The organism is Rhizobium sp. N731 (assembly GCF_001664145.1).
GTDB classification, from domain to species: domain Bacteria; phylum Pseudomonadota; class Alphaproteobacteria; order Rhizobiales; family Rhizobiaceae; genus Rhizobium; species Rhizobium esperanzae.
Genome location: NZ_CP013606.1, coordinates 112,737 through 170,407, shown reverse-complemented (window position 1 = coordinate 170,407; position 57,671 = coordinate 112,737). Strand labels below are relative to the sequence as shown.

Below are 57,671 nucleotides of genomic sequence, written 5' to 3'. Positions count from 1 at the left end.
TGGGCGATCACCCGGTAGCCGTGGCGAAGGAAGAAGGTCATCTGGGCGTCCCAGTCGTCCGCCGACAGCGGCCAGCCGTGGCTGAAAACGATCGGCTGGCCTGAGCCCCAGTCCTTGTAGAAGATGTTTACGCCGTCCGTGGTAGTGATTGTAGGCATCGTATCGCTCCATCTGCCCTGTTAAACATTCCTTTTGGACACAATTGATTGCGAAATACCTCCGGTGAGGCGCGTTCGATCATATCCTAAAGTTGCGACGTTGACTAAATCCCCTCTTTATCAAAGACAAATACCTTGTACGTTCGAGCTATGCCTTGAATGTATAGCGAGGACCCGATGGAACTGAGGCATTTGCGCTATTTTGTTGCTGTTGCGGAGGAGGGAAGCTTACTGACCGCAGCCGAGCGGCGGCTACACACTTCCCAGCCCTCACTCAGCAGGCAAATTCGTGATCTGGAAACCGAAATCGGTGTAAAACTGCTGGAACGGCAGCCGCGGGGCGTGACGCTCACCGCCGCTGGTAAAGTGTTTCTTGATCACGCGCGGTTGGCGTTATTGCAAGTCGAGGCGGCTGCGGAAGGGGCCCGGCGGGCAGAACGGCCGGAAAAGCAGTCGTTCGTTATCGGCTTTCTCGCAGGACAAGAGGTCGTGTGGTTACCCCATGCATTGCGCATAATTCGTGAGGAAGCGCCGGAGGTTGAAATCATATTGTCCAGTCAGTCTTCCCCGGACCTTGCTCTGGCACTGATGCGAGGCAAGCTGGACGTCGCTTTCCTTCGCCCCGAGACGCAGAGTGTTGGTGTGTCCTTCAAGTTTTTAGCCAAGGAGCCACTGATCGCCGTACTGCCGGCGGACCATCGCTTGACGTCGCGCAAAAAGATCCAGCCGCAGGACCTTGCCCGCGAAACTTACGTCAGTTCGGCTAGAATTTCTCCTGTATTGCAATCCGTGATCCAAGATTACGCGTCGAAAGTTGGGATCACACTCAAGGCAGAGTACGAAGGTGACGGCCTACCATCCGCAATGTCGCTCGTCGTGTCTACAGGTGGAATAACGCTTATTCCGCTATATGCGCAAAATATGCTGACGCCAAATGTCGTTGCTAGAGCACTTGAGGGTGTGCCTCCGACAATTGATCTCACCTTAGGATACAACGATTCAAATTCCTCACCTTTGCTCCGCCGATTTTTGTCTCGTTCTGATGAATTAGTCGCCAACGTACAAAATCAGAGCATCATCCGCTATGCTGAAGTTCCATAGTAGAGATAACGCTCATGCGATTCCTGCTTGTTGGCGTGCTCCCGAATTTTGTTCAGCATTCTCGAATTTCGGGTATCGACCCATCTCGACTTTTCCGATCAAGGAGCGCGAGGCAAAAGTGGGCGGCAGGCTTCACCACCATCAGAGGTCGACACAATTCAAGGGCTGTGACAGCAGTCTTGTGGGCAGGAGGTAATTGTTTGCAAAGAGTGCGCGCGGGACTTCGACAAATAGTATATCCGCAGCTTTTGCGCGTAGCGGAAGGCATTATCGACTGACTTGCCGGGTGCTCGGACGGAGCGGAAAGCAGCGGCACCGGCATTTGTCATGCGCGTCTGCTTTGGGCCGATTCCGGACGCCGGCACATGACGCTCGTGTCCATTTTGGTTTTCTGCGATCCGCAGCAGACGGTCTGCTCCCGGCCCCAAATTGGTCATTCCTTCATCCAAGCCCAAAGACTGCCGCTAACGCAAACGCGACGCCGAGGGCGGAAAACCTTGCAATAAAAAACTATGTTCGCATTGCTGGAGGAAGGTCCGGCCGCCGCCCTCCCATTCCCTGTGGAACCAGCGATAGAGTACGGATACCCGCCTCATCGGCCGCACGCAGAAGTACTTCGCGGAATTGTTCCGGGGCAATTTTTCCGGTGATGGCGTCGACGCAGGCTTTGACGGCAGCCATATATTCCTCGCCGTCATCGCAAGGCCAGTCGTTCATCAGAAGGCGCGCCGCGTCGCCCAATGTCCACACGATCTTGCGAGATTTCGGACCTCGCAAAGCAAACCCGACAGGCGTGAATGCTGATGATGTATTCCAGCACATTATCCCCGACCCCTCAACGCACGGATACTTCAGTCCCCATGTTCAATGTACGCGCGTATTTGGAAATTTGGAATTGAAATTTGTCGTGAGACACGGCTTGAACGCGAATTTGAATGAAAGTTCGCCGTAATTCGGCGCTTACGCTGACGAGGCCGCCGCCGGAGCAGAGGGAGCGCCAATCCATATCATATTGAAACGCAAAACCCCTCGGACATATTCTGATCTTTCGGCTGAACCTGCGAGCGCTTTTGGGGATCTGAGATCCAATCTCGCGTTATCTGCCGATGCGCTAGGTTGCCGGCTTCACGCTGCTTTTTGTTGGCGCAGCTTTCAGGCGGATGCGAAACGGACGGCCTTCGGCATGATCTACCTCGAAGGCGTTCGTCTTCTTGACCAGATCGCCCAACTTCTTGAATCCGAACGTCCGTGGATCGAAGTCAGAGGCCAAATTGGCAAGTTGCTTTCCAACCACGCCAAGCGAGATCCATCCATCCTCAGACTCCATCTGCGCGATTGCTCTTTTGATGATCGGTGTTGCGGCGCTAGGCGGCCGTAATGATGACACAGCCTGTGCGGCGTCCGCTCCGTTCGACACGACTGAAGGCGTCAGATTTTCCGTGTAGATAAACCGACGGCATGCCTGGCGGAAACTCTCCGGGGTCTTCTGTTCCCCGAAGCCGAAGACATCGATCCCTTGTTCCCGGATGCGTGAGGCGAGCCGCGTGAAATCGCTATCGGATGACACCAGGCAGAAGCCGTCGAAACGGCCGCTGTGGAGCAAGTCCATCGCATCGATAACAAGCGTGATGTCGGACGCGTTCTTGCCCGTGGTGTAGGCAAACTGTTGTTGAGGGATGATCGCGTGTCTTGCGAGGACGTCGATCCATGCCTTCGAGCGCGCATTGGCGAAGTCGCCATAGATGCGCCGCACGCTCGCTTCGCCGATCTTGGCTATCTCCTCGAACAGGCCGTCAACGATCTTCGCGGAGGCATTGTCGGCATCGATTAGAACAGCAAGACGTGGCGAGCGTGGTTCAGGCATGTCGAAGCTCCGTGATGGTTGATAGACCCAGATTCAAGCAGGCTAACTCTGTAGTTCCTTCAACCAAGCGGTTGGATCGCGTATCGTCTATAGCGAATGGAAGCAGCTTAAGGGGCTCATGAATGGTGTGCCGCGTGGCCCCCTCATCCGCCCTACGGGCCACCGACCGGGGTTGAGCCACGGGTCTCAACCCGTCCTTCGGACCCCCGCTGGGGAGAAGAGGGAGCAAGCCCGCTGACACTTCCCGAACGAGACGCGCCATCCTGGAAACATCCCACTCAGTCGTCAGCGGCACACCAATCTCCCTTTTCATTTTCCAGGTCGCCGCCCTCACCTCAACTCGGCGCTCACCCGAAAAATCCCGCCGGCCGAAGCATCCGAGCAGACGACGAAGGTGGAGCCTTCCTGGGCCATGAAGGCGACATTGCCGCCGGCTTCGCAGGGGGTGGCGCTCCATTGCAGGATGATGTCGCCGTTGTCGGGCAGTTTTTCCGTCGTCAGCTTGACGGCGCTGGCCATCCATTCGGTCGCCGACGGCAGGTGAATGGGGGCGTTCAGCTGTTTCGACAGCCAGGCGGTATAGTTTTGCGCCTCCGCGAGCGGCACGTCGTCGGCCGGCTGCTCGGGATTGCCGGCATAGGCCTGGGCGGAGGCCGGGTCTGCGTTGGCGGTGTAATACTCTGCCATTTCAGCGCGGGTCACCGCCTTTGCCTGCATGCAGAAGGACTTTTCGACCTTCACGGCGCCATTGGCGACGCCGAGCATGCCGCCGAGCTCCTTGAGCGACGAGGTCATCAGCCGGACATTGTCAAGCGAATAGCTGCCGGCCGGGATGGTCTCGAAAGCGACATTCGGTGCAACCGGGCAGAAGCCGCGCGCTGACAGCGCTTCGAGATCGGCGAGGATCGGCTGGTAGGCCGCGACGGCGAGCTTGTAGGCCTCGGCGGTATAGCGGCCGTCGGCCTCGGTGAGCTTCGGCGCGAGCGCGGCCAGCGTCGGATCGGCGGGGCCGGCGCGTGTCGTCAGCGAGGCGTGGAGATCGGTGACTTTCTCTTTCAGCGCCGTCGCCTCGTCCTTGGCCGCCATCACATCCGATATCAGCGCGGCGAAGAGCTTGGCGGCGTCGCCATAGCCCGAGGTCGCGGCCGGCAGCTGCCACTGCTCGGCCTTGGCCTTGGCCTCGGTCATGAAGCCGGTCGCCTTGGCGACGTCGGGGCTGTCGCCGGCGCCGATGCGGGTGACGGTTTCGCGTTTTGCCGTGGCGTCCTTTTCGGCTGCCGTCAGCGCGGTCAGCGCCTTGGCGAGATCGTCGTAAGCCGTTTTGGCGGCCTCGTAATTATCGACCGCGCCATGCATCTGCTGGGCGGCGGCGCTGTCGGCGGCGGCCTTCATCTTGCTGTCGGCCTCGGTAAAACTCGGGGCCTTGTCGCCGCCGGCGGCGGCAGCGGCCGATTTGGCCTTTTCGGCATTTTCTTTCGAGATGGCGATGAGTGACTTGCCGAGGCTGATGGCGGCCTTCTGGTAACCGGGAAGCGCCTTTTTATAGTCCTCGTCCTTGAGGGCGGCATTGGCCTCGGTCAGTGCGCCGGCGCCGGCATCATAGGAGAGCTTCGCCTCGTCGCCCGAGGGGCGTTCCGGCGCCTTGGCGGCGATGGCTTTGTCCCTGCGGCTCTCGGCCTCCTTCTTCCAGGTGCCGACATCGGCGACGAGCTTGGGATCGGGGCGCAGCAGCTTCGGGATGGTGACGACGCCGACGCCGATGCAGATCAGGAGCAGCGCACCGATCATCGAGAAATGCGCAAGCGTCCATTTCTTCCGCTTCGGGGTTTCCGGCTGTTGCGGCATGCCGCCGCGCGGATCCCAGGCCATCGGCTGGATGCCCGTGGTCACACGGCTGAATTCGCCGAGCGCATCGGCGCCCATGCGCGGCCGCTGGGCCGGGTCGCGGCTCAGCATTCTCTCGACCAGGCTGGCCAGCCCCTCGGGAAAACCGGGGATCAGCACGTCGAGGCGCGGGAAGATGTTGGAGGGATCGAGATGGATGTTCTTCCAGCTCTGCTCGCGCTGGTGTTCGTCCTCCCAGACCATGACGCTGTCGAAGACGCTGGCATAGGTCTGCCGCGGCAGGAAGAGCTTGTAGGCGATCATGCCCATTGCATAGATATCGAGCGCGGCCGAAGCCGAGAAGGTGCCGCTGGCGTAGATCTCCGGCGCGCCGAATTCCGGCGCATAGGGCGGGATGATGTGCTCGCCGATCCTGGAGATCAGGTGCAGGTTGCCGATCCGGACCGAGAGGCCGGAATAATCCTCCGACACATAGATGCACTGGTCGGTCAGGGCATTGTGGGCGTAACCCGCCCCGTGCAGCGTCGCCAGCCCTTCGAGGATGTGGCGGCCGATCTCGATGGCGCGGTCATAGGCCACCATCTCGGTTTCCTCGAGATATTGGTGTAGCGTCTTCGACGGCCGCTTCTCGACGATGTAGAAATTGTCGTCTTCCGGCGACGGCGGGATGAGGTCCTCGATTTCGACGAAACGCCGCGCCGTCAGCGATTTGGCCTCGTTGACCGAGGTCCAGACCCGCTCGAAGCGGGCCTTGTCCAGTTTCAGCGCCACGTCAGGCGCGACGATGAAGACCGAACGATCCATCCGCTTGTCCTGAGCCGGATAGACGATGAACTCGTTCTCGTAGACCGGCTCGCCGATCGTGTAGCGGGCGATCAGATCACTTCTCATGCACGTGTCCCCCTGGCATTTTGTCTTCATCAAAGCGCATGTCATTCACCCGCCAGAAGCGGATCGCCGATCAGGCCGGCGGCGAGAAACAGGCCGGTCTTCGTGTCCCGCAGCGCAAAGGCGAAACGGGCATCCGCGCTCACCCGCACCAGTTTCGGATCGATGCTGCGCTCGGTGACCACAGCGGTTGCCGCCGCCGCTTCCGTGCCGTTCTCATCGACCTTGATCATCGTCTTCTGCAGAACGCGCGACAAGCTGATGTTTTCCGTGGTGAACCCGGGAAAAGCCGCATCGCTCGCCTTTTCGGGCGAAAGCCCCATCGCGTGGAGTGTCGGCATCAAATCACGCCCGTCATTGAGGGAAAAGCGGGGCAGGAAGATTTCGCCCTTGGCGGGTTCGAATTTCTCGCCCTGAAGCCAGGAGGCAAGGGTTTTGAGATCGGCGCCGCCGACGCCTTTTTCCGAGCGCGCCGCGATCACCACCATGCGATAGGTTTCGCCTGCATAGGCGAGGTCGACGGCGGCGAAACGATCGTCGACGCGGAATTTCTGGCCATCGCCGGCAAGATGCATCATCGGCACCGAGACCGTCGAGCCGTCCGGCCGCCGGAACGGCGCCGCCGGGCTCTGAGCCTCGAAGGCGGTTTTCCAGCGGGCCTTGAAGGAGAGCGCCCCGAGGCTGATGAAGCCGCCGCCGGGCGGGGTTTCCAGGATCGCCGGGATGGCGTCGCGAGTCGCCTGCCTGACCCAGCCGTTGATGTGCTCGACGGATTGGGGTTGGTCGAGATCCTCGATCGACGGCTTGATGCGGTGCTCGGCCAGCATAGAGAGAGCATCGGGAACGAGCGCCAGCTTGTCGTCGAAGACGATCGCAACGCCTGAGGCCAGCGGCGCATCCGCCGCCGGCGGCATCTTCGGGTTCATCTCGTCGAGCACCTTCTCCGGCCCCTTGACCGCATCGCCGAAGCCCAGCCCCTTGGCGATCGCCGCCTTGCCCGCATCCGAGGCGCCGAGGCCTGCGAGGCCGAGAGCGGCGGCAAGGCTTGCCGGCGACACCATGATGTTGGCCGCCCCTTCCTTCGCCAGCGTGCGGTCGATCAGGTCGACGGCAAGCCCGGCCTGGGCGGCAAGGACCGCGCTGGTGTCAGTGGCGTCGCCCGCATGGGCGGGCGCCAGCGCCATCAAGGAAGCGGCGAGGCCCGCCAGCAGAATGGATTTCGACATCATTCGCTCCTCTTTCAGCGGATGCGATAGAATTTGGAATCGAACGACCATTTGCCCTGGACGCCGGTCTCGTCGTCGCCGACGATCCTGAGGCTTCGGGCGAGGTCGTAGACATAGTTGAAGGCGGCGCGCTGGCCGACGAGCGGCGTCGGCACGTCTGGCAGGTCGAGCACTTCGATCGGCTTGTCGCTGAGGATGGCGACGACCATGCCGACGCCGGCCGGCCCCTCCACCACATATTCGAAGCCGATATAGGGATTGCGGGCATCGGGCACGACCACCGGCCGTGCCGGGTCGAGCCGGTTGTCGCCGCCCTTGGCCGTCGGTTTCAGGCCCATCGAGCGTTTGTTCGGATAGAGCTGCGTCAGCTTGCCCGCCGCGTCGATATCGACGAGGATGAGGTAGCCTGATTTCTTGGTGGAGACGCGCATCGCCACCTTGTCGCCGATGCTGACCGAGGTGCCGGGCAGCACGTCGACGGCAACACCCGCCTCGTTGTCGGTCTTCAGCGTGTTTTCGACGGCGGCGACCGGCGTCTTCGCCTCCTCGCCGGTGACGACGTCGCGGCCGAGCGCGTCCGGCAGGCCGTAGAATTGCGGCACCGGCGTGAAGCGGCAATCCCCAGGATGGGCCCGGCAATATTCGTCGGACTTGCGCCTGACATAATCGAGCAGGGCGGCGTTGCTAACGTTCGGCTTGTCGGAAGCGCGCGCCACCCCTTCCTGCACGCCTTCGATGAAGCGGCGGGTGAAGACGCCGAGCGGCGGTTTGGCCTCGGTATCGACCAGCGCCCATTGGCCTGCATTGACCGCCGACCAGACCATCGCCGTTTCGCCGCCGAAGGAGAATTTCGCCTCCTTGCCGGAGCGGTTCGGCGGCTGCAGCGACGCCAAAGCCGGGCCGAGGCAGCGCACCGTGCCGCCGGCGGGTGCGGCGACCGCGCTGCGGCTGCCGGGGCCGACATGGCAGGCATCGATCAGCAGCGTGACGCGGCGGTCCTTGAGGCTGTTCAGCCGGGCGGCGATTTCGGTCTCGCGGATCTGGTTGGTGACGGTCACCTTACCGCCGTCCCGCACCAGCTTGGCATCGGCGGCAACCAGCGTCGGGCTCGTCGTCGCCTCGGCGCCCATTTCCTCGGAGCCCTGGCCGCTGAAATAGAGAAAGACACGGCTGCCGGTCTGCGACTGGCGCACGAGCCAGTCGTCGATCTCGGCAAGGATCGCGGCGCGGCTAGCCTTGCGGTTGGTGAGGGTGTGGATCTGTTCGGGACGGTAGCCGACCGTCTTGACGAGGAAGAGCTGCATCGCCTTCACATCGTCGACCGAGCCCGTCAGCTTCGCCTCGCGCATCTCGTAATCGTCGATGCCGATCAGCAGCGCACGGTCGCCGGGAGAACGCACGGCCATCGGCAGCTCGGCGGCCGGCGCCTGAACCTCGGGCTGACTGCCGTCGGGCGAAGCGGCCGGTGGAGTCTCGGTCGTTCCCGCAGGCGCCTTCGAGCCGTCGGGCGGCGTGGTGATCGCAAGGTTGGCTTCGAGCTCTCCGGCCGGCGTCTGTTTTTGCGTCGTTCCGCCCGCCGGGTCGGTCGCTGCAGGCCGGCGCTTGGTGTCGATCGCCGCCACCTGGTCTCCGGCGGAAACCCCTGAGGTGTCGGGCGCGTTCGGCACGTCGCCGTCCGTCTTGGCGGCGATCCAGTCGCGGAAGGCGGCGACGCGGGTATAGACGCCGTAATGTTCGGCTTCGGCGCAGCCGGCGCCCCAGCTGACGATGCCGAGCTGAATCCAGCGCTTGTCGGGGCGCTGCGCGACCAGCGGCCCGCCGCTGTCACCCTGGCAGGCATCCTTGCCGCCCTCGGCATAACCGGCGCAGACATTGCGCTCGTCGATCGGGTTCATGCGCATCGAGCTTTCCCGATAGGCGGCGCGGCAATCCTCGCGAGAGACGAGCGGCAGCTCGACCTCCTGCAGTTCGGTCGGCAGGTATTTGTCATCCCAGCCGTGATCGGCCTTGGTGTAACCCCAGCCGGTGACGACGGCGGTGTGGCCGGGGCTTTCGACGGCCTCGTCCGAAGCGGAGGCGAGGATTGCCGGCTTCGAGACGGCGGGTTCGGCAAGCTTGATGAGGGCGATGTCGTTGGCGAAGACCTTGCGGTCGAAATCCTCGTGGATGATCACGTCTTCGACGGACAGCCCCGGCTTGTCAGGCCCGTCGACCGAGATCACCTTGTCGACCTTCTGCTTTCCCTCGACGATCAGCAGGTCGCGGGCGAAGAGATCCTGCTTGCCGGAACGGCCGCTGGTGACGCAATGGGCGGCGGTCAGGATCCAGCGCGAGGAGATCAGCGAGCCACCGCAATGGCCTCCGAAGCGGCCGCGCTGCTCGGGATCGGGCGCCAGGATCTTCACCTGCCAGGGCCATTCGCCTTTCTTCGCCGCCTGGCCGCCGATCACCCGCCCGCCATCCTCGCCGGCAAAATCCGTGTCCTGCTGCGCCAGGGCAGGAGCGGCCAGAAGCAGGAGGACGGCCGCAATGTTGAGGACCCTGCTGATCGACGTGCTCATAGCCTGGCTCCGGCGGAGGTATAGAGGACCGTAAATCCGACGCGTGCGCCCTCGGGAAGAAGTTCGCCGAGGTGTCTGGCGATGTTGCCGGCGGTGCGGCGCCTGTCGTTCTGTTTCAGGAATTCGACCAGACCAGGCATCGGCTGATCGGAGCTGACGGCGACGAGCAGGTCGGTGCCGAAGGGGGCGACGACGGAAAGATCGAGATCGAAGGTTGCAGACATCTCGGCATCGGCTTCCCTGTCGCCGGGATAGAGGAACTGCACGGTGCCGTCGCCGGTGACGTCGAACAGCACGAGCTTGCGGCCGGCAAGATCGGACACCGTGACGCCGACGCGCTCGCCGTCGCGATGGACCTTGTCGGACGGTGTCACCCGCACGGCTTGCGGGTTGGTCTCCGACAGCCGCTTCAGCGTGTCGAGCGCCGCCATCCGGTCGACGACGAAGGGCATGTCGCCGGCGCCGACTTCGGAGGCGACGACATCGCCGCCGGCGATCGCCTCGCGCTTTTGCGGATCGAAGACGAGTTCGGCATGGGCGCCGTCCGTCAAGTTGAACGGCGTGACGGCCGGATCGATACCCTGCAGTACCGGCTCGGAACCGAGGGCGGCGACGGTGATCGGGGCAGGCTCGGGCGGCGGTGGCGGCACATTCGATTTCTGCGCTTCCGCCGGGGCTGTCGTGTCATAGGCATAGACGACGGCGTGGTCGAGATCCGCCCCGGGCGGGCTTTGCGTGAAGATGTTCTGGCGCTGGTCGGTGAACTGATAGACCGACTGGCGGACATATTCGAACAGCTCGCGGCGGGTCACAGTGCCATCGCCGTTGCGGTCGGCCGCGCCTTCGAAGGCGCGGGCGGTAGCATAACTCAGCGCCCCGCGCTTCTGGGCGATGCCGGGAATCGATATCTCCGGCGATTTGGTGTTGTCGTCGACGGCGGCGAGGAAGGTCAGCCGCTTGTAGTCGAAGCCGGTGGAGAGGGCATCTGTTGTCGTCGAGATCGGCGCGAGGTCATCCTCCTCGATCGTATAGGACGGCGCCTGGCGCCAGGTGATCTCGGCGCCGCGCGGATCGACGTTACGGGTCATGCCGCCGGCATGGCAGGTATCGGCGATGAACAGGACCTCGGCGCCTTTTTGCTCCAGCCTGTGGATCAGCACCTTGAATTCGTCGCCGAAGATGCGCTCGCGCGATCCCGGCAGCCTCGTATCGAAGCCGGCCAGCACATAGACTTCGTCGCGGCCGCTCGGTTTGGAGCCTTTGACGCGTTCCGGCTCGCTCGATCCGTGGCCGGCGATGCCGAGCACGACGAGATCGCCCTCGCCTGCCCTTTGCGTGACGGCGCCGATCGCATCGAAGATGCCCTGGCGGTCGGCTGCGCCGTTCTTCAAGAGCGTCATGTCCTCGACACCGAGCGAGCGCAGCGACAGGGAAAGATCCTCGGCATCGGCGACGGCGCCGTGCAGCGGCGGGACATTGCGATAGAGATCGATGCCGATCAGAACGGCTCTGACCGTGCCACGCTCGGGAGCCTCGATCGTCCTGGCGAGGCTATCCGTGCCCGCCAGGGCAAGAAGGGCGAGTGCGGCGGCCATGGGAGCGAATATGGACATGGCCGGTTCCCCCTCGCCCCCTCTATTCGCGGCGCCATTCGACGCGGCGGTTGAGCGCGTCGATATCGTCTTCGGTGAGGTTGGCGGTGGCGGTGACGTCCACCGGCTCGGAGGAGCCGCGGCCTTCGGCATCGATCGTGGCGTCGATGCCGTGGTTTTTCAGGAAATCGGCAACGGCCTGGGCGCGGCGCTCGGAAAGCTTCTGATTATAGTCGTCGCCGCCCTTGCGATCGGTATGGCCGATGAGGATGACGCGGCCGGGCTTCTGCTCCTTCAGCGCTTCCAGCAATTCCTGAGCGGCCTCGGTGCCGATCGAGGTGAAGGTCGATTTGTCGAAATCGAAGGTGATCGGCACCGGGATGGAGACCGGCACGATGCCGCGCACATTCTCCGAATAGATGCCGCCGAGCACGCCACTGCGGTGGTCTTTTTCGGCCGGCACGAAGCTGCCCTGCGGATTGTCGCTGGTGGGATTAGCGGCGAGGATGCGGGCCTGGGCGGCGCGCTGGATGAGATCGGAGATGGTCTCGGCCGGCGGCGCTTTCGGCGTGCGGGTCTCGTTCTTGATGATCTCGATCGCCTGCTGGTAATCGGCGGCGGCATCGGCGAAGCGGCGGGCGGAGAAATAGATCTCGCCAAGCGTGGCGGAGGCCTGCCAGAGCACCTGCGGGCTGTCGGCGGCGACGAGCAGCGGTTCATACTCGGTGACCGGCTTGTCGGCCGCCATCATCTCCTGGGCGGCGGCGAGCCTGAGGGCTGCGACGCGGCGCTGGGCGTTCACCTGGAACTGGCCGCAATCGGCGCTGACGGCAATGGCATCGGCCTCGGAAGCGGCAGCGGTGATGTCCTTGGCGGCAACGGCGGTGTTCAGCTTGTCGAGCAGGGCGTTGCAGGCCGGCGTATCGGCATTGGCCACCTCGATCTCCTCGCCGGTCTGGCCGGGTTCGGCCGAACGGCCGAAGCTCAGCGGCGGCATCTTGATGCTGAAGCCGCCGGGAAGCTTGAATTGCGGCATCTTGATCTGCGGCATCGGCAGTTTCGGCATCTTGGTCTGGGCAGACTGGGACGGCTGCTTATAGGGCTGCTGATATTGGCTCGGTTGTTTATATTGGCTGGGGCGTGTGGATGATGTGGTGTCGGCGGGGCCGATCAGCTGCAGCTCGTCGGCAGCCAGCTCCTGGCCGGGCGCCAGATTGGTGACGATCTTGTATTTCTTCGGCGGCTGCGTCGTCGCCTGTTCGACCGGTTTCGGCGCCGGCTTCGGCTTTTCGATCACCTCGGGCTTCTTGGCGACCTCGGGTTTGACGACCGGCTTCGGCTTCGGGGCGGCCGGCGGTTTCGGCGCAACGGGCGGCTTTGCCGCCTGTTCGACCGGGGCGGGTTTTGCGGCGGGAACGGCGGCGACGGGCGGAACGACGGAAGGCGGCAGGGCCGCCGTGCTGTCGACGGTGGTCAGAGTCAGCGTTTTGCTGCTGATCTTGGTGCCGAGGCTGCGGGCTTCCTCGAGGCTGCGGGAAACGGCGTCCATGCCGCCGTCGATCGAGCGGAACATGCCGCTGCCGCTGCCGCCGAGATCGGCGAAGATCGTCAGCGGCTTGGAGGAATAGAAGACCTTGATCTGCTCCTGCCCGACCGGGCCCGAAACCTGCAGCCTGGCGCCGCTGGCCGGATCCGGCACCTGCACGCGCTTGCCGGCGGCGACGAGGGCATCGGTCTGGTATTTGTTCGGAAAGAGCTTGGTGACGGAGCCGTTCGGCGAGACGTTCAGCACCGTGACATAAGCGTTCTCGCTCGACTGGATGAAAAGGCCGACGACTTCGCCGACGGCGTATCTCGCCTCGGCGCGATCGAAGGTGATGCTGACCGGTCCGCTCTGAGCCGGCGCTTCCGTCAGCGTGCGTTCGTTCTGCGCCCCGACCTCGGGGATCGGCGAAAAAAGCGAAAGACATGTGGCTGCGGCTAGGATGGCTTTGCGGCTGAGCATCGGAACCTCCCCCTTCGAACAATCTCACACTGTGCTGAAGATGAGAATAGCACTGACCGGGGAAATTGGGATGGTCTTGCCTGTCTTGCTTGAGGGAGGGTTACAAATTATTTGGAGCCGGAAAGATTGAGCCAACGCGAGACGCGACAAGACTCGCGGCCGAAAATATCCGGCGTCCGTTTATAGTCGGACCGGACCAGGGAATGACGGTTAGTTCTTCGGCTTTTGGCCGGCGGATTTCAGAATCGAGATCAGGTCGCTCATTCCCTCCGGCGAGGAATTGTAGAGCCAGAGAATATCCGGATTGTTCGATGTGAATTCCTTGCCGGAGCCCGAGCCCATGTCGCGGCCGGGCGATGTCGTCTGCGGCAGCTTGCCTTGGCCCGGCGTCAGCCCCTCGGCGCGTTCATGGTCGGCGATGACAGCAACGGCGGCGGCAAAGGCCTTTTCATCGTGCTGGCGCAGCGCCGCAAGCGCGGGGTTTCGCGCCGCAAGCGCATCCTCAACCGGCCCGGCAAACCCGAGCCCAGGCATCCCAAGCGCCAGAGCCAAGCCGATCGACAAGCTTATGAGCCGTGATTTTTTCATCGTCGTCACATCCGTCCGAGGGGCGCCATCGCGCGACTAGAGCAGTTCCGTCTTTTGTACGGAATTGCTCTATCTCTATGTTTTCACGCAATTCCGAACGCAAAACCGCTGCACACTTTTGCTGGAATTGCTCTGGAACGACAATAGGGAGAGGCCGGATGGAAGGCAACGGCGCTCGGCGCCAATCGATTGGGAGGGTGGAAATCGGCTGGAGAGAGCTCAGAGTATCTTCAGCTGCTGCAGGCCGAGGCGGAGATTGCGCAGCATTTCGCCGAAGATTTCCTCGATCCTGCCGGTCGACCAGACCACCATCGTGCCATAGGGCGAGCGCTTGCGCTGCATGAAGCCGGCCGTCTCGAAATCGATCAGCGTCTTGCGGCAGGTCTCACTCGACATGACGGCGACCAGGAAACGGGCGAGATTGGACTGATCGATGGCGCCTGCCTTCTCAGTCCAGTTCTGGATCAGCCGCGGCTTGGTGTCGGCGGTGAACATCGAGGCCAGCGCCCGGTCCTGCGAAAGCCCGAGGCGCTGCAGCTTGGCCGGATCGCGGGTGAGCGACACGACGTAATCATTGTGCAGGTCGGCGAAGCGCTCGATATCCTCAGCCGTGTTGATGCCGAAGACCTTCATCGAATACAGAAACTCGGCCATCAGATAGGTCGGTTCGGAGCGCAGCTGCGCCAGATGTTTCTCATCCTTGCTGGCCGAGGCGGCGCAGACGCGATCGGAAAACCCGATCCTTGCCGCGCGCACCTGCTCCAACAGGCTGACATCGAGCGCCAGTTCGTCACCGTTCCAGTCCAGCATAGGCTTCCCTGCCAATAAAACTTCAAGACGATGAAGTTGTACTATCGCCGACGCCGATCTCCAAATCGTTTGGAAAGCAACGCCTTGCTGACGAGCCGCTTCTATCCTAACATTTTAAGGACTTGACGGTCATAAGGGGATGATGCCGAAAGTTGTGAACGGTTTTCGGACGACATCATTCTCTCACTCTTTAATTGTGAACAGGCTTCAGATTGAGGCCCACATGGCCAAAATGATCCTGTTCCGGGGTTCACGGCAATGCGCAGTTTCAGCTCGCATATTCTGATGGCCGCAGCGATCGCAATCGCCTGGCCTGTCCTCGCAAAAGACACTCTCATGATCGAGCTGCCGAGCGGCGACGGCGCCCGTTCGGTCGGCATCATCTCCGCCAATGAGGAGGTCGAAGCGTCCGGGCCGGCGGCGATCACCGTCGGCGACGACGGCACGGTCTACATCCTCGACCAGAACAACGGCCGCGTGCTCGCCGTCGACGGCGAACGCTCGCAGGCCGATCCCGAGATCCTGCCACTGCCCGAAAATACGGCGCCGGAGGATCTCGCCGTCGTCCACAATGAACTCTACCTCTGGTCCGACGGCATCGTGCCGCTCGAGCGCTCCACGGGCGCCGATGGCCGCTCACAGACTCTGCGCGCCATCGACGGCGGCGATGCCGACGACTACACCCGCTCGGTCTTCGCCTCGATGGGCTCGGTGCCGCCCGGCCCGCTGAACAGCATCGTCGACGAGATCGGCCGCAGCACCAGCCGGCCGCAAGCCCGCCCGCCGGTCGTTCAATACGTGCCGAGCCGCGGGCTCGGCGATATCGTTGCCGAAGTCTCGGCGGCAAACGACAAGGCGGAGATCCTGCTGCGGCGCGCGAGCTCGGAGGAGAATTTCCTCTCGCTTCAGCTCACCGGGGAAAACCGCATCGGCACCGTCGAACTTCTCGACATCGACACGACAGGCAGACCCTACGCGCTGGTCGAGCTCGTGCCCGCCGACCGGCCGGAACGGACGGGCATGCTGGTGGTGCGCTTCACGCCGAACGGCGTTCTGGAGCGCGTCTATGATCTGCCGATCGAAGCCGGCACCGTCTTCTCAAGGCGGTTCGTGGCGATCGGCCCACGCGGCGACGTGCTTTTCCTTCGCTCGCAGGAGAGCCGGGCGCAGGTGCTGAAACTCGAGGGGCGCGAGCCCGGCCGCAAGCTCGCCGTCGCCAGGCCGGCCAAGCCATCGATTGCGGCCAAACCCGGAAAGCTGCCGAAGGTGGCGATCCTGCCGAAATCGCGCGGCGACGTCATCGAGCGGGCGATCGGCTTCGAGACGTTGAACTGGCTGGTGACGCCGGCGGCCTATGGCAAGGATCCGGGGCCGGCTTGCGTTAACATGAACCGCCTGCGCCGGCCGTTCTATCTGATCGGCAAACGCGGCCAGACGGTGAAGGGCGTGCCCTATTGCTGGGGCTGCAAGACACCGCTCGAGGATTTTACCAATGGCGTCATCGACGGCCAGACGGCCGGCAACGTCTGCACCAAGAGCGCGCCGCAAACCAATATTCTCGGCGTCGACTGCTCCGGCTTCGTCAGCGAAGCCTGGGGGCTGAAGATGCATGTCTCGACGCGGGCGATCCCTGGTATCACCAGGCGGCTTGCCGATCCGTGGTCGCTGCAGCCTGGCGACGCGCTGAACCGGCCGGGGTCGCATGTCATGCTGTTCATGCGCTTCACCGACGACCGCAAAGTGGAAGTGATGGAGGCAACGCCCAACGCCTGCAAGGGCCGCGTCTGCCGCAACACCTATTCGCTCGGTAGCCTGCTGCTGCGCGGCTACCAGCCGGTGCGCTTCAAGGGGTTGGATGGCTGAACGGCCGGGTGGCTGCAGGGTGCAGTATTACGGCTGGACGCAAACAAACGTTGCGTCCAGCACGGGCGTTTGGATAAGATTGCCAACGGTTACAGCACGAATTCCGGAAGTCCGATCAAAGGCTGCGTCTTTGCAGCGTCGACCGAAAGCGCCGCGACGGCAGCGGCTGCCGCTGGCGAAGCCAGCGAAAGCTCATCCGGTATCGAGATCATTCTGATATCGAGCTCGGCATAGTCCACGGTGTAGTATCCGGTTGCGTCCTGAGACAGGACATCCCGCCTGATCAGCAGCAGGTCTTGCGCCATCGTACCGACAAAGAGCGGCCCGCCCCAGATGTAACGGAATGCATAGATCGGGATACCGGCAGGGGACGTGCCGAGGCGACGAATATCCGTCTTCAGACGGCGATCCGAATTCCACCCGCCGGTGGTACCGGCCCCAGGATCGCTGCCGCCGGAGTCACTCCCGGAACTACCACTGTCGGAGCCGCCGCCCATTCCGGATGAGCTGCTTGAGCCGCCGGAACCCTTGTCCGATCGAGCAAAAGTCGACTCCTGGTCATTGCTTTTTGCGACGACCCTTTTGACGGTCGGCGTCTTTTTGCGGGTCGGCTGCGCCGGCTCCTGATTCGCGAAGAGCGTCTTGCCACCGGGGTCGAAGATGCAGCCCTGCAGTATGGCTCCCGAGCCGGCGATGAAGGTCGAGCAGAGGAGTACACGAATGAAGACTTTGCTGGTCATGTCAGGCGCCCCCGGGATCACCGTTTAAAAAAGATCATATCGCGGATTTCGCTTTGCCCACGTCGCCTTCGCAAGAAGCGTCAGCCTCTCGTTCAGCGACTTCGTCTTCGGCAGAGCCTTCAGTTCCTGCGCAGTCAATTCCGCCGAAAACGACTCTGCGGCCTTCTTTTTGGCAGGCTCGGCCAAGGATGCGAGTTCCTTGTCCGACTGCTTTTTGGGATCGCCGGTTCCGGGTCTGTTGAGTGCGCTTGCAAGAGCGAAATAGTGAGCAGCGGTCACGAGGTTTTCAGCATCCGAACCGTCGCCCTTGGCCATCTTGGCCCGTTCGAACGCGCTCCAATAGTCGCCGCGCTCGGCGCCCATTTCCAGCCAGGAGAGGGCTGCAGCCTCGTCCTTAGGCACCCCTTGACCGTCTCTGTACATAAGGCCGATGTTGCGCGGGGCATAAGGCTGGCCGCCATCCGCTGCCTTTTTGAAAAGCTCCAGCGCCTTCTCAAGGTCCTGCGGCACGCCTTTGCCGGCGCGATAAATCATCCCGAGGCTGTTCATCGAATAGATGTCGTCTCTCTTGAGGCCCGACTCGTAAAAGCGAATGCCGCGTTCCATGTCGGCCGGGATGTTGACGCCGTTCGAGAAGATGTAGCCAAGTTCGTTCATTGCATAAGTGTGGCCGAGGTCGGCTGCCTGGAGCATAAGCTTCAGGCCTTCCTCGGTGTCGGCTTTCACACCGCGGCCATAAAACAGGCTTTTGCCATAGGCATAGAGCGCGTAGGGATCGCCCTTCTTCGCGCCGATCGCGGCTATCTCGCTCGATTTGGCGAGATTTGCCGGGACGGACGCTCCGACGAGATAGAGCGAGGCGAGTTCGGAAATCGCCCTGACATGGCCGGCATCCATCGCCTTCTTGATCGTCGCAAAGGCCGTCTTGGCGTCGCGGTTGGCAAGCTGGGCGCGACCGAGCTGATAAACGAAGCGGGCAACGCCGGGATAGGTCTTCACCGCATCCTCGCAGGCGGGCAGCGCGACGGCAGGATCGATTTCATTCGGCAGCTTGCCGGCGGTCACGCCCTGCAGGTCGAGGGGAGCGGCAGCTACGCTATCACAGTCATCAAGCGTCGGTTTAAAGGTGACGGTAGCGGGCGGCAGGTCGTCGTTGGCGGCCTGCAGCGTCAGGGCGAAAGGCTGGTTTTCGGTGCCGATCTGCGGCTCGTAGGACAGCGCCGGAATATCGGCTGCCTCAAGCACGTGGCCGGGCCCGATCACCCGGTCGCCGGCGCGCAGCGTGCCCTTGTCGGGCAGGGCTGCGACCTTGAAGGTCATCTCCGCGGCCGATGCAGGGACTTCAGGCAGATGGGCTTTGACGGGACCGACGCCGATCGTCGTGTCGATGTCGCGCGGCAGCGATTTCAGATAGGCGCCGGCATCGGCAAGCCGCGCCTGCTTTTGCTGTTCGAGCTGGGCGAGCTTGGCGCCGGCATCGGCCGAGACGGTGATGGCGACGACGCCCTGCGTCGCCTGGCCATAGGGATCGCTCACGGAATAACCGATCAGGCCGACCGTTCCGGCGGCAACGCCCGATGAATCATAGCTCAGCGCCGTCAGTGCTGCGGCCGGCAGCTTGGCGCCCTGCTCGACCGGCTTGCCGTCGAAACTGAGCTTGCCGGTCTGGGGAAGCTGGTTCAGCGTGACGAGCAGCGCCGCGCCGGATTCGTCATGCGGCGGGGCGATCGGCAGCCTGGTCGCGGCAGCCCCCTCCGGTACACTCACCTGCTGCATCGGTTCGACGCTCGGCGGCGGCGGGGCCGGGATGAAATAGAAGCTGTCCATCAGCGAGGAATTTTCCCAGGGGACCTGCTTGCCATTGGTCATGGCGATCACGTCGCGCCGCACATCGGTCAGGACCTGGCGGATTTCCTTGTTCGGCTCGCTGGCGCGCTTGATGAAGGATTCGGAATAGGGGCTCAGCGCCCCCTCGCCATCGAGCGCCACCTGGCCCGGCTCGGTCGAGAAGGCAATCAGGCTGCCGAGATCGCTGTCGATGCGCGCCAGGCCGCGCGTGGCGCCGACCGGTTCCAGCTTTTCCGCCATCCAGAATTTCTGCGCATTGAACGGGTTGTTGCGGCAGGCATCGAGAAAGATCAGCTGCACGCGCGAATTCTGCTTGAGGTGGTTCAGGATGAGATCGAGCGGCATGGTCTGCGTCTCGACGTCATAGGGCGTTTCCAGCGTCGCATCGACCGGCACGATGAAATTCTGTCCGCCGACCTGGATGCCGTGGCCGGAATAATAGATGAGACCGGCCTCTGCATTATTGGCCGAGCGCAGGAAGCTGCGCACCGTGTTCTCAAGTCCGATGCGATCGACATTGATGCCGATCGTCACGTCGAAACCGGCTCTGCGCAGCGTGTTCGCGACTTCCTGGACATCATTGGCAGGATTGGGCAATGAGGGCAGCGTCTTATAAACGGAGTTGCCGACGATCAAGGCAACCCGCCGGCCGTCCTGGTCACCGGATGCGGCGACAGCGGGCTGTTCAAGCCCGAGAAAGACCAATGCTGTCAGGAAGATCAGCAGTATAGCCGCAAGGCGGTTCTTTCCGTGAAACTCGGGCATAGCTCCACCGCAGATAGTACTGGTTGGACGATTTATTGCCGGCCAAATAAAAATATTCCCCTGACTGTAAAAAAGCAAGTTTGGTCACTTCCAAGGCAATTGGAGGGCTCCCAAAAAATGTATCGGCGAGCGTCAATCCATAGTAAATCTGAACCATTACCGAGGCTTATACGAATGCAGGACTACCCGCTAACTGTTGCGGGGTGATCGAGGGCTGCCTCGCCGGGGCCGCTTGGCCGCGTGATAACTAATCGGGATTTCATGCTCGCCGATCACCGAGGCCTGCTGCTTCGTTTGTGCGTTCATCGCCATCACCAGCGCCCGCACCCCGCGACGCTATGGCAGAGACAGCGGCACACTCACTGAAAAAAGTTTTTGTAAAAAAAATTTCTCACAGAAACTTTTCTCGTTATCTGGAGAACGGCTCTTCAATCCAATTAATCCAACTCATTTATGGGCTTGCGCGTCCTGATCGCTGGAAGCCCTGAAATAAAAGCCTGGCCCGCTCGCATTTTTCTTACAACGCGATTTGGAAGAGGTTTCTCCTTCTTGAAATATTTATTGCAAAGCTCGGTCATTGCGCTCTTAATTGAAAAAAAGGAACCATATGAATGCTCACAAGGTCCGAACGCGCATCCGCGCCATTTTCGCCTGAAGCCCTGCTCGACGGGTTTCAGCCCAGCTTCGAATTCGAGCCGGTCAATCCCTTGCCGGAAGAGGAATTCGCGGAACGTCTGCGCCATGTCAGGCGCGAGGCCACCATGGCCGGCCATGACCTCATCCTCGCCCATGCCGATTCCATCGGTTCCTACCGCGTGTCGAATTCCTATTTGCGCTACATCTGCGACTGGATGCGCGAAGGCGTGCTCGTCATTCCGACGGACGAGGATCAGCCGATGGCGCTGTTCTCCTTCTTCAGCAGCTCCGTCCTGCTGCCGCCGGCCGGCGAACCGGTGCTCGTCGACGATATCTGGCAGATCGGCACCTGGGGGCGCGAAACCTATAATCGTCCCGGCCGCACCGTCGATCGGGTCGTCGAGGCGGTTGCCGCGCATCTGGAGGGACGGGGATTTGCCTGCAGCCAGATCGGCCTTTTCGGAGACGCCACGTCCTCACCTTATTGGGACGGCCTGAAGGCCAGCCTGCCGCGCAGCCACTTCGTTGCCGATGCGGGCATCATCGAGCGGATGCAGCGGCGGCGCAGCAAGCGCGAGCAGGCGATCGTGCGCGCAGCGGCGCAACTGGCCGATATCGGCATCCAGGCCGCCTATCACGTCACCCGCCCGGGCGTGACCGATCACCAGATCTATGCCGCCTTCACCTATGCCCAGATGGCGCGCGGCGGCGAGTGGGGCGACGGCTATCAGATAGGGGTCAATCGTTTCGGCACCCATTGCGGCAAGCCCTATGGCCATGTCGTCAGCCCCGGCGACCTCGTCAATCTCTATATCTCGAGCGTCAGCTATCACGGTTACTCCGCACAGATCGCCCGGATGATCGCCGTCGGCGAGATCACCGACGAGCAGGAGGAAGTCCTGCAAATGTGCGTCGAAGGCGTCGAGGCGGCGGCGGCGCGCGTGCGCCCGGGCGTCTTGGTCTCCGAAGTCGCGAACGCATCCTTCGAGCCCTATATCCGCCGTGGATACCTGAAATCGGCCGACAGTCGAACGATGCCTTATAACTGGCAATCGAATGAGGACGGATCGCCCCGCCAGATCCCGCGCAGCTACGTGGCTGACGCCGATTGGGAGCGGCAGGGGCGGCGGCTGATGCATGTCTATCCCGCCACCAGAGGGCCGCACAATCCCAATGTCGGCCATTCCGTCTCGATGGCCAAATTCAAGCCCTACAACATCGCCTCCAACAATCATGACCGGCTGGAGGAGGGCATGACCTTCGTCCTGCATTCGCAGTGGCTCGATCCGCTGGTGGCGGGCTGCAATGTCGGCGACTGCTATCTCGTCACCGACGACGGCTGCGAGAATTTGAGCTGCAACACGCCGCTCGCGCCACACCGCGTCAAGGCCTGATCCAAGAACAACGAAACGTCGACAAAACAAACAAAAGAGGTGAACGAAAATGAATAGAATTTCCCTGCTCTCCGGCGCCTGCGCCGTCATCATGGCATTGGCTGCGGCAGCACCTGCCATGGCGCAAGACAAGGTGAACCTCGTCGTCTCGAACTCCCAATGGCTCGACGCCCTGCGCGGCGAAGCACTGTGGAAGGCGGTCAAGAATTACGAAAAACATGCACCCAACGTGCAGCTCGAATCCCTCGGCATTCCGTCGAAAGATTATGGCGATCGGCTGATGACCGAGTTCGGTGCCGGCCAGGGGCCAGACGTCGCAATCATCCAGGAAGGCGTCTTCTTCGCGCTGGCCGATGCCGGCCTTCTCGTCGACGTCGGCTCCGCCACGGAAGGCGTCACGCTCAACGCCACGGCGAAGAACGGCATTGTCGACGGGGTGACACTCGGCGTTCCCTGGCAGCGGGCGGCCTACGCACTGATCTATAACGGCAAGCTGACCGAAGCGGCCGGCGCCGCCGTGCCGAAAACCGTCGAAGAGCTCATCGAAAACGCCAAGACCGTTCAGGACAAGACCGGCACGATCGGCTTCACGGCACGTCACCAGATCAACGACTTTTCCGGCTTCTACATGGATTTCCAGAGCTGGGCCTATGGCTATGGCGTCAACTGGGTGAATGACAAGGGCAAACTGACGATCAACACGCCCGAAGCGGTCAAGGCCGTGGCCGAGTTCAAGAAGATGTATGACGCAAAGATCATCCCTGTCGGTGACGACATGCCGACCCAGCGCACGCGCTTCAAGGAAGGCCGCGTCGGCTTCAGCATCGACAACTCAGGCGGAACGCTGAACATCGGCTCCGGCGGCACGATCAAGAGCACCGACATGCACGCTGCCCCCCTGCCCTTCCCCAATCCGGGCGCCCATCAGCAGATCTATGTCGTCGTCAACGCCAACAGCAAACATCCCGACGAAGCCAAGGACTTTCTGAAATGGCTGATGAGCCCGGAAGGCCAGGCCGATCTGCGCAAGGCGTCCGGCCCGGACATGCTGGCAACCGACGTGCCGCTGACCGAAGAGTTCGTCGCCGCCAATCCCTGGGCTCCGGTCTTCGCCGAAATCGCACAGAAGTCGCGCTCGGTGCTCATTCCCGGCTACGAGGTCGAGACGACGCAGATCATGCGCCCCGTCATGGAAGCCGTCGAGGAAGTTTTGATCAAGGGCACCGATCCTGCCGCGGCGCTGGCAAAGGCTCAGGAGAAAGTCGACGGCATGTTCTGACGAACGAGCCGCTGCTCAACAAGGAAATGAGCCATGACTGACCAAACCCTGCTGGAGCGGCCCCTGGCCGTTCCAGCATACTCCACCGGAAAAACCACGGCCCGCAGGCGGCTGAACGGACTTCTGCCCTACGCCTTCGTCATCCCGCCGGCCCTCTATCTGCTGGTGTTCATGTTCTGGCCGCTCGGCAAGCAGATCTATCTGAGCCTGACCCGCACGCGGCTCGCCAACCCGAACCGCAGCAGCTTCATCGGATTGGGGAATTACGAAAGACTGCTCGACAATCCCGATTTCTACACGACGCTGCAGATCACCCTGATCTATTCCGTCATGGCCGTGGTGATCGGCGTCGCCGTCGGTCTCGTCGCAGCGCTTGCGCTGAACCGCCCATTTCCCGGGCGCACTCTGGTGCGCGGCATCCTGCTATTCGGCTGGGCGGTTCCCAATGTCGCCGCAGCGCTCGTGTGGCTGTGGATCTTCAACGAGCGCTCGGGCATCCTCAACACGATCGTCACCGGTCTCGGCCTCGAGCGGATTTCCTGGCTGACCAGCACCGAGATAGCCCTGCCCTCGATCCTGCTCGTGACGGTGTGGCAGGTCGCGCCTTTCGTCATGCTGGTGATGCTGGCTGCCCTTCAATCCGTTCCGGAAGAGGTGAAAGAGGCGGCGGTCGTCGACGGCGCCGACAAGCTCAACGTTTTCAAGTCGGTGACGCTGCCGCACATCCTGCCGACATTGCAGCTCGTATCCCTGCTCGTCATGGTCTGGTCGATCCGCCGCTTCGACATCATCTACCTGCTGACGGGGGGCGGCCCGGTCGGCAGCACCAGCACCCTGATCGTCAAGCTGCGGCAGGTCGCCTTCGAGAACCATGACCTCGGCCTCTCCAGTACCTACGGCGTGGTCGGCCTGATCCTGGCGCTCTCGGTCGCCGCGATCCATGCGCTCTTCAATCACCGCCGCCAGAAAACGAGTTCGCGATGAGCAATTTCCATCAAATCCCGACCCGCCTGCTGCATATCCTGCTCGTGCTGGTGCTCACAGTCTTCGGCGGCTTTCCGATCTACTGGATGGCGACAACGGCGTTGTCGCTGAATTCCGAGCTCTATAACAGCGGCCAGGTGCCATGGCCGCAGCTTGCCAACCTGCCTGATATGATCGCCGAACTCGCCCAGCTGCCGCTGATGCGCTGGCTGATGAATACCAGCATCGTTGCCGTGGGAACCACCCTCCTCAGCCTGGTGCTCGGCGCCCTTGCCGGCTATTCCCTCAGCCGCTTCAAGTTCCACGGCAAGAGCATCCTGGGCTTCCTGATGTTCATGACGCAGGTGGTCCCCGAGGCGCTGATCCTGGTGCCGCTCTATGCGATGTTCATCACGCTCGGCCTTCTCAACAGCCTGTTCGGGCTGGTGCTCGCCAATGTCGGCTTCTCGCTGCCTGTGGCTGCCTTCATCATCAAGGGCGCCATCGACGCCGTTCCCTACGAGATCGAGGAATCGGCCGTCATCGACAATTGCCCGCGCATCAGCGTGCTGACGATGATCATCCTGCCGATCATCGCGCCTTCGATGGCGGCGGCCGCGGTGATTTCCTTCTTTGCCGGCTGGAACGAATATCTCTTCGCCGCCACCTTCCTGATGGACAGAGACCTCTGGCCGGCCAGCGTCGGGCTCGCATCCTTCGTCGGCCAGTACGAGACGCCGCTTTCGGCAGTCATGGCGGCGGCCTTGATCTTCAGCCTTCCGGCCGTCGTCTTCTTCCTTCTCATTCAACGCAAGATCGTCGCCGGCATCACCGCCGGTGCAGTGAAGGGATAATCCCCATGCCTCAGATCACCATGAAAGGCGTCAGCAAGAATTTCGGCGACGTCACCGTCATTCCCCGGTTCGACGCCTCGATCGATGACGGCGAATTCCTCGTCCTCCTCGGCCCCTCGGGTTGCGGCAAGTCCACCCTGCTGCGCATGATCGCCGGACTGACCGACATCAGCGCGGGAACCCTCAGTTTCGACGGTGAGGACGTCAACGACTGGACGCCCAGCCGGCGCGGCGTCGCCTTCGTGTTCCAGTCCTATGCGCTTTATCCGCATATGACGGTGCGCGAAAACATCGCCTTTCCGCTGCTGATGGATGCGTTCCGCAAATGGCATCACATCCCGCTCCTCAGCAGCATCATGCGCTGGAAGCTGATGCGCCGCCCCGATATCGTCGAGCGCACCAACCAGATCGCCGAACAGCTGGAACTCGCGCCCTTGATGAACCGGCGCCCTGCGAGCCTCTCCGGCGGCCAGCGCCAGCGCGTCGCGCTCGCCCGTTCGCTGGTGCGCAATCCATCGCTCTATCTCCTCGACGAACCGCTCTCCAATCTCGACGCCAAGCTGCGCACGCAGATGCGATCGGAAATATCCACCCTGCATCAGCGCGTGCGCAAGACCTTCGTCTACGTCACCCATGACCAAGTCGAGGCTATGACGATGGCGACGAAGATCATCGTGATGAACCGCGGCGAGATCCAGCAGATCGGCACGCCCGATGAGATCTACGAGCATCCGGCGAACACCTTCGTCGCCCGCTTCGTCGGCGCGCCTCCGATGAACCTTCTTCCCGTTTGGCGGCAGGGGCAGCAATTGACGCTCGAGGCCGGCGCGACCTTTACGCACCCTAGCGAAGTGCCAGTCGAGAAGGAACTGATCCTCGGGCTGCGGCCCGAGCGGCTGAGACTGCAATCGGCGGAGCAGCCGGGCCTTCCCGTCGAGGTGAGCCTGGTGGAAAAACTCGGCGCCGAAGTCATCCTCGGATGCCGTATCGTCCATCCCGGCGACAGGCAATCCGGCGCGCTCCTGCGGCAGGATCTGGTCTTCGTGCGCATTTCCGGCAATCCGCATATCGCGATCGGCACGCGGGCTTCGCTCGGATACGACGCGGCTGACGTGAACTGGTATTCGTCACAGACCGGCAAGGCGCTGAATCCGGCTCCCGCTCCCCTGCTCTCCTGCAGCGCCTGAGGAGATCACATGTTCGATTTTCATGTCGCCGCAACCGGCCACAGCCTGAACTATCTTCCGCATTATGTCGCCGTGCGGCAGGGCTTCTTCGAGGCGGAGGGACTGCGCGTCACCGTCAGCGTGCCGCGTCCCTGGGATCTGGTGCTCGACGAACTCCGCCGGGGAACCGCCCAGGCTGCGCTCGGCGGCATCTGGGTGCCGTCGATGTATCTCGGCCGCGGCACGCGCTTTACCCCCTTCGCCCAGATCGCCGCCCGCGCGCCGCTGGCCGTCCTCGGGCGGGAAAGGCCGGAAGAGTTCAACTGGGAAAGGCTGCCCGGAAAGGTGGCGCTGATGAAGGGCAGCAATGGCGCCAGCGTCGGGCTCTTCTTCAAGCAGTGCCTGCGTGAGCGTGGTATCGATCCCAACCAGGTCGGCTATATCCAGGATCTTGACGGCGCCATGCTTTCGGAGCTTTTTCACGGCGGCATGGGCGATTATCTGATCGTCGATTACCCGAATGCGCTGCGGATGGAGGCGGAAGCTCGCGGCCATGTCGTGCAGCCGCTTGCCGTCACCGGAGGCAACGTACCGTGGAGCGTCTATTACGCGCTCGGCGAGAACGACCCGCAGCGCCAGGAAATCCAGACGCGTTTCGCCCGCGCCCTCAATCAGGGCATGGAATGGATCTTGGCGCGGGATCCGGAAACCTATGCCGATTTCCTCGCCGAGACCTTCCTCAGCCTGCCCCTGAACATCATCCTGTCCGCGGCTCGGACCTATATCGCCCACGGCATGTGGACGACGCCGAGGATCGATGCGGATGGCTATCGCCGCTGGCAGGAAGGCATCACGGCAGGTCATCTCACCGCGGCCGCGATCCCCTATGAACAACTGATCGATCCCGTTCCGACCCGGCAATGGCAAAGGGTTCAGGAAACAGCATGAAAATAGCCGTCATCAATCCGAACACGACGGTCGAGATGACCCGGGTGATCGGCGTTGCCGCGGCGCGATCGGCCGCACCAACGACCGAACTCCTGATCCGCCAGTCGAACCATGGCCCTTCGGCGATCGAAGGCCCGTTCGACGGCGCGGTCTGCCTGCCCGGCCTGCTCCAGGCCATTCAGCAGGCCGAGGCCGACGGCGCGCGAGCCCATGTGATCGCCTGTTTCGACGACACCGGACTGGATGCGGCACGCGCGCTGTCGCATCGCCCGGTCATCGGCGTCGGCGAGGCGGCGCTCCATGTCGCAAGCCTCGTCGCCCAGGAATTCTGTGTCGTCACCACCCTTTCCAGATCGGTGCAGACGCTGAAAATGAACATTCTGCGCTACGGATTCGAGCGGCGCTGCCCGCAGGTTCTGGCAAGCGACATTCCCGTGCTCGATCTTCACCGGCCGGAAAGCGGAGCGCGTGAGAAAATCTCCGACCTCATCATGCGAGCGATGGAAAACGGAGCCGAGGCCGCGGTTCTGGGCTGCGCCGGCATGGCGGCTCTGGCCGCGACGCTGCAGCAGGAGCTCGGCATTCCGGTCATCGACGGCATCGATGCCGCCGTCCGCCTGGCGGAAATGCTGGCGGCATCAGGGCTTGCTCCCTCGAAGCGCCGCGGATGGGCCTTCCCATCGCGCGCCGGCGATTTTCTACAAAAGGATTAGCTTTTCGGCCGCGGCGTTTCCCGTTTCGGCGTGGCGACATCGTCGATCAGCTCGACCATCCGGTCGATCCTGCGGAACCGTTCGACGCTGAGTTCGCCGAGCCGCGCCGCGACGGTCCAGGAAATATAGTCGATCATCGTCGCGGCGGCGGTGAAGGAATTGAACGCCGCCAGCGAATGACAGCGGCATCGAATGACATGGTCGGCAGCCTTGGCGCTTTCGGCGGCACTGATATCGGTGATCAGAACCGCAATCGCACCGGTCGTGCGGATTTCGTTTAGAAGCAGGGGAAGCTTGCGCGGCCGGCGGCGGAAGGCGAAGCAGATCACCAGATCGCCCTCGCGAATGCCCGACAATTCATGCGCCATCGAGGTGCCCGTTGCGGGCAGGACCCGCACGTCGTTCTTGATCAGGCCGAGATAATGCGCGGCGTAATGGGCCAGGCCGAAACCGTTGCGCATGCCGACGACGAAGATGCGCTCGGCCTCGATGCAGGCGCTGCAAATGGCATCAAGCGTCTCCGGCGACGTTCCATCTGCGGTGGCGCGAATGTTGTCGATATTGGTCTGCACCACTGCCGCCAAAGTCGGGATTTCCGCGGCGTGCTGCGCGGTATCGATCGCGCCGCCCTGCGGCGATCCCCAATGGATCGCCTCACGGATCTCGCGCTTGGCGGCTGGATAAGAGGAATAGCCGAGGGTGCGGATGAGTCTGGCAGCCGTCGCCGTCGAAACGCCCGCCTTTCGGGCAAGCTCGCCCGCTGTATAGAGGGCGAGGTCCATCTGATGCTCGAGCATCACATCGGCCAGACAGCGCTCCGATGGGGAGAGGCTGGCGTAAGCGGAATAAATTCTCGATTCCAGCGATCTGGTCGGCTGTGGGCTCAGTACGTCACTCGTTCGCTGGGAACACAAGATTGCCGGCCTCTATCCATAAATTTGTCTCCACTTTTTATCTTATGTTTCTCAGGGCCCGGTCAAGGAGAGGCTTGCTGGGCGTTTGCTGCCGGCGCGGTAGACCAACGATAAATCGCGCCGATGGGAATCGAAGCAGGGACCTCATACAGTTGCCGGTCGTTCAGACCAGCCTTGCACCGCCGTCAACGTGTAGGACCTCACCGTTCATCCAGCCGTTTGCCATGAGAAAGACGACGGCGGCGTTTTGCTCCCGTCCTTGCGAAATCGCCACCCCTCGCCGCCGCCCTTACTGTTTGCCTTTGCATCGGCCAGCTCGGTGGCGAGCAAGCCCGCGGCGTCCTTATCCGCCGGGAAAATCTCAAGCAGAGTCTTTCCCAGCATCTCATCTTCAGTCCAGCCAAGCAGATTGCGGGCCCCTTTGCTCCAACTGATGACAATTCCGTCCACGACTAAGATAATGATGCCGGTATCGACTGCACTGTCGAGGATCTGCTGAAGTCGCTCGGCAGGCGGGTACGTGGATGAGGTCGTCTCCTACCATTGGAAGTGGAATAAGGGCGAATTGGCTCCAAAGTATCACAAGCATCTTCCTGGTCCAGTTGCTCTGGCGCCGTGGCAATTGGAAAGGCTGCGCCAGACGTCTTATCTTCATAGAAGATCATTTATTGCTCCGACGTCGGACGTATTGGAGTGGAGAACGAGGCGTAGATTTCGTCACCAAATGGTGCTATCCATAACACCATAATCAGGAAGAAAATGATGCGATCGACTATCAATCTCGACGACACCCTAATGGAAAGGGCCAGGTCCCTAACCGGCACGAAAGAAACCGCCGCTCTGGTCCGCCAAGCTTTGGAGACGCTTGTTCGTGTGGAGTCGGGAAAACGCCTCATCGCTCTCGGCGGAACTATGCCGGATGCGGAGGCAGCCCCACGCCGCCGGAGCGCAGCTGCCAAGTGATACTTGCCGACACTTCCATCTGGATCGATCATTTCCGGCATGCCGATTCAGAGCTGCGTAGGATTATTGAGGACGATCGTCTCTTATGCCACCCAGCCATAATCGGAGAGCTCGCACTTGGCAGCCTTCGAAATCGTAGTAGCGTCATAGCTTTCCTGGCGGCTCAGCGCGAAGCGCTCGTTGCGACGCACGACGAAGTCATGATGATGATTGACCGCCACGCCATTTTCAGTATGGGCATTGGCTACACAGATGCCCACTTGATGGCCTCAGTTCTCCTCGATCAACGAGCGGCCTTATGGACCAGAGACAAGCGTCTGCGGGCAGCGGCCGAAAAGGCGGGCGCTTCACTGCACGCCCCTGACAACGCGCGAAACTAAATGCCGTATCGAAGCGCTCATGCTGGACGGGAGCAGCCTGAGCGCAGAGCTCCGATCGACAGATAATGCGATCATTTTCGCCTAAAAGTGAACACTATAGCAACAGCCGGGCACAAGCCCTCGAAGCTCTCGCCGTGCCGTCGATATAGGAGCTCCAGCGCTGGCCGGTGCTCAACCGCCTCGAGTTCGAACCTCTCGATCAGGTGCAGTTGCCCGGCAAGGCGGGATAGCGGTCGAGTGAAGAGTGTCTGGCAAACAGTCGCAATCACTGCTGCGAGCAGGTGCGATGGCGCCAATGATGAAGATCACTCGTTCGGTATTGGCATCGATATCACTGGCAAAGGTCGCACGCGGTATCACGGTGATCAGTCGCCAATCTTCGAAAGGCAACTTGCCCGACGACACGAAGACCGGACCGAGGATTTATCTGTCGACCTGCGTCCGAAAGCTGTCAAGGCGCCAGGAGCTCAGTAAACCTGCTCAGCCTTGATATGCTTGGCGATAGCCCGACACCGACGGTGCAGTGATGCGCTGGGCCCTGCTCGCAGCTTCTTTGTGTTGCCTATTTCGAAAATGGGCCCGCACTGCGGCGCCGGGTTACGCCTATTTCTGCTCCGCCTTTCCCGGCTGCTTCGTGGCTGCCTCTACAGCGCCGCCCTGCAAATCCGCCTCGTCCCCGACAATGGCGGCAGCCTCATCGAGCAGGACGTCCTTGGCCTTTTTGCGGGCATTTTCCATGGCGATATCGGCGGTCAGGCTGCGCTCGTCCGCCTGCAGGCCATCGTCGCCGGCAAGATCTTCGCCATCGCCGGCTTCGGCGCGAGCCTTGAACCGAGCTTCCCGGGCGGCCGCTTCCTTGCGGCGTTCGGCTTCGTTCAGGGAAACGACGCCCTTCTCGCGCTGCGCCTTCAGATCGGCGATGTCCTGCAACAGACGCTGGAAATCCTGATCGCTCTTGATCCGCGCATCGTGGCGGCTCTGCAAAGCCGGCAGCAACGCCGTAACATCGCCTTCCGGCGCGTATTTCGCCGGCTTGATCTCCGCCCACGGCAGGGCATTGTCATAACTGGTCTCGCCGAAGCTCGCAGGATCGGACAATGCGGGCAGGCTGACATCGGGGGTGACGCCGCGCAGCTGCGTCGTGCCGCCGTTGATCCGGAAAAACTGGGCGATCGTCACCTTCAGCTCGCCGAATTCGGGTTTGCTGTTGTGAACCACCTGGTCGAGATCGACGACCGTCTGAACCGTGCCCTTGCCGAAACTGGGCTCGCCGATGATCACCCCGCGGCCGTAATCCTGGATCGCCGCGGCAAAGATCTCCGAAGCCGAGGCCGAGCCGCGGTTGATCAGAACCCCCAAGGGACCTGTCCAGGCCGGCGTTGTCAGGTCGGCGCTCTTGACCTCGATCTTGCCGTTGCCGGCGCGCTGCTGAACGACCGGGCCCTTGCCGATGAAGAGACCGGTGAGATCGATCGCCTCATCCAGCGAACCGCCGCCATTGTTGCGCAGATCGATGAGAACGCCATCGACCTTTTCCTCGTTCAGTTCGGCGAGAAGCTTGGCGACATCGCGGCTGGCGCTCTTGTAGTCTTTGTCGCCCTTGTTCTTGGCTTCGAAATCCTCATAAAAGACCGGCAGGGTGATGATGCCGATCTTGCGCGTGGCCTCGCCCGCCTTCACCGACAGCACGGTTTTCCTGGCGGCCTGCTTGTCGAGGCTGATCTTGTCGCGCACCAAGTTGACGACACGGTGCACGCCGTCTGCGCCGGCATCGGCCGGCAGGATGTCGAGCCGCACCACCGAACCTTTCTTGCCGCGGATCATCTGCACGACTTCATCGAGGCGCGTGCCCACCACCTCCTTGATCGGCCCGTCCTTGCCTTGGCCGACGCCGGTGATGCGGTCGCCGACGGCGAGCTTGCCGGAGAGCTGCGCCGGCCCGCCGGGCACGAGTTCGCGGATCGTCGTGTAATCGTCGCGCTCCTGCAGCACCGCGCCGATGCCGAACAGCGACAGCTTCATCGAGACATTGAAGTCGGCGGAAGCCGCCGCGCCGAAATAATCGGTATGCGGGTCGATCGAGTTCGAATAGGCATCCATGAACGACTGGAAGACGTCGTCGCTCTTGAACTTGTAAGCGCGCTCGAGCGTGTTTTCATAGCGTTTATCGAGCGTTTCGCGGATCGCCGCGTCGTCTTTGCCGCCGAGCTTCAGCCGCAGCCAGTCGTTCTTGACGCGCTTGCGCCAGAGATCGTTGCTTTCGGCTTCCGACTGCGGCCAGGGCGCCTTGTCGCGCAGCACCGCATAATCTTCCTTGCCGCTGAAATCGAAGCCCTGCTTGAGCAGGCTGCGCGCATAGGTCATGCGGTCGACGACGCGCTGTTGATAGGCGTTGAAGATCGCAAACGGGATCTTCAGGTCCTGCCGCTCGATGGCATCGTCGATCTCGCTGCGGTCGGCCATGAACTTGTCGATGTCGGCCTGCAGGAAGAGCATGCGGTCGGGATCAAGCGACTTGACGAACTGATCCATCACCCTGCCCGACAGGGCATCGTCGAGCGGAACCGGCTTGTAGCTGTATCGCGAGAGAAATTGCGCGCTGAGCTCAGCCGCCTGCGCCTGCCGCGTCAACGGCTTCAAGACCGGTGGCGCTGCGACCTCGGCATAGGCGGACGGGGCGAGTGCAAGAAATGCACCGAGAAAAACATAGGCTATGCGCATTCAGTCTTGATCCAATTCTTAATGCCGAGGGTGGATGTGAACTAAGTGAGGCAATTGTGGTTTTTTGGCAAGCAGGGGAGAATTGTTGGCCGGCGAAGCCAGGAAAAAACCATCCGGCAATGAATATTGCGGCGGCGCGCAAGACCGCACCCCCGTGCGCTCGGAAAGTTTGAGTTGACCGTTTCGGGTGGCGAGGCGACAGTTGATCTGCAGCAAGGCAGGAGGAACATGATGGACGAGCAAGACCGCTGGCGCCAGATGGCAAGCGCACCGAGAGACGGCAGCCGCATCCTGGTGACGATCCGTGCGTCCGAACAGGGGCCGGCGGAAGTCGACCTAGCCTATTGGTCACATGGCGATCAGTTCGGCGGCGAAGGCTGGCGCGCCTCGGATTCCTCGCCCGGGCACATCATCGAATATGCCGAGCCGGAGTTAAAGTGCTGGATGCCGATGCCCTCGGCCAATCGCACCTCGATGCCCTCGCCCTGGCAAGGCGAAGACGACGAGCAGCTGGATGGGTCGGGCATTTGAGGACTGGCGCAAGCCCTGTTTCCTGGCGCCCGACAAGATAGGCACGGCAGGTGGAGCAAGGTTCAGTCGAAAAAGCCCGCATCCTCTTCCCTGAGGTATCTCCCGGCCGCTTCAGCGTCGATGTCGAGGCCCAGCCCCGGCGCTTCCAGTAGATCCACCATGCTGTCCTTCACGATCTCAGGCGGCAAGCCGATTACCAGATCCTCCCACCAGGGGTCCGAAGCAGTCGGATATTCGAAGGCGACGTAATTTGCCGGCAACGTGGCGCAGACATTGATCAGCGCGCCGAGACCGAGCAGCCCGTTAGCAGTGCCATGCGGTGCCATCAGGATCGAGTGCATGTAGGCATGCTCGGCGACCCATTTGAGCTCGGCGATGCCGCCAATATCGGCTGGATCGGGGCCGATAACGCGGACTGCCTGCGTCTCGATCAGGTCCTTGAAATTATGCCGGAGGTAGATCTGCTCACCAGTGTGGATCGGTGTCGAAGTGGAGGTTGTCAGTTCCCGGTAGGCCTGCGGATTGACCCACGGCACGTAGTCGCCGGTCAGCATGTCCTCGAGCCACATCAAATTGTACTTCTCGACCGCACGAGCGAACTTGATCGCATCCGGCAGCATCCAGCCCGGGCCGCAGTCGAGCGCCAGGCTGACCTTGTCGCCCAGCACTTCCTTCATCGCGATCACGCAGTCGAGCATGTGATTGAAACCCCGCTCGCTGATCACGCCCTGATCCATGGCGCCGTGATAGCCGGCCTTCTTCTGCGTCACCCCGTAGTGAAAGCCCTCGATGGTGTCCTTCATGTTGGAGTGGAACGAGATTCCCTGCTTGATCATGAAGAAGTTCTGCGGCTGCCCCATCATCCATTTGACGTCAGCGGCGTAATCCTCCGGCCGGTCGCCGGTGCGTTTCTGGCGGACCGAACCGTTGTAGACCCGCACCTTGTCGCGCACCTTGCCGCCGAGCAGCTTATAGGCCGGCAGACCCGCGGCCTTGCCGGCAATATCCCACAGCGCATGCTCGATCGCGCTCACCGCCGCGCCGTATGGCTTGAAAGAGCCGCGCTGGCGGATCTTCAGCATCACTCTCTCGACGTCGGTCGGGTCCTCGCCGATCAGCGCCTCGCGGAAATGCAGCACCCAGGGCTTGAGATAGGCCTTGGTGAATTCGACTTCGCCCAAGCCATAGAGGCCCTCGTCCGTGACGATGCGGACGATCGGGTGTTTGCCGATAACGGCACAGCGCAGGTCGGTGATCTTCATCTTCGGCCCTTTTCGTCTCAGCTCCAAGTGCGATCCCAGGAATATTCATCGTCCCAGTGATCCGTAGGCTGCCAAATGCCGGCGACGCCCGGCTGCAGATGCTGCGAGATCACCTCGTCGACCACATCGTCGATCCCCAGGCCCGGCTTGTCCGGAACAGTGATGAAGCCGTCCTTCACCAACGGCTTGGGAAGGCCGGTGACAATATCGTCCCACCAGTCCACATCGGCGGAGTGGTATTCGAGCGCCATGAAGTTTTCGGTCGCCGTCGCAACGTGTGCGGCGGCTATTGCGGCGATCGGACTTTCTGCCATGTGTATGGCCATGGGAACACCATGGTCCTGCGCCATATCCCCGATCTTCTTGGTCTCGAGAATGCCCCCACTGGTGAGCAGGTCCGGATGGATGACAGAGACGCCGCCGCTCTTGAGCAGAGGCTCGAAACTCTCCTTGAGGTATATGTCCTCGCCGGTGCAGATCGGCACCGTGGTGGAATCCTGCAGTTGTCGATACTGCTCGGTATATTGCCACGGGATGACATCCTCGAGCCAAGCCGGCACGTATTTCTCAATTCGCCTGGCAAGGCGAATGCCGTTCTGCATGGAGATATGGCCGATATGGTCGATCGCAAGCGGAACCTGCATGCCGATCACCTCACGAACCTCGGCGATGTATTGCTCGAGCAGGTCGAGGCCCTTGTCGGAAAAGTGCAGGCCGGTAAACGGATGCTGGACGTTATGCAGATCGTAGGCTGCGTTGCGGACAAGCCGCTCTTCAATGGTCTTCAGCGGCCCGCGACTGGGACGGTCGCGGTATCCTTCCAGTGAGCCGGCGGGAAACACGACCGCACCGGGCACATCGGCGATCTGCATCAGTCCCAGGTCCATCTTGAGGAACGTGAAGCCGAGCTCCATGCGCTGCTTGAGGCGCTTGCCGGTCTCGGTGCCGCTCGGCACGGTGGCGTCAGTATCGCAGTAAACGCGCACTTTCTCCCGAAAGCGGCCGCCGAGCATCTGGTAGATAGGGACGCCATAGGCCTTGCCGGCAAGATCCCACAATGCGATTTCAACCGCCGATACGCCGCCGCCTTGCCGGCCGTGCCCGCCGAACTGCTTGATCCGGCGAAACATTCGATCGATGTTGCAAGGGTTCTCACCCAGCAACCGGCTCTTCAGCATCAGCGCGTAGGTGGCGCTGGCGCCGTCACGGACCTCGCCAAGCCCGACAATGCCCTGGTTGGTGTAAATCTTCAGCAGCACCGAGGTGAACGGCGCGTCGACAATTTCGGCTACCCGCATGTCGGTTATGCGAAGCTCGGAAGGCTTGGAATGCGTGTTGACCCGATTGAGCGCCTCGTCGGCTCCATATGCCTCTGGCATGATTTATCCTCATTTCGGTCGGCGGGATCGTTGCCGCACACGACGGCGGCGTAGAGCATTGCTAGGCCAGCTCAATCTCGTGGCCTTCAAGGTAGTCGCGGTTCATCTCAACGCCGAGACCGGGCTTCGGTGTAAGCTTTAGGCTGCCGTCCGAAACATCGAGCGGCCTGTCGATGAGGTGATCGTATTTGCCCAGATTCCACTCTGACGTTTCAAGCTTGTAGAAATTCGGAACGGTCATCATCACCTGCGCTCCGGCAACTACGTTGATCGGTCCTGCGGCGTCATGCGGCGAGACCGGGATGTAGTAGGCTTCGCACAGGGCGGAAATCTTCTTGAGTTCGGTAATGCCGCCGGTCCAGGTGACATCGGGCATGATGTAGTCGGCGAGCCTGTTTTCGAGCACCGGCACGAAATCCCACTTCGTGTGGCCGCGCTCGCCCCACGAGATAGGGGCGCTGATCTTCTCGCGGACCTGTCTGAGAGCATTCAGGCTCTCCGGTGGGCAGGGCTCCTCGAACCAGTCGATTTGGCCAGCTTCTTCGAGGCTCCGACAAAGGCGAATGGCGGTGGGAACGTCGAAGCGGCCATGCGCATCGATGAGGATGTCGACATCTGAGCCCGCCGTTTCGCGGATCAGAGCGGTGAGTTCTGCGGCTTCGCGTTCATCCTTGCGGGTCATGCTGCCATCGAGGTAGCCGTCCCGCTGTTCGCGAGGCCGTCCATCGGCAGTGCTGCCCTGGTAGGGGAAGGGATCGAACTTGAGCGCCGTGTGGCCGGACTCGACGATGTCTCGAATTTCCCTGACCACCGCTTCTTTGCTGGTAAACTTGGCTTGGTTTGGATGGGTGTAGAGCGCAATTTGATCGCGCACCGGTCCGCCCAATAGCTCGTATATCGGCTTGCCAAGCACTTTGCCTCGGATGTCCCAAAGGGCTATGTCGATGGCGCTCACGCATTCGACGGCGGCGCCGCGACTGCCCATGTAGGTGAAGCTGCGGAATATCTTGTGCCAAAGATACTCGATGCGCGCCGGGTCTTCGCCCATCAACGCGGCGCCGATCTGCCGCAAGATCGTGCAGAGGGCGCGATTGGCGAGCCTTGTCGTGGTGGTGATCTCTCCCCAGCCGCTCACCCCCCCGTCGGTCGTCACTTCGACAAACAGAAACTCTCCCCAATAAGAAGCATCCGAGCTGATGAGCCACGGCCGGACGTTGGTGATTTTCATCTCAACTGCCTTTACCTCAGGTGTTCCGGGTAACGATAATCATGCCAAACGTTCATCCTGCGCGAGCGGCGTTGCGCGCACGCATGTGTTCGAGGATGTGCCGCCCTGAGCCTTCGACATGGCGCGCAATAAGTTCGGCTGCCTCGTTAGCGCTTCCGGCTTTGACATGCGCGATGAGCTCGCGGTGTTCACTCAGGATCGCCGCACGCCGGGCAAGCGTAAAATCGAAGCGGCGGCTCACGGCTCGAAGCACTTCGCGATGCTTCCACCAAAGCTCGGCGGCATGGCGGTTGTAGTGCTTCCGGTACATGACGGTATGAAAGGCGGTGTCCAGTTCGCTATGCCTTAGCGTGTCGGCAAAGTTGTTCTCTTCAATGAGGCTTTGGATGCGTTCGAGTTCAGCAATGTCCTCCACCGTCGCCATATTCACGAACCAGCGCGTCAGTGACGGCTCGATCAAAACGCCTATCTCGTAGATATCCCGAACAAAATCCTGATCGATGGGCCGGACGCGCGCTCCGCGATTGGGAACGAAGGTGACAAAGCCCTCCCCGCGCAACAGTTGCAAAGCCTCCCGCACCGGGTTGGTCGAGGTGCCGTGGCGCCGGGCGAGATCGGTGATGACGAGCCGCTCGTTGGCCGCGAGCCGCCCTTCGATGATGTCGTCCCTGATCAGTTGGTAAACAGACGCACCCTCGCTCGACGCCCCTGTAGCGTCGATCCCCTCGGGCGGCTGCGCTTTAAATTCGCTTGTTTCGGTCAAGACCGTCCCCAATCCATACACATATTCACGAGATATCATGCAAAACTTTCCAAAACAATGTACGATTTTCTTTGGTTGACAGACAATCCTTGACATGAAAACGTATGATAAGGTCGAAGGGATACATTAAGTGGGAGAATCCCACGACCTGGGAGCAAGACCGCCTCAATGCAGAGCGGCTTGGGACAAACCTGGGAGAATACCTATGACGAGTCTTTCGCTCGGCGGTGTCGTTGTACGCGGCACTGTATCCGCTGCTTTGATGGTATCGTTGATGTCCGTGTCTGCGCTCAGTGCGCCGGTCGATTTGAGCCAGTGGTCACCGCAATATGTGCGCTCCATCGCCGGCACGCAGGAGTTCGACACGGCGGCTGATTGCGGCAAGGTCACCCCCCTCGACTACAAGGGCCGGCTGACATTCTGGTATCAGGGCGTGTTCGAGGGCGATCCCGACCTGCTGCGCCAGTATTACAAGGACTTCTTCGAGAGCTTCCGCAAAACCTACCCAAACATCCAGCTTGAGGAACAAGCCCTCACCTATAACGACCTGCTGGACAAGTTCCGGACCGCGCTTCTTGGCAACGCAGCGCCGATGGCGGTCCGCCTGCAGATCCTGGGCGGCACCGAGTTCGCCGCCAAAGGCTATTTGCAGCCGCTCAAGCCCGAGGATGTCGGTTATTCGACCGAGGATTTCTGGCCCGGCGCAATGAAGGCTGTTACTTGGGAGGGGGTGACCTACGGCATCCCAACCAACAACGAGACGATGGCGTTCATCTGGAACGCCGACATCTTCAAGCGTGCAGGCCTCGATCCGGACAAGGCTCCGGCAACCTGGGATGACGTCGTCAAGTATTCCAAGCAGATCCACGACAAGCTCGGCATTGCCGGTTACGGCCTCGTGGCTCGCAAGAATGCCGGCAACACGCCCTACCGCTTCATGCCGCAGCTGTGGGCCTATGGCGGCGGCGTCTTCGACGAAGCGACCGCCAACCCGACCTATAAGCAGGTCGAGCTCAATAGCCCGCAGAGCAAGGCCGCATTGCAAGCCTCCTACGACATGTATGTTCGTGACAAGTCGGTTCCGGTTTCGGCGCTCACCAACCAGCAGGCCGACAACCAGCCCCTCTTCCTCGCTGGCCAACTCGGCATGATGATCTCGCACCCGTCCGACTACAACGTCATGCTCGACCTGCAAAAGAAGACGACGGGCAGCGACAAGGAAAAAGCGCAGACCGTCATCGACAATATGCGCTACGGCCTCATTCCGACTGGCCCAGACGGCAAGCGTGCCGTCGTGTTTGGCGGCTCCAACATCCACATCCTGAAGCCCGAATATGTCGAGGGCGGCAAGGTCGACGAGCCGGCTGCAAAGGCTATCATCTGCATGTGGACGAGCCCCGAATGGTCGCTGAAGATGGCCTATGCCGGCTCGAACCCGGGCAACCTGAACGGCTTCAAGACCAAGTGGATGAAGGAACGTCTTGATAACATCAAGTTTCTCGATGTCACGACTTCGATGCTGCCCTACGGCATCCCGTTCCCGGCGCTGCCGCAGTCGCCGGAGATCATGAACATCATCGTCCCGGATATGCTACAGAATGCCCTGACCGGGGCCATGACAGTCGACCAAGCAGCGGACGACGCAGCCAAGAAGGTGAAAGACCTGATGGACGGCGGACTCTAATCATCCTGACGATCTGACCGGCTGCAGCTTTGATTGCAGCCGGTTTGTTCCGAAGAATAAGGGCACCGCACAGTGACGATCTTGACTGGCAAGGCCGAGCCTCACCGAAGACTGCAATCCGATCGGTTCGGCGTGCTGCGAAACATCTTGGAGCATCGCGCTGACTATGCGTACGTGCTTCCCGCGATCGCCGTGATGCTTATCGTCATCGCCTACCCGATCTACTACACGATCGAACTGTCGTTCTTCAATACACCGCCTGGCCTGCAGCTCCGGGACAAGATCTTCGTCGGCCTCGACAACTACACCGCCATCCTCACAAGTCCGGTGTTCTGGAAAGTCACCTCGAACACTCTTATCTGGACACTGGGATCCACTCTCATCTCATTTGTCCTGGGATTTGCCTGCGCTCTGGCGCTCCATCGCGACTTTGTCGGCCGCGGAATTCTGCGGGCCATCCTGATCATTCCCTGGGTCATCAGCGCGGTCGCCGCCTCCTACATCTGGAAGTGGATCTACCATTCAGACTTTGGGATAATCGGCGCGGTGCTCGTCGGCCTTGGATGGGCCGATCGGCCGCCGAATTTCATCGACAGCGTCAGCACGGTGCTGCCCTCGTTGATCGTCGTCAATATCTGGCGAGAGTTTCCGTTTGCCATGATCATGATGATGGCTGGCCTGCAGACGGTTCCCGACCAGTTGCTGCGCGCCGCAAAAGTCGACGGAGCCAACGCATGGCAGCGGTTCTGGCACGTCACCTTTCCGCATTTGAGAAACGTCTCGACGGTCACAATCCTTCTGCTGGCAGTGGCCAACTTCAATTCGTTCATCATTCCCTGGATCATGACCGGCGGCGGGCCCTCGAACGCGTCGCATATCTGGATCACCCACATTTATGAACTCGCCTTCGGCCGCCAGCGCTGGGGAGTGGCATCGGCCTATTCGGTGCTGCTGTTCCTGATCCTGATGTCGCTCGGCTACTTCTACGTCCGCGCGCTGAGCGGGAATGAGCAGAAGGATGGGAGCGCATGAGCACAATTGCCGAGGCTACTCATAGAGGCCGGATCCATCGCCGCGTGCGCATCGACGGGTGGCGGTGGGGCGGACGCATCTTCCTTGTGTTCATGTTGCTTTACACCGCATTACCGATGGTCTGGATGCTGATCACCTCGATCAAGTCCGGTTTCGCTGCCATGCAATTCCCGCCGCAATGGTGGCCGGACCAACCAACCCTCGCCAGCTACCAGAAATTGCTCGATCCGCAAAATAGCGTCGGCCAGGACTTCCTGCGCTTCTTCTGGAACAGCCTTTTCGTTTCCACCGCTACGACCATCCTTTCGGTGATCGTGGCCGTTCCTGCGGCCTACGCGTTTTCGCGTTTCACCTTTCCTGGCCGCAACTTTCTGTTCTTCGCCGTTTTGCTTCGCAACATGTTCCCGGCAGTGATCTTTCTCGTGCCGCTCTTCATCCTGATGCGCGCGATCGGGCTGGTGAACACGCACGGGTCGCTTGTTCTGACTTACCTTACATTCGGCCTGCCACTGGCAATCTGGCTCCTCAAGGGCTTTTACGACAATATCCCGGGGCAACTCGAGCAGGCTGCGCGCATCGACGGGGCAACGCGGTTTCAGGCCTTTCTCCTGATCGTCATGCCGCTCTCGGCACCAGGAATCATCGCCACCGCGATCTATTCGTTCATCGGCGCCTGGAACGAGTACATCTACGCCTACACCTTTCTCTCCAAGAACGAGCAGCTGACTCTGCCGGTCGGCATCCAGCGCTTTTTCTCGGAAAACACGACGGACTTCCCGGGCCTTATGGCGGCCAGCTTCATGATGAGCGTACCCGTCGTGGTTCTGTTTCTCGTTCTGCAGCGATACTTCGTACGCGCCCTCACGGAAGGCGCAGTCAAGCATTAGGGGAGTTGCCGGTGGCCCACGTGGTCCTCAAAGATCTGGTCAAGACCTATGGCGGCTTCAAAGCTGTCAACAAAGTTTCTCTGACGGTCAACGACGGCGAATTCGTTGCGCTCGTCGGCCCTTCAGGCTGCGGCAAGACAACCACGCTCAATCTTGTGGCGGGGCTCATCCCTATCACATCCGGCGACATCGTCATCGGCGAGCGGGTGGTCAACGACCTCGACCCCAAGGACCGGGACATCGCAATGGTGTTCCAGAACTACGCGCTCTACCCGCAGAAATCCGTATACAAAAATCTGGCGTTTCCGCTGCAGATGCGCAAACTGCCACGGGACGAGATCGACAAGAAGGTCAGGGAAGCAGCGCGGGTGCTCGACATGACGCAGCTCCTCGAGCGCAAGCCACGCGAACTTTCGGGCGGCCAACAGCAGCGCGTGGCGCTCGGCCGTGCGCTCGTTCGCGATCCGGCGGTATTCCTGATGGATGAACCGCTTTCCAACCTCGACGCAAAACTGCGCGTACAGATGCGGTCGGAGATCAAACGTTTTCACCAGGATCTCAAGGCGACGATCATCTATGTGACGCACGACCAGCTCGAAGCGGTCACCATGGCCGACAGGATGGCGGTGATGAACGGCGGCTATCTGCAGCAATACGATACCCCAGCGCAGGTCTTTGCCAATCCGGTGAACATGTTCGTCGCCAGCTTCGTCGGCAGCCCGGCGATGAGCCTAATCCCGTTGGAGGCATCAACGGCAAGCGGTGACAATGTGTTGATCAGCGCGGAGGGATGGCGCCTCGAGCTTTCGCCAGAAAATGCTCATAAAGTTGCAAGGTCATCCACCAAGAAAGTCGTGCTCGGCGCGCGCCACTCGACGATCAAGTTGCATAAGAGTGCGACGCCTGGGAGCATCCCTGCCAAAGCCTACACAGTGGAGCCGACCGGTGATGTCACCTTCGTCCAGGCGTTCCTATCAGGCGCCATCGTCAATGTCAGCGTGCCGCCGACCATTGCCGTCACGCCTGACGAACAGATTTGGCTCGAGTTCGATCAGGAGCGGATGCATCTGTTCGACGGCGAAACAGAAATGGCGCTGAAGGTCAACTGAGACCAAGCGGATGCGTGTGGGACGAGGGCGTGGATGACGAAGCTTTACATCACGGCGATCAAGCCCTACCCAGTATGGGTAGGAACGCGCAACCAGATGCTGGTCAAGGTCGAGACCGACAGCGGCATCTTCGGCTGGGGCGAGAGCGGCTTGAGCGGTCGCGAAAAGGCCGTTGCCGGTGCGATCGAACATTATCGCGAATTTCTCATCGGCCGTGACGCGATGCAGACGGGTCGGATCTGGCAGGAAATTTATCGCAGCCAATACTTCGAAGGCGGGCGCGTTCTGCAGGCGGCGATTTCCGCAATCGACATCGCCCTTCACGACATCAAGGGCAAGGCGCTGGGGGTTCCAGCCTACGAACTGCTGGGCGGGAAGCAGCGCGACCGCATTCCGACCTTCGCCTCGACCGGGGACGAGGCCGAAGGCGAGGTTGCCATCGAACGAGCCCGCGAACTGCGCGCACAAGGGTGGCAGGCGATCCGCTTCTTCCCGATCGGCCAAAACAGCAAGGACATCTTTGAGCCGCGGGAGTCGATCGGCCCTAGCGCGGCAATGCTGAACAAGGCGCGCCAGGCGCTGGGCGACGACGTCGTCCTCGGCATCGATTATCATCATCGGCTGTCGGTGGCAGAGGCTGCGAGCTTCTGTAACAAGCTCGACCGCGGCGTGCTTGATTTCCTCGAGGAGCCAATACGAGACGAGACACCCGAGGCCTACGAATCCCTGCGCACCATGACCGACATCCCGTTCGCAATCGGCGAGGAATTTGCCAGCAAGTGGCAATTCCTGCCCTACATCGAGCGCGGCATCCATCAGTTCAACCGGCTCGATGTGTGCAATGTGGGCGGGCTCACCGAAGCGATGAAGGTCGCGGGCTGGAGCGAGGCGCACTATGTGGATCTGATGCCGCACAATCCCCTCGGCCCAGTCTGCACGGCCGCGACCATCCATCTCGCCGCCGCGGTGCCGAATTTCGCCTGGCTCGAGACCAGGGCGCCCGAAGCGAAGCTCGGCTTCGACAATTCCGACTTCTTCCCCGTGCAACCGCGGCTCGACGGCCCCGATTATCCGGTCAGCGATCTGCCGGGCCTCGGCGTCGAGGTCAACGAAGAGGCGATCAAGGCGGAGAGCTTTCGTTTCTGGGAAGCGCCGCACCTGAAGCGCCGCGACGGTTCTGTCACAAACTGGTAGCTTCATTCACCGGAGCCTAAAATGACGCATACGCCCGATATTACGCGACCGCCCAGAGACATGATCGACGCACTGAAGGAGATCGGCGCCGCGACGGTTTCCGGCACGCTTGGCCACATGGGCTTCCGCAATCCGCACATGGTCGGTCCCGTACCGCAGACCCGCGGGAAGTCGATCGTTGGACCGGCGCTGACGCTTCAATTCCTGCCGCAGCGGCCGGACCTCTTCACCGAGGGAGAATATGCGGACCCGGAGACGCAGTTGCACCGCCATGTGCTTTATCACGTGCAGGAGGGCGATGTGGTCGTGGTCGACGCGCGCAGTGACATGAGCTCAGGCGTCTTTGGCGATATGATGTCGACTTATTTCAAAGGCAGGGGCGGCGCCGGCATCGTGATCGATGGGTGCATGCGCGATCGGCCCAATGTCGAGAAGCTCGATCTCCCTTTGTGGCTGCGCGGCTGGACGCCCAACTACCATGTGCAGACCGGCATTTATCCCAACGCCGTCAACGTCCCGATTGCCTGCGGCGGCGTCACCGTGATCCCTGGAGACATCATCGTCGCCGACGATGACGGGGTGGTGGTGCTTCCAGTCGCAATGGCCCCGAAGGTAATCGAAGAATCGCAAAAGCATCACGATTGGGAGGAGTTCTCGCGAGCGAAGCTTATGGAGGGCGGGTCGTTGCAGCGCTACTATCCGCTGCATGATGATGCCCGAACAGAGTACGAAGAGTGGCGCAAAATGCACCGTCTGGGAACAATCTAGACAATGGATTGCTTCAAAGGGCGACGAAATTTGTGAGGCGTTGCCGGTGATCCGCGACTCAACTTCGCAGTGAAAGTCAGGTGTCGGAATCACCGCTCAGCCGAGCTCTTGGCTAGTGATTCTTGATTAATTGTACCCCACCGTAAAACGCTCTATTTTTCTTGCGGGGTGCCGCGACGAGACGAGACGTTCTGCTTCGCAGCGCCGTCGGACCACTTCGGTTTCGCACCAATCCCAGGTGCCGTTCGACGACACAATCTACGAGGAGACGAGCGATGCGCGCAACGACGCCGGACAACATCATGCAGCTTGGCATGGGGTTCTGGGCCTCCAAAGCCATGCTAAGCGCAGTCGAGCTCGGTGTCTTCACCGAGCTTGCAGCCGGCCCGGCCGACCTGCCCGAGCTGCAGGCTAGGCTGAAACTGCATCCCCGCTCGGCCCGCGACTTCCTCGACACCCTGGTGGCCCTGAAGCTGCTCGAACGCGAGGATGGCCGCTATCGCAATGCCACTGATACGGACCTCTTCCTCGACAAGGCGAAGCCATCCTATATCGGAGGCATCCTCGAAATGGCCAATGCCCGGCTCTACGGTTTCTGGGGCTCGCTTACCGAAGCCCTGCACACGGGAGAGCCGCAGAACGAAGCCAAGCACAGCGAGGACTTCTTTGCTGCGCTATATGCGGAGCCGGCACGGCTGCGCGGATTCCTCGCGGCGATGAGCGGGATCAGCGCCGGCGCGGCGCAGGCGATCGCCGCGAAGTTCGACTGGTCGAAATACACGACCTTCGCCGATGTGGGCGCGGCGCAAGGCATGGTACCGGTGGTGATCGCCCGGGCCCATCCGCATCTCCAGGCCCTCGGCTTCGACCTGCCTGCCGTGCAGCCGATATTTGACGAGTTCGTCGCCCGTCACGGCCTTGCCGACCGCATCCGCTTCCACAGCGGCAACTTCTTCGACAGCCCGATGCCGAAAGCGGATGTGATCGTGATGGGGCATATCCTCCACGACTGGGATCTTGCCGAGAAGAGGATGCTGCTGGAAAAAGCCTTCGCCGCGCTGCCGAACGGCGGGGCCCTGATCGTCTACGACGCCGTCATCGACGATGAGCGCCGCAGCAACGCCTTCGGCTTGCTGATGAGCTTGAACATGCTGATCGAGACCCGCGGAGGGTTCGACTACACCGGTGCCGACTGCCAAGCCTGGATGCGCGACGCCGGTTTCGTGTCCACACGCGTCGAGCCGTTGCTGGGACCGGACTCAATGGTGATCGGATTCAAGCCCGAATGATCGGAAACGGCGAGCTCGGCGGTGTTGAGTAAGTTCGATCAATGGCGCGATGTCGATCGCCTTGCTCTGACCCCGACCCGTGAAGGCGGCGCTGCCCTCCCCAAAGTTGACGCGCCGTGGGGTTGAAATAGTCGTCTTCAGATCCATCATTTTCTGCATGAAACGAATAGTCATCATTGCGTGCGCGTGCGTGGCGTTTCTCGCCGCCTGCTCACGCACCGAACCTCTCGAAGTGTCTGCCGCGCCTTCCGTTTCACCAGGCGCCGCCCCAGTCAGCGATCAAGCTGTAATTGCAGATGTGGTTGGCCGCGGAGCCGTGGGAACGAAAGCTCTCGCCTGGGCAAATCCGTCGACTGGGAGCGCCGGAGTTATCGAACAGATTGACACCCACGATAGGCTTGATGGATGCCGTGGTTTCGTAACAAGTCGCCAGTCACTTGAGGGTACTACGCGCTTTGGTGGCGTAGTTTGTCCCTCTGGGAATTCTTGGAAGTTAGGAGCAACGACCCACTAGTCTAAGCCGATTAACTTATTCGACGAGGCCCCTCGTATCCATTACAAGATTTTTACGCAAAGCCCCGCGGTCGTTGCCACACCGCGGGGCTTCTCGACGCCTCACCCGGGAGAGGGGATCAGGCGGCCTGGACTTTACGGTTCGTGCGGGCCCATTCGGGCAGCCAGTCGCCGTGGGCGGCGAGCAGGTCGTCGACCAGCGACCAGATCTGGTCGAGGTCGAGCTCGGCCGCCGTATGCGGGTCCATCATCGCGGCGTGGTAGATGTGCTCGCGATTTTCGGTCATCAGCGCTTGCACCGTCAGTTCCTGCACGTTGATATTGGTGCGCATCAGTGCCGTCAGCTGCGGCGGCAGGTCGCCGATGAACGTCGGCTGGATGCCGGAGGCGTCGACGAGGCAGGGCACTTCGGCGGCGCAATTTTCCGGCAGCGAGGTGATGCAGCCATTGTTGCGGACGTTGCCGTAGATGACCGAGGGTTCGCCGGTCCAGACCGAATTGATGATCGAGGAGGCATATTCCTTCGACGGCTCGACCTCGATCTTGTCGGCCGAGCGATAGGCCTCGGCCTGGCCCTTCCAGCGCTCGATCTGCTCGATGCAGCGCTTCGGATATTCATCGAGCGGAATGCCGAATTTCTCGATCAGGTCCTCGCGCCCCTCCTTGATGAAATAGGGCGTGTATTCGGCGAAATGCTCCGAGCTTTCGGTGACGAAATAGCCGAGCCGCGTCAGCATCTCGTAGCGCACCTTGTTCGGGCAGCGCGGGTTCCAGCCGGGCTTCGGCGCCCTGCCCTCGCGATAGGCGCGCAGCAGATCCGGATAGAGGTTGCGATAGGAGCCGTCGGCCTGGCGATGCTCGAATTTGAGATAGAAGGCCATGTGGTTGATGCCGGCGGCGCGATAGCGGATTTCCTCGTAGGGAATGTCGAGATCGTGCGCCAGTTCCATCGCCGTGCCCTGCACCGAGTGGCAGAGGCCGACCTGGCGGATCGTCGGATATTTCTCGGCGATCGCCCAGGTGTTGATCGCCATCGGGTTGACGTACTGCAGCATGATCGCCTCGGGGCAGACGGCGAGCATGTCCTCGCAGACCTTCCAGAGATGCGGCACGGTGCGCAAGCCCCGCATGATGCCGCCGACGCCGAGCGTATCGGCGATCGTCTGGCGCAGGCCGTATTTCTTCGGCACTTCGAAGTCGGTGACGGTGCAGGGCTCATAGCCGCCGATCTGGAAGGCGACGACGACGAAATCGGCGCCGGCCAGCGCCTTGCGCTGGTCGGAATAGGTCTCGGCCTTGGCTTTGACGCCGAGCGTCGAGATCAGCTTGTTGACGACGATGGCGCTTTCTTCCAACCGCTGCGGGTTGAGGTCCATCAGGGCGATTGTTGCGCCCGAGAGCGCCGGACGCTGCAACACGTCGCCGATGATGTTCTTCATGAAGACGGTGGAGCCAGCTCCGATGAAGGTGATTTTGGGATTTCCTGCCATTATAGCCTCCGGCATTCGATAATCATGCTACCTCGAAAGCGGCCTTGACGAGCCGTTCCGTGTAAGCGGTCTTGGGATGGGTGAGAACTTCGTCGACGGGCCCCTCTTCCATGATCTTGCCATGCTGCATGACGATGACGCGGTGGCACAGCGCCCGGACGACCTTCAGATCGTGGGAGATGAAGAGGTAGCTCAGGCCCCGCTCGTCCTGCAGCTTGCGTAACAGTTCGATGATCTGCGCCTGGACGGAGAGGTCGAGTGCAGATGTCGGCTCGTCGAGCAGGATGAATTCCGGCTCCAGCGCGATGGCGCGGGCAATGGCGATGCGCTGGCGCTGGCCGCCGGAAAATTCATGCGGGAAACGCGACAGGATATTGCCGGGCATGCCGGCGGCAACAAGCGCCTCACGCACCCGGTCCTGCCGCTCGGCCCTCGTGGCGCCGAGCTTGTTGACGACGAGGCCCTCGTCGATGATCTGGCCGATTGTCATGCGCGGGTTGAGCGAGGAGAACGGATCCTGGAAGACGATCTGCATGCGGGCGCGCAGCGGCCGCATCTCGGCCCGGGACAGCCCGTGGATCGGCTGGCGGTCGAAATAGATCTCGCCGGCCTGGGGCGTGTTCAGCCGCAGGATCGCCTGGCCGAAGGTGGTCTTGCCGGAGCCGGACTCACCGACCAGCCCGAGCGTCTCGTGGCGGCGCAGCATCAGGCTCAGGCTGTCGACGGCGACGAGCTCGCGCATCTGAGGTTTGAGAATGGTACCATGGCGCATCATGAAGCCGACGCGCACGCCCCTCGCGTCGAGGATGATATCCGATCCTTCCGGCAGCGGATTGGCCTGGCCGCGCGGCTCGGAGGCGAGCAGGTGTTTGGTATAGGCGTGCTGCGGATTGGCAAACAGCGCTTCGGTGACGTTGTGCTCACGCACCTCGCCATGCTGCATCACATAGACATAGTCGGAAAACTGGCGCACGACCGTCAGGTCGTGAGTGATGAGGATGACCGCCATCCCCAGTTCCTTCTGCAGGTTGCGGATCAGATTGAGGATCTGCGCCTGCACGGTGACGTCGAGGGCCGTCGTCGGCTCGTCGGCGATCAGCACGTCGGGATCGTTGGCGAGCGCCATGGCGATCATCACGCGCTGGCGCTGGCCGCCGGAAAGCTGATGCGGATATTGCTTGAGGCGCGCGGCGGGATCGGGGATCTGCACATGTTCGAGCAGTTCAAGCGCCCGCTTTTCCGCATCCCGCTTGCTGATCCGGCGATGCACGCGGATCGCCTCGACGATCTGGCTGCCGATCGTATAGATCGGGTTCAGCGAGCTCATCGGCTCCTGGAAGATCATCGAAATGCGGTCGCCGCGCAGCTTGCGGCGCGCCCGCTCGGAGAATTTCAGGATGTTGCTGCCGTCGTAGGAGACGGTCGAACTGCCGGAGACGACGGCGCGTTTCGACAGCAGCCCCATCACCGTCCTTGCGGTCACCGATTTGCCGGAGCCGGATTCGCCGACGATCGCGATCGTCTCGCCGCGATAGAGCTGGAAGGAGACGTCCTTGACGGCTTCGACCATGCCGTCCTCGACCTTGAAATTTACCGCGACGTTGCGGGCATCGATGATCGGCGTGTCCGAGCGGCCGTCATGATCGTGACGGACGGGCGGGGCGAAGGAATTGACCAGTGCAAGAGCCATATCAATCACCTCAATAGGGGTCGACCGCGTCGCGCAGTCCGTCGCCGAGCGCATTGAAGGCGAAGACGGTGACGAGCACGAAGCCGACCGGGGAAAGAATCCAGGGATAGGAGCCGATGACCGAATAGGTCGCCGTATCCTGCAGCATCAGCCCCCAGGAGATCAGCGGCGGCTTGACGGCGAAACCGAGGAAACCAAGGAAGGATTCCAGCAGCACGACGCTCGGTATGGCGAGCGTCACGGCGACGATGACGTGGCTCATCACGTTCGGGAAGATATGCTGGATGATGATGCGCCGATCGGTGGCGCCGACCGCCATCGCCGCCCGGACATAATCGATGCGGGCGAGCGCCAAGGTCTTGCCGCGCACCTCGCGTGACATCTGCGCCCAGCCGAGCGCCGACATCACGACGATGACGAAGGCGAGGAAGACATTGGTCGGCGCCGTCACCGGGATCAGCGAGGTCAAGGCGAGATAGAGCGGCAGCTGCGGGAAGGCGAGCACCAGCTCGACGAAGCGCTGCAACCAGATATCGAAGGTGCCGCCGAAATAGCCTGAGACCATGCCGACTGTCGTGCCGATCAGGGTGACGATGAAGACGACGGTCAGCGCAATCATCAGCGAGATGCGCGAACCGATGATGGCGCGCGACAGCACGTCGCGGCCGAACTTGTCGGTGCCGAGGAAATGCACCGGCTGGCCGTCGGTCGAGCCGAAGAAGTGCCGGTCGGCCGGGATCAGGCCGAAGAGCTTGTATTCGGCGCCCTCGACGAAGAAGCCGAGCAGCCTGGGATTGTCGTAATCCATGCCGACGATCGGCTGGAAGGTGACCGGGTCGAGCTCCTCGGAATCCGACAGCGCATAGACGCGCGGCTGGAAGACGAAATTGCCGTCCTTGTCGTGGAAGCTCATCACCTGCGGCGGCGCGAAGCCGACATCGGTCGCCTTCGGGTCCATCGGCGCGAAGAAATCGGCAAAGACCGCCATCAGGATCAAGAGCCCGACGAGCACGAGGCCGATCATGCCGGTCCAGGAGCGCCGCAGCCGGCGCCAGACGAGCGCCAGATAACTTTCGCTGCCATGCGAAGGCTTCTTGATTGCCGGTTCGGTTGTCGGTGGTGTGTCGGACGAATCGAAAGCAAGCATCTCAGGCTCCTCCGAACTGGCGCACGCGCGGATCGAGCAGGGCGAGCAGCATGTCGGCGATGATATTGCCGACGATCAGCGTCGCCGACAGCACCATCATGAAGGTGGCGGTGACATAGACGTCGCCGATCGCCATCGAGCCGACGATTGCCGGGCCGACGGTCGGCAGTGCGAAAATGATCGCGGTTTCGATCTCGCCGGTCAGCATGTAGGGCAACACGACGCCCTGATACATGACCAGCGGATGCAGCGCGTTCGGCACCGCATGGCGCATCACCACCGCGCTGCCGGACAGGCCCTTGGCCTTTGCGGTTTCGACATATTGGGCATTCAGCGTATCGAGCAGATTGCCGCGCATGACGCGCATATTGTAGGCGAGCCCGCCGAAGGTGGCGATCGCCACAACCGGCCAGACATGGTGGATGAGATCGACGAACTTCGCCCAGGACCAGGGTGCGCCGCCATATTGCGGCGAGAAGAAGCTGCCGATCTCCGTCACGTTGAACTGGAAGACCAGGAGATAGACGATGATCAACGCCATGAGGAAGCGCGGCACCGTCATGCCGAGGAAGGAAACTGCCGAAAGCGTGCTGTCGATCCAGCTATATTGCCGCGTTGCTGCCCAGATGCCGAAGCCGATACCGAGCACCGAAGCGAAGATGTGGCAGACGAGCGCCAGAAGCAGGGTGCGCGGCAGGCGTTCGCCGACAACGTCGGCAACCGGCTTGTTGTAGAACATGCTGTAGCCGAAATCGCCGCGGGTGAGAATGCCGCCGATCCAGTTGAAGTATTGGACGACCAGCGGCTTGTCGAGGCCGTGCTCGACCCGGTAGGCCTGCGCCTGCGCGTCGGCCTGGGCATAGGATGCGCCACCCTGGTTGATCAGCTGGGATCTTATGTAATCGGCATAGTCGCCGGGCGGAGCCTGGATGATCGCGAAAGTCACCACGCTCAGGATCAACAGAACGGGGATCGCGGAGGCTATGCGCACGAGCAGGAATCGCAACATCGGACGGTTCGCTTCGCTTGGCCGCCAGTCGCTCCTGTCGGCGCGGCCGGCTCGTTGGTCATATCAGGCCGCGCGCGGCACGCGCGGCCCGGAACTCACTTCAGCTGGGAGGGAACTTTTCCCGCGCGTCGCATCGGATGCGACGCGCATCAGCTCTTGGTTTCAGGCGACAAGCCTCAGTTGATCGGGCCTCAGTTGGTCGGGCCCTTGTCGCCAGGCTTGCCGGGCAGCTGCTCGGGGAACAGCTCGTATTTGCCCTGCTTGTCGGCAGCCACCCACAGGCGTTCGCGGATCACCGAATCTTCAGCCCAGTTGAACATGAAGATCGGCGTTCCCTGGGGCACATTGGAGAAGCGCTTGTTGATGATCAGGGCGCCGGGATATTCCGTCAGTCCCACCGTGTTGACGTGTTCGGTCGAGATCTTCTGATACTGCTTCATCAGATCGACGCGCTCGTCATTGTTCTGGCTGGTGGTGAACTTGTTGACGACGTCGACAAGCTCCTGTTCGAACGGCATCAGATCGAGCTTGTCGTCCTTGCCGGCGCGATGATGCCAGCTGGTGCGCGGACCGACGGGGGCAAGCTGCTCGGTATTCTGTACCACCGACGACAGCTCCGTCGTGTTGCGCTGGATCAGCCAGTCGAAGCGGCCGGCATAATGGGCATCGTCACGCTTGGCGCCGTCGAGCGCATTGATGACGATCTTCAGGCCGAGCTTTTCCATCTGGCCGACGACACCTTCAGCAAGGCTCTTGTCGGTCGTGTACTGATTGTTGATCAGCATGACGATTTCGACATCCTTGCCGCCCGCCGTGCCGGCCGGGAAGTTCACGATGCCGTTGCCATCGGTATCCTTGAGGCCGGCTTTGGCGAGTTCCGCCTTGGCGCCCTTGAGATCGAAGGGATAGTAGACGGTGGAGTTGCGGTCGTAGAAGCTGGTGCCGGAGGAAAGTCCGCCCGGATAGATCGCCGTAAACGGCCCCTTGACCAGCGAGTCGCCGATCGCCTTGCGATCCAGCGCCATGCTGACGGCCTTGCGGAAGTCCTCGTTGCGGTTGAGCTCTCGGATTGCCTGACCGCGCTCGTCCGGGTTGCCCCAGCCGTTGGCGGAGAAGTTCATGCGCAGGTTATAACCGATCAGGCGCGGTCCGAAAGCAAGGCGGGCGGGCGCGGTCTTTTCCGCAGCGCGCTTCAGCGATGCGACGAAGTTTTCCGGCTGCTCGAGATTGGAGAAATCGGCGGATCCGGCCACGGCCTGAACGTCGCGGTCGGCCCAGGTCGAGAGCTTGTAGTGCAGCTCATTGAGATAAGGCAGCTGATTGCCCTTTTCGTCGACCTTCCAGTAATAGGGATTGCGGCGCAGGACGATGATGTCGTCAGGGCGATATTCCACCGGCACCCAGGCGCCCATCACAGGCATGTTCATGAACTCCGGCGGGAAGGCGTTCTTGAACTGGTCGTAGGTGTTCTTCGAATATTTCGGATGCTGGGGTTTCAGGATATGGGACGGACCCGGGCAGAAGTTCGGGTAGGCCATCGTGTAGAGATATTGCTTCGGGAAGGCTTCCTTGAAGGTCCACTCGACGGTGTAATCGTCGATCTTCTTCAGCGTGGTGCCGACACCGAAGGCCTCGGGCGAAGCGCCGCCGCCAAGCGGCGAGACGTTGGGATCGATGACCTCGTCTTCCCAGTAGAACATGATGTCGTCGGCGTTGAACGGCGCACCGTCGGACCACTTGGCACCTTCGATCAGGTGCATGGTCAGCTTATGGCCGTCCTCCGACCAGTGCCAGCTCTTGGCAAGGTTCGGCAGCGGCTCGGTATCCTGGGCCTTCACCTGGAAGAGCGGCGCGGTGCGCGTCAGGCATTCGGACAGGCCGATGTCGATGCCGCCCCAGCCCTGCGTCTGGCCGGCGCCGTAATTCCAGCCTTCCGGCCGGCCGCCGATGACATGGCGCATCGTATCACCGTAAACGCCGATGCCGTCGGGCATATTGCCCGTCTTGAAGACCAGCGGCTCCTTCGGCAGCCGGTCTTTGACCGCCGGCAGCTTGCCGCTGGAGACGAAATTCTTGGTGACCCAGTCGGGCTCGTGATATTCGGGCAGCGCCTTGAACTCCAGGATAGAGTCGCGCGCGACATAGTTGATCTTGCCTTCGGCCGGGAATTCCGGCGGCACCGGCGGAACGGTCGCCTCGGAGGCGTAGGCATTCAACGCCATGACTGAGACGCCGAGCGCCAGTCCGGCCAGAATGCTTGTTTTGCGGAAATTCATCATCGTTTCTCCCTCTGTTTCGGAGCGCGGTCACGCGGGCTCCTTTTCCTCGCACGATGTGAAAGCGGGTTTGATGTCATGGATTTCCCTCCCGGAAACCCATGACGACCCATCTTCCACGAAAAAATCAGACGGCCTGTTTCAGCGCCGCCTTTTCCGCACGCAGCTCCTCGATCGAGCGGACGTTGCGGCGCGCAGCCCCCGCCCAATCGCGGGTCTGCACCTTCGATTTCGACAGCCGCTCCTTGGCGGCCGGCACGGCATCGGCATATTGCGGCAGCCAGCGCGCCTGGGCAACGACCATCTCGTCGACCATCTGCCAGACCTCCTCCGGCGTCGAGACGGCTCCAACCAGCGGATCGTGCAGCACGGCAAGCTTCAAGAGGTCGATATCGCCCGAGATGGCGGCGTGCACCGACATGCGCTGGACATTGATCGAGGCGATGCAGGTGGCAGCGCAGGCTTCCGGCAGGGTGACGCCCGAGACCATGTTGATGCCGAAGCGATCGACGAAGCCGGGCGATTCGATGATCGCATCGGCCGGCAGGTTGGTGATGACGCCATTGTTCTTGACGTTGAAATGGCCGCGATAGACCCGGTTCGTCTCCAGCCCTTCCAGAATATGGCTCGCATGTTCGTTCGAGCGCCTGGCCGGATCGATCGGCTTGGAGGCGGATTCGAGGAACTGCGGGAATTCCGTCTCGAACCAGTTGCGGGTTTCAGTGGAGTGGCGGAGATAGCCGCCGGTCTCGCCGTGGATCCAGTCGGACATGTCGATCCAGCGGGTGATTTCCTCCGGCCGCTTGCGGTACCAGGGCAGGTATTCCGAGAGATGACCGTTGCTTTCGGTGGAATAGACGCCGAACCGCTTCAGCACGTCGATGCGCAGTTTCTCCTGCTGCGAATAGACGGGATGCGCCTCGAAGGCGGCGACCAGTTCGTCCTTGCCGATCTTACGGCCGTTGAGGCGCAGATCGATGAACCAGGTCTGGTGGTTGATGCCGGAGCAGATGTAATCGAGCTCGCGCACCGACTTGGCGCCGAGCACCTCGGCGATCTGTTCGGCGCCGTGCTGGACGCCGTGGCAGAGACCGACGGTGTCGACCTTGCCGTATTCGATCGCCGCCCAGGTGTTCATCGCCATCGGATTGGCGTAGTTCAAGAATTTCGCGCCCGGCTCGGCGACCTCCCTTATATCCTTGCAGAAATCGAGAATGACGGGGATGTTGCGCTGGCCGTAGAGAATGCCGCCGGCGCAGATCGTATCGCCGACGCACTGGTCGATGCCGTATTTCAGCGGAATTCTGATATCGTCGGCATAGGCCTCGAGCCCGCCGACGCGCACACAGCTGATGATGTAGCGTGCGCCTTCCAGCGCCTGGCGCCGGTTGGTCGTCGCCGTCACCTTGGTCGGCAGCTTGTTCGACTCGACGATGCGGTCGAGGATCGCCTTGATCATTTCGAGATTGTGTTCGCTGAGATCGGTCAGCGCGAATTCGACGTCGCGGAACTCCGGAACGCACAATATGTCGGTGAACAGCTTCTTGGTGAAACCGACGCTGCCCGCACCGATGATAGCGATTTTGAAACTCATGATCTTCACCTCGACCCGATGGAATGCTAGAGAAAATATGGTTGTGAGGGATCAGGCCGCATGCCGGCGCATGTGGTTGAAAGAGCCGTAAAACCTGCCTGTTTTCCTCCCGGCCGCTGTATCGGCCGCGTTCTCCTCGTTTTGTTGAGCGGGATTATGCCCGAATTCGGCAGGCCGACCAGAGAAGGATTATGCTTTCAGGGGTAATTTTGTGCTGCAGGATTTGATCGCCAACGGACAGTCGATGAGGACGGTTTCGCTGCCCCGCGGACGCCAGCGTCTGCACGCCATGCCGACCAGCGCTGGCTACGAAGTGCGGGAGAACGAGACCTATGACTGGGACGGCCGAAAACGCGGCCAGACTCCGTTCACCGTGCTGCAGCACACGATCAGCGGCAGCGGCCGGCTACGCTATTTGAATCGCAATTATCGCCTTCAGGGCGGCGACACGCTGCTGGTGCTCGTGCCGCACAATCACCGCTACTGGCTGGAGAAGGGCGAGCGCTGGGAGTATTTCTGGATCTCGATGAATGGCGAGGAGACGCTGCGCATCCATCAGCTGGTGCTCTCCACCGCCGGCCCGGTCTTGAAGCTGCAGCCTGCGACCATCGATCATCTCGCCGATTGCAGCCTGCGCCTCGTCAAGGGCGCGGCCTCGCCGGGTGCGGCCTCGGCAATCGCCTATGAAGCGGCGATGGCGCTTTATGACGACGTCTTCAACTCACCAGCCTTTGCCGCCGAGCTCAGCCCGATGCAGCCTGTCATCGACCACATCAACGCCAATCTCGACAAGCCGCTGCCGGTTAATGAACTCGCCGCCATCGTCGGCCTCAGCCGCGCGCATTTCTCCCGCAGTTTCGCCGAGAGCGAGGGCGTGCCGCCGGCCGAATTCGTGCTGCAGCAGCGGCTGCAGCGCGCCGTCAAGCTTCTGACCAAGGCGGACTTCCTGCCGGTCAAGGAAGTCGCCATCATGTGCGGCTTCGAGGACGCCAACTATTTCTCGAAGGTCTTCCGCCGCGTCTACGGCACCAATCCGACCGAATTCCGCACGACAGGCATGTATGCCAGCATCGGCAGGCCGAAATAGCTTCATCCCCGGAGCCGGTGCCTTCAGGCCCGGACCTCGAACACCATGTTGAACGGGGTTTCAGTGGCGCGGCGGAAATGCTTGAAGCCGGCGTCAAGCGCCACCTTGCGCAGCCTCATTTCTCCCGCCTGGGCGCCAAGCCCGAGCCCCACCTCCTGGGAGAGCGATGCCGGCGTGCAGATCATCGTCGAAGCGCCGTAATAGACGCGCCCGACGGGATTGAGATTATCCTTGAGACGATCATGGGCAAAGGGCTCGACGATCAGCCAGGTGCCGTTCGGCGCCAGCGTCTCCTTGACGTGCCGGCCGGCGCCGACCGGATCGCCCATGTCGTGCAGGCAGTCGAACATGGCGACCATATCATAGTCGCGGCCCGGAAACTCGGCTGCTTTGCCCTGCTCGAAGGTGACACGGTCGGCGACGCCGGCCTCTTTGGCGGCGGCCTTGGCTCTTTCGATCGACGGGCCGTGATAATCGAAGCCGGTAAAATGCGAGGCGGGATAGGCCTGCGCCATCAGGATGGTCGAGGCGCCGTGACCGCAGCCGACATCGGCGACATGGGCGCCGGCCTTGAGCTTTTCGTCCATGCCGGCAAGGGCAGGAATCCATTCATTGACGAGATGGCTGTTGTAGCCCGGGCGAAAGAACCGCTCAGTGCCACGGAACAGGCAGGTGCTGTGTTCATGCCAGCCGAGACCCTTGCCGGTGCGGAAGGCTTCGGTGACCTTCGGCTCGTCCATCCACATGGATTGCACCACCTCGAAGGCGCCGACGAAGAAGGCCGGGCTGTTTTCCTCGGCAAAGACCATCGCCTGTTCCGCCGTCAGGCTGAAACGATCGGTCTTTTCATCGTAAACGATATAATCCGCGGCCGCCTGGGCGCTCAGCCATTCCCTGACATAGCGCTCCTTGATCCCGGTTTTGGCAGCAATCTGCTCAACGCTCATCGGCTTC

General features: G+C 61.6%; 46 protein-coding genes and 2 pseudogenes (2 of these 48 cut by a window edge). 21 read left to right on the top strand and 27 right to left on the bottom strand.

The window, feature by feature from the left end:
• On the bottom strand, positions 1–158 hold the start of the coding sequence (locus AMK02_RS28205) for an alpha/beta fold hydrolase (protein WP_064808253.1). Its footprint begins 661 nt before the window's first position; the window shows 158 of its 819 coding nt (coding positions 1–158); it begins with the start codon at positions 156–158; its stop codon lies off the left edge, out of view.
• A 177-nt stretch (positions 159–335) separates the two neighbouring features.
• Between AMK02_RS28205 and AMK02_RS28200 the strand changes: the two genes are divergently transcribed.
• On the top strand, positions 336–1,259 hold the full coding sequence (locus AMK02_RS28200; protein ID WP_064808251.1) for a LysR family transcriptional regulator: 924 nt from the start codon (positions 336–338) through the stop codon (positions 1,257–1,259).
• A gap of 510 nt (positions 1,260–1,769) precedes the next feature.
• Here AMK02_RS28200 and AMK02_RS30930 read toward each other — a convergent pair.
• The 9 genes from AMK02_RS30930 to AMK02_RS28155 form a co-directional block, all read right to left on the bottom strand.
• Positions 1,770–2,081 (bottom strand): DUF982 domain-containing protein, encoded by a 312-nt coding sequence (locus tag AMK02_RS30930; RefSeq protein WP_082929731.1) that lies wholly within the window; start codon positions 2,079–2,081, stop codon positions 1,770–1,772.
• Positions 2,082–2,370: 289 nt separating this feature from the next.
• Positions 2,371–3,123 carry an NYN domain-containing protein gene (locus tag AMK02_RS28195; RefSeq protein ID WP_064808249.1) on the bottom strand — a complete coding sequence of 251 codons (753 nt, stop codon included), beginning with the start codon at positions 3,121–3,123 and terminating at the stop codon, positions 2,371–2,373.
• A gap of 330 nt (positions 3,124–3,453) precedes the next feature.
• A complete protein-coding gene (locus AMK02_RS28185) occupies positions 3,454–5,859 on the bottom strand; it encodes a protein kinase domain-containing protein (RefSeq protein ID WP_064808245.1) in 2,406 nt (801 codons plus the stop codon).
• 41 nt (positions 5,860–5,900) lie between these two features.
• A complete protein-coding gene (locus AMK02_RS28180) occupies positions 5,901–7,082 on the bottom strand; it encodes a serpin family protein (protein ID WP_064808825.1) in 1,182 nt (393 codons plus the stop codon).
• Between the two features lie 14 nt (positions 7,083–7,096).
• Positions 7,097–9,643, bottom strand: coding sequence for a trypsin-like serine protease (locus AMK02_RS28175; RefSeq protein WP_064808243.1), 2,547 nt, complete (start codon positions 9,641–9,643; stop codon positions 7,097–7,099).
• On the bottom strand, positions 9,640–11,256 hold the full coding sequence (locus tag AMK02_RS28170; RefSeq protein WP_064808241.1) for a caspase family protein: 1,617 nt from the start codon (positions 11,254–11,256) through the stop codon (positions 9,640–9,642). Before AMK02_RS28170 ends, AMK02_RS28175 begins: the two co-directional genes overlap by 4 nt.
• Before the next feature lie 22 nt (positions 11,257–11,278).
• On the bottom strand, positions 11,279–13,240 hold the full coding sequence (locus AMK02_RS28165) for a DUF4384 domain-containing protein (RefSeq protein WP_064808239.1): 1,962 nt from the start codon (positions 13,238–13,240) through the stop codon (positions 11,279–11,281).
• A 210-nt stretch (positions 13,241–13,450) separates the two neighbouring features.
• The gene (locus tag AMK02_RS28160) at positions 13,451–13,828 is read right to left on the bottom strand and encodes a hypothetical protein (protein WP_064808237.1); all 378 of its coding nucleotides are present in this window, start codon (positions 13,826–13,828) and stop codon (positions 13,451–13,453) included.
• 219 nt (positions 13,829–14,047) lie between these two features.
• Positions 14,048–14,638, bottom strand: a complete 591-nt coding sequence (locus AMK02_RS28155; RefSeq protein WP_064808235.1) for a hypothetical protein — start codon at positions 14,636–14,638, stop codon at positions 14,048–14,050.
• A 258-nt stretch (positions 14,639–14,896) separates the two neighbouring features.
• Between AMK02_RS28155 and AMK02_RS28150 the strand changes: the two genes are divergently transcribed.
• Positions 14,897–16,501 carry a hypothetical protein gene (locus tag AMK02_RS28150; RefSeq protein ID WP_064808233.1) on the top strand — a complete coding sequence of 535 codons (1,605 nt, stop codon included), beginning with the start codon at positions 14,897–14,899 and terminating at the stop codon, positions 16,499–16,501.
• A gap of 89 nt (positions 16,502–16,590) precedes the next feature.
• On the opposite strand, the gene AMK02_RS28145 is transcribed toward AMK02_RS28150, so the two are convergent.
• Positions 16,591–17,241 carry a tail fiber domain-containing protein gene (locus AMK02_RS28145; protein ID WP_064808232.1) on the bottom strand — a complete coding sequence of 217 codons (651 nt, stop codon included), beginning with the start codon at positions 17,239–17,241 and terminating at the stop codon, positions 16,591–16,593.
• Positions 17,242–17,265: 24 nt separating this feature from the next.
• Positions 17,266–19,854 (bottom strand): caspase family protein, encoded by a 2,589-nt coding sequence (locus AMK02_RS28140; protein ID WP_064808230.1) that lies wholly within the window; start codon positions 19,852–19,854, stop codon positions 17,266–17,268.
• Positions 19,855–20,465: 611 nt separating this feature from the next.
• Between AMK02_RS28140 and AMK02_RS28135 the strand changes: the two genes are divergently transcribed.
• Genes AMK02_RS28135 through AMK02_RS28105 form a run of 7 tightly spaced genes read left to right on the top strand, consistent with a single transcriptional unit; the run spans position 20,466 to position 27,807 of the window.
• On the top strand, positions 20,466–21,884 hold the full coding sequence (locus AMK02_RS28135) for a M24 family metallopeptidase (RefSeq protein WP_064808228.1): 1,419 nt from the start codon (positions 20,466–20,468) through the stop codon (positions 21,882–21,884).
• Positions 21,885–21,933: 49 nt separating this feature from the next.
• Entirely contained in the window at positions 21,934–23,163 is a 1,230-nt protein-coding gene (locus AMK02_RS28130) for an ABC transporter substrate-binding protein (protein WP_064808226.1), read from the top strand.
• Positions 23,164–23,196: 33 nt separating this feature from the next.
• A complete protein-coding gene (locus tag AMK02_RS28125; RefSeq protein WP_082929730.1) occupies positions 23,197–24,147 on the top strand; it encodes a carbohydrate ABC transporter permease in 951 nt (316 codons plus the stop codon).
• Positions 24,144–24,980, top strand: coding sequence for a carbohydrate ABC transporter permease (locus AMK02_RS28120; RefSeq protein WP_064808224.1), 837 nt, complete (start codon positions 24,144–24,146; stop codon positions 24,978–24,980). Before AMK02_RS28125 ends, AMK02_RS28120 begins: the two co-directional genes overlap by 4 nt.
• Positions 24,981–24,985: 5 nt before the next feature.
• Complete coding sequence (locus AMK02_RS28115; protein ID WP_064808222.1) at positions 24,986–26,167, top strand: ABC transporter ATP-binding protein; 1,182 nt, start codon at positions 24,986–24,988, stop codon at positions 26,165–26,167.
• Between the two features lie 9 nt (positions 26,168–26,176).
• The gene (locus AMK02_RS28110) at positions 26,177–27,094 is read left to right on the top strand and encodes an ABC transporter substrate-binding protein (RefSeq protein ID WP_064808220.1); all 918 of its coding nucleotides are present in this window, start codon (positions 26,177–26,179) and stop codon (positions 27,092–27,094) included.
• Positions 27,091–27,807 (top strand): aspartate/glutamate racemase family protein, encoded by a 717-nt coding sequence (locus AMK02_RS28105; protein WP_064808218.1) that lies wholly within the window; start codon positions 27,091–27,093, stop codon positions 27,805–27,807. Before AMK02_RS28110 ends, AMK02_RS28105 begins: the two co-directional genes overlap by 4 nt.
• On the opposite strand, the gene AMK02_RS28100 is transcribed toward AMK02_RS28105, so the two are convergent.
• The 3 genes and pseudogenes from AMK02_RS28100 to AMK02_RS30925 all read right to left on the bottom strand — a co-directional run.
• Entirely contained in the window at positions 27,804–28,721 is a 918-nt protein-coding gene (locus tag AMK02_RS28100; protein ID WP_064808216.1) for a MurR/RpiR family transcriptional regulator, read from the bottom strand. The genes AMK02_RS28105 and AMK02_RS28100 overlap by 4 nt on opposite strands.
• A 163-nt stretch (positions 28,722–28,884) precedes the next feature.
• Positions 28,885–28,974, bottom strand: a pseudogene (locus AMK02_RS32435) (SDR family oxidoreductase); the annotation flags it as partial.
• A 50-nt stretch (positions 28,975–29,024) separates the two neighbouring features.
• A pseudogene (locus AMK02_RS30925) lies at positions 29,025–29,216 on the bottom strand (PAS domain S-box protein); the annotation flags it as partial.
• Between the two features lie 267 nt (positions 29,217–29,483).
• On the opposite strand from AMK02_RS30925, the gene AMK02_RS28095 reads away from it, so the two are divergent.
• Together AMK02_RS28095 and AMK02_RS28090 are read left to right on the top strand one after the other, a co-directional pair.
• A complete protein-coding gene (locus AMK02_RS28095) occupies positions 29,484–29,684 on the top strand; it encodes a type II toxin-antitoxin system VapB family antitoxin (RefSeq protein WP_017958375.1) in 201 nt (66 codons plus the stop codon).
• Positions 29,681–30,064 carry a type II toxin-antitoxin system VapC family toxin gene (locus tag AMK02_RS28090; protein ID WP_064808214.1) on the top strand — a complete coding sequence of 128 codons (384 nt, stop codon included), beginning with the start codon at positions 29,681–29,683 and terminating at the stop codon, positions 30,062–30,064. The genes AMK02_RS28095 and AMK02_RS28090 overlap by 4 nt, the downstream gene beginning before the upstream one ends.
• 603 nt (positions 30,065–30,667) lie before the next feature.
• Here AMK02_RS28090 and AMK02_RS28085 read toward each other — a convergent pair.
• Positions 30,668–32,785 (bottom strand): carboxy terminal-processing peptidase, encoded by a 2,118-nt coding sequence (locus tag AMK02_RS28085; protein ID WP_064808212.1) that lies wholly within the window; start codon positions 32,783–32,785, stop codon positions 30,668–30,670.
• A 231-nt stretch (positions 32,786–33,016) separates the two neighbouring features.
• Between AMK02_RS28085 and AMK02_RS28080 the strand changes: the two genes are divergently transcribed.
• Entirely contained in the window at positions 33,017–33,316 is a 300-nt protein-coding gene (locus AMK02_RS28080; protein WP_064808211.1) for a hypothetical protein, read from the top strand.
• 62 nt (positions 33,317–33,378) lie between these two features.
• Here the strand turns inward: AMK02_RS28080 and AMK02_RS28075 are convergent, their stop codons facing one another.
• The 4 genes from AMK02_RS28075 to AMK02_RS28060 all read right to left on the bottom strand — a co-directional run bounded on the left by AMK02_RS28075 (position 33,379) and on the right by AMK02_RS28060 (position 37,948).
• Entirely contained in the window at positions 33,379–34,578 is a 1,200-nt protein-coding gene (locus AMK02_RS28075; protein WP_064808209.1) for a mandelate racemase/muconate lactonizing enzyme family protein, read from the bottom strand.
• 17 nt (positions 34,579–34,595) lie between these two features.
• Positions 34,596–35,957 (bottom strand): mandelate racemase/muconate lactonizing enzyme family protein, encoded by a 1,362-nt coding sequence (locus AMK02_RS28070; protein WP_064808207.1) that lies wholly within the window; start codon positions 35,955–35,957, stop codon positions 34,596–34,598.
• Between the two features lie 61 nt (positions 35,958–36,018).
• Positions 36,019–37,185 carry a mandelate racemase/muconate lactonizing enzyme family protein gene (locus tag AMK02_RS28065; RefSeq protein WP_064808205.1) on the bottom strand — a complete coding sequence of 389 codons (1,167 nt, stop codon included), beginning with the start codon at positions 37,183–37,185 and terminating at the stop codon, positions 36,019–36,021.
• Positions 37,186–37,237: 52 nt separating this feature from the next.
• Positions 37,238–37,948 carry a GntR family transcriptional regulator gene (locus AMK02_RS28060; RefSeq protein ID WP_064808822.1) on the bottom strand — a complete coding sequence of 237 codons (711 nt, stop codon included), beginning with the start codon at positions 37,946–37,948 and terminating at the stop codon, positions 37,238–37,240.
• Between the two features lie 205 nt (positions 37,949–38,153).
• Here AMK02_RS28060 and AMK02_RS28055 point away from each other — a divergent pair, with 205 nt between their 5' ends.
• The 8 genes from AMK02_RS28055 to AMK02_RS30920 all read left to right on the top strand — a co-directional run bounded on the left by AMK02_RS28055 (position 38,154) and on the right by AMK02_RS30920 (position 46,425).
• A complete protein-coding gene (locus tag AMK02_RS28055; protein ID WP_064808203.1) occupies positions 38,154–39,632 on the top strand; it encodes an ABC transporter substrate-binding protein in 1,479 nt (492 codons plus the stop codon).
• A gap of 72 nt (positions 39,633–39,704) precedes the next feature.
• Positions 39,705–40,664 carry a carbohydrate ABC transporter permease gene (locus AMK02_RS28050; RefSeq protein WP_064808202.1) on the top strand — a complete coding sequence of 320 codons (960 nt, stop codon included), beginning with the start codon at positions 39,705–39,707 and terminating at the stop codon, positions 40,662–40,664.
• The gene (locus AMK02_RS28045) at positions 40,661–41,551 is read left to right on the top strand and encodes a carbohydrate ABC transporter permease (protein WP_064808201.1); all 891 of its coding nucleotides are present in this window, start codon (positions 40,661–40,663) and stop codon (positions 41,549–41,551) included. The genes AMK02_RS28050 and AMK02_RS28045 overlap by 4 nt, the downstream gene beginning before the upstream one ends.
• 11 nt (positions 41,552–41,562) lie before the next feature.
• Positions 41,563–42,660 (top strand): ABC transporter ATP-binding protein, encoded by a 1,098-nt coding sequence (locus AMK02_RS28040; RefSeq protein ID WP_064808200.1) that lies wholly within the window; start codon positions 41,563–41,565, stop codon positions 42,658–42,660.
• Between the two features lie 33 nt (positions 42,661–42,693).
• Positions 42,694–43,854, top strand: a complete 1,161-nt coding sequence (locus AMK02_RS28035; protein WP_064808199.1) for a mandelate racemase/muconate lactonizing enzyme family protein — start codon at positions 42,694–42,696, stop codon at positions 43,852–43,854.
• Positions 43,855–43,875: 21 nt separating this feature from the next.
• A complete protein-coding gene (locus AMK02_RS28030; protein ID WP_064808197.1) occupies positions 43,876–44,622 on the top strand; it encodes a ribonuclease activity regulator RraA in 747 nt (248 codons plus the stop codon).
• 275 nt (positions 44,623–44,897) lie between these two features.
• The gene (locus AMK02_RS28025; protein ID WP_064808195.1) at positions 44,898–45,911 is read left to right on the top strand and encodes a methyltransferase; all 1,014 of its coding nucleotides are present in this window, start codon (positions 44,898–44,900) and stop codon (positions 45,909–45,911) included.
• Positions 45,912–46,068: 157 nt separating this feature from the next.
• Positions 46,069–46,425, top strand: coding sequence for an RT0821/Lpp0805 family surface protein (locus AMK02_RS30920; protein WP_082240388.1), 357 nt, complete (start codon positions 46,069–46,071; stop codon positions 46,423–46,425).
• Between the two features lie 118 nt (positions 46,426–46,543).
• On the opposite strand, the gene AMK02_RS28020 is transcribed toward AMK02_RS30920, so the two are convergent.
• From AMK02_RS28020 to AMK02_RS27995, 6 genes are all read right to left on the bottom strand, one after another.
• The gene (locus AMK02_RS28020) at positions 46,544–47,914 is read right to left on the bottom strand and encodes an alpha-glucosidase/alpha-galactosidase (RefSeq protein WP_064808193.1); all 1,371 of its coding nucleotides are present in this window, start codon (positions 47,912–47,914) and stop codon (positions 46,544–46,546) included.
• Between the two features lie 22 nt (positions 47,915–47,936).
• Positions 47,937–49,604 (bottom strand): ABC transporter ATP-binding protein, encoded by a 1,668-nt coding sequence (locus AMK02_RS28015; RefSeq protein ID WP_064808191.1) that lies wholly within the window; start codon positions 49,602–49,604, stop codon positions 47,937–47,939.
• A gap of 10 nt (positions 49,605–49,614) precedes the next feature.
• Positions 49,615–50,751 (bottom strand): ABC transporter permease, encoded by a 1,137-nt coding sequence (locus AMK02_RS28010; protein WP_064808189.1) that lies wholly within the window; start codon positions 50,749–50,751, stop codon positions 49,615–49,617.
• A 1-nt stretch (position 50,752) separates the two neighbouring features.
• Positions 50,753–51,760: an ABC transporter permease gene (locus AMK02_RS28005; protein WP_064808187.1), complete on the bottom strand. Its 1,008-nt coding sequence runs from the start codon at positions 51,758–51,760 to the stop codon at positions 50,753–50,755.
• A 191-nt stretch (positions 51,761–51,951) separates the two neighbouring features.
• Complete coding sequence (locus AMK02_RS28000; RefSeq protein ID WP_064808185.1) at positions 51,952–54,039, bottom strand: ABC transporter substrate-binding protein; 2,088 nt, start codon at positions 54,037–54,039, stop codon at positions 51,952–51,954.
• 124 nt (positions 54,040–54,163) lie between these two features.
• Positions 54,164–55,630, bottom strand: a complete 1,467-nt coding sequence (locus AMK02_RS27995; RefSeq protein ID WP_064808183.1) for an alpha-glucosidase/alpha-galactosidase — start codon at positions 55,628–55,630, stop codon at positions 54,164–54,166.
• Positions 55,631–55,874: 244 nt separating this feature from the next.
• Between AMK02_RS27995 and AMK02_RS27990 the strand changes: the two genes are divergently transcribed.
• Positions 55,875–56,717, top strand: coding sequence for an AraC family transcriptional regulator (locus tag AMK02_RS27990; RefSeq protein ID WP_064808820.1), 843 nt, complete (start codon positions 55,875–55,877; stop codon positions 56,715–56,717).
• 23 nt (positions 56,718–56,740) lie between these two features.
• On the opposite strand, the gene AMK02_RS27985 is transcribed toward AMK02_RS27990, so the two are convergent.
• On the bottom strand, positions 56,741–57,671 hold the 3' portion of the coding sequence (locus AMK02_RS27985) for a class I SAM-dependent methyltransferase (protein ID WP_064808182.1). The gene runs 131 nt beyond the window's last position; 931 of the gene's 1,062 nt are visible here — the last part of the coding sequence; the start codon falls outside the window, past its right edge; the stop codon is at positions 56,741–56,743.

Bases quoted from the DNA above. Each gene is read 5' to 3' on its own strand.
- AMK02_RS28200 (WP_064808251.1), top strand. From the start codon at position 336: ATGGAACTGAGGCATTTGCGCTATTTTGTTGCTGTTGCGGAGGAGGGA.
- AMK02_RS30930 (WP_082929731.1), bottom strand. From the start codon at position 2,081: ATGTGCTGGAATACATCATCAGCATTCACGCCTGTCGGGTTTGCTTTG.
- AMK02_RS28195 (WP_064808249.1), bottom strand. From the start codon at position 3,123: ATGCCTGAACCACGCTCGCCACGTCTTGCTGTTCTAATCGATGCCGAC.
- AMK02_RS28185 (WP_064808245.1), bottom strand. From the start codon at position 5,859: ATGAGAAGTGATCTGATCGCCCGCTACACGATCGGCGAGCCGGTCTAC.
- AMK02_RS28180 (WP_064808825.1), bottom strand. From the start codon at position 7,082: ATGTCGAAATCCATTCTGCTGGCGGGCCTCGCCGCTTCCTTGATGGCG.
- AMK02_RS28175 (WP_064808243.1), bottom strand. From the start codon at position 9,643: ATGAGCACGTCGATCAGCAGGGTCCTCAACATTGCGGCCGTCCTCCTG.
- AMK02_RS28170 (WP_064808241.1), bottom strand. From the start codon at position 11,256: ATGTCCATATTCGCTCCCATGGCCGCCGCACTCGCCCTTCTTGCCCTG.
- AMK02_RS28165 (WP_064808239.1), bottom strand. From the start codon at position 13,240: ATGCTCAGCCGCAAAGCCATCCTAGCCGCAGCCACATGTCTTTCGCTT.
- AMK02_RS28160 (WP_064808237.1), bottom strand. From the start codon at position 13,828: ATGAAAAAATCACGGCTCATAAGCTTGTCGATCGGCTTGGCTCTGGCG.
- AMK02_RS28155 (WP_064808235.1), bottom strand. From the start codon at position 14,638: ATGCTGGACTGGAACGGTGACGAACTGGCGCTCGATGTCAGCCTGTTG.
- AMK02_RS28150 (WP_064808233.1), top strand. From the start codon at position 14,897: ATGCGCAGTTTCAGCTCGCATATTCTGATGGCCGCAGCGATCGCAATC.
- AMK02_RS28145 (WP_064808232.1), bottom strand. From the start codon at position 17,241: ATGACCAGCAAAGTCTTCATTCGTGTACTCCTCTGCTCGACCTTCATC.
- AMK02_RS28140 (WP_064808230.1), bottom strand. From the start codon at position 19,854: ATGCCCGAGTTTCACGGAAAGAACCGCCTTGCGGCTATACTGCTGATC.
- AMK02_RS28135 (WP_064808228.1), top strand. From the start codon at position 20,466: ATGCTCACAAGGTCCGAACGCGCATCCGCGCCATTTTCGCCTGAAGCC.
- AMK02_RS28130 (WP_064808226.1), top strand. From the start codon at position 21,934: ATGAATAGAATTTCCCTGCTCTCCGGCGCCTGCGCCGTCATCATGGCA.
- AMK02_RS28125 (WP_082929730.1), top strand. From the start codon at position 23,197: ATGACTGACCAAACCCTGCTGGAGCGGCCCCTGGCCGTTCCAGCATAC.
- AMK02_RS28120 (WP_064808224.1), top strand. From the start codon at position 24,144: ATGAGCAATTTCCATCAAATCCCGACCCGCCTGCTGCATATCCTGCTC.
- AMK02_RS28115 (WP_064808222.1), top strand. From the start codon at position 24,986: ATGCCTCAGATCACCATGAAAGGCGTCAGCAAGAATTTCGGCGACGTC.
- AMK02_RS28110 (WP_064808220.1), top strand. From the start codon at position 26,177: ATGTTCGATTTTCATGTCGCCGCAACCGGCCACAGCCTGAACTATCTT.
- AMK02_RS28105 (WP_064808218.1), top strand. From the start codon at position 27,091: ATGAAAATAGCCGTCATCAATCCGAACACGACGGTCGAGATGACCCGG.
- AMK02_RS28095 (WP_017958375.1), top strand. From the start codon at position 29,484: ATGCGATCGACTATCAATCTCGACGACACCCTAATGGAAAGGGCCAGG.
- AMK02_RS28085 (WP_064808212.1), bottom strand. From the start codon at position 32,785: ATGCGCATAGCCTATGTTTTTCTCGGTGCATTTCTTGCACTCGCCCCG.
- AMK02_RS28080 (WP_064808211.1), top strand. From the start codon at position 33,017: ATGGACGAGCAAGACCGCTGGCGCCAGATGGCAAGCGCACCGAGAGAC.
- AMK02_RS28075 (WP_064808209.1), bottom strand. From the start codon at position 34,578: ATGAAGATCACCGACCTGCGCTGTGCCGTTATCGGCAAACACCCGATC.
- AMK02_RS28070 (WP_064808207.1), bottom strand. From the start codon at position 35,957: ATGCCAGAGGCATATGGAGCCGACGAGGCGCTCAATCGGGTCAACACG.
- AMK02_RS28065 (WP_064808205.1), bottom strand. From the start codon at position 37,185: ATGAAAATCACCAACGTCCGGCCGTGGCTCATCAGCTCGGATGCTTCT.
- AMK02_RS28055 (WP_064808203.1), top strand. From the start codon at position 38,154: ATGACGAGTCTTTCGCTCGGCGGTGTCGTTGTACGCGGCACTGTATCC.
- AMK02_RS28045 (WP_064808201.1), top strand. From the start codon at position 40,661: ATGAGCACAATTGCCGAGGCTACTCATAGAGGCCGGATCCATCGCCGC.
- AMK02_RS28035 (WP_064808199.1), top strand. From the start codon at position 42,694: ATGACGAAGCTTTACATCACGGCGATCAAGCCCTACCCAGTATGGGTA.
- AMK02_RS28030 (WP_064808197.1), top strand. From the start codon at position 43,876: ATGACGCATACGCCCGATATTACGCGACCGCCCAGAGACATGATCGAC.
- AMK02_RS28025 (WP_064808195.1), top strand. From the start codon at position 44,898: ATGCGCGCAACGACGCCGGACAACATCATGCAGCTTGGCATGGGGTTC.
- AMK02_RS30920 (WP_082240388.1), top strand. From the start codon at position 46,069: ATGAAACGAATAGTCATCATTGCGTGCGCGTGCGTGGCGTTTCTCGCC.
- AMK02_RS28020 (WP_064808193.1), bottom strand. From the start codon at position 47,914: ATGGCAGGAAATCCCAAAATCACCTTCATCGGAGCTGGCTCCACCGTC.
- AMK02_RS28015 (WP_064808191.1), bottom strand. From the start codon at position 49,604: ATGGCTCTTGCACTGGTCAATTCCTTCGCCCCGCCCGTCCGTCACGAT.
- AMK02_RS28010 (WP_064808189.1), bottom strand. From the start codon at position 50,751: ATGCTTGCTTTCGATTCGTCCGACACACCACCGACAACCGAACCGGCA.
- AMK02_RS28005 (WP_064808187.1), bottom strand. From the start codon at position 51,760: ATGTTGCGATTCCTGCTCGTGCGCATAGCCTCCGCGATCCCCGTTCTG.
- AMK02_RS28000 (WP_064808185.1), bottom strand. From the start codon at position 54,039: ATGATGAATTTCCGCAAAACAAGCATTCTGGCCGGACTGGCGCTCGGC.
- AMK02_RS27995 (WP_064808183.1), bottom strand. From the start codon at position 55,630: ATGAGTTTCAAAATCGCTATCATCGGTGCGGGCAGCGTCGGTTTCACC.
- AMK02_RS27990 (WP_064808820.1), top strand. From the start codon at position 55,875: ATGAGGACGGTTTCGCTGCCCCGCGGACGCCAGCGTCTGCACGCCATG.